A 57,671-nucleotide genomic window follows, 5' to 3' on the forward strand; every position below is an offset into this window, starting at 1 on the left:
CGACGCCGGTATCGAGGTGATCCTCGACGTCGTCTACAACCACACCGCGGAGGCCGGCGAGCGGGGCCCGACGCTCTCCCTCCGGGGCATCGACAACCGCGGCTACTACCGCCTGGCGGCCAACGCCCGCCACCACACCGACTACACCGGCTGCGGCAACACCCTGCACGTCGTCCAGCCCCAGGTGCTGCGGCTGATCACCGATTCGCTGCGCTACTGGGTCACCGAGATGGGAGTGGACGGCTTCCGCTTCGACCTCGCATCGGCACTGGCCCGCTCCCTGCACGACGTCGACATGCTCTCCCCGTTCCTCGCCGTGATCGCCCAGGATCCCGTACTGCGCCGGGTCAAGCTGATCGCCGAGCCCTGGGACGTGGGCTCCGGCGGCTACCAGGTCGGCGCCTTCCCGCCGCTGTGGACGGAGTGGAACGACCGCTACCGCGACACCGTCCGCGACTTCTGGCGCGGCGCCCAGCACGACGTACGCGACCTGGGCTACCGGCTCTCCGGCTCCAGCGACCTCTATGCCTGGGGCGGCCGCCGCCCGTACGCCTCGGTCAACTTCCTCACCGCACACGACGGCTTCACCCTCCGCGACCTGGTCACCTACGAGCACAAGCGCAACGCGGCCAACGGCGAGGACAACCGCGACGGCGCCCACGACAATCGGTCCTGGAACTGCGGCGCCGAGGGCGAGACCGACGACCCCGGCATCTCCGCGCTCCGCCGCCGCCAGCTGCGGAACCTCCTGACCACCCTCCTGCTCTCCACGGGCGTCCCCATGCTGGTGGCCGGCGACGAGCTGGGCCGCACCCAGCGCGGCAACAACAACGCCTACTGCCAGGACAACGAAGTCAGCTGGCTGGACTGGTCGTTGCCGGCCGATCCCGACTGGCGCCCGCTGGCCGACCTGACATCCCGCCTGATCGCGCTCCGCCGCGCCCACCCCGTACTCCGCCGCCGCGCCTTCTTCTCCGGACGGCCGCACGGGCAGGGCGGTCTGCGCGACCTCGCCTGGTTCACCGCGGACGGCACGGAGATGACCGAACGGGACTGGTACACCCCGGGGGCCACCCTCGGCATGTACCTCTCCGGGAACGACATCGCGCAGCGCGACGCCCGCGGTATCCGCATCGTCGACGACAGCTTCCTCGCCATCCTGCACGCGGGGGCCGAACCGGGCGCCTATACGCTTCCCGGTCCGCCGTGGGCGTCCTCCTACGAACTCCTCGTCGACACCTCCCGGGAAGACCAGAGGACACCGCCCGGCACCCGCCACACCGCAGGCGCGGACATCCCGCTGCCCGCCCGCTCGGTCCTGCTGCTCCGAGCCGCCGGCTGAGGCCCGCTGTACGTGCTGAAGTACGACGGCGCGGAGGACGGCAAAGCCGTTATCGCGATGGGCAACCCTGACGAGGCCGGTGCGCCGCCGCGGAGAACCGGATGTCCGCTTATCGGACGCCTATTTCGCCCAACGGACGTTTTCCGGCCAATTAGTTGAACGGCCACTGACAAGCAGTCGTGAGCGGTGGGACTCTTCCCCGCAACCGCAGCCGCGTGGCCCCCACAGCACCACCCCCGCGGCAGGCGTTCCACGCATCACCGGTTCCATCCGCACCTCACGTGCGTCACGTACGCCCTGTTCTTCGCGTACGTCACGTGCATCACGTGCATCACGTAAGTCTCCCCCCACGCACTTCAAGTGTTCTGCCTCGCTCTGCCCGGACGGCCCTTCCGCCGCCCGGTCCCCCTCGGCTGCACCGCCACGGAGCGGCCACCGCAGAAGGAGTCAGCGTGAGACGCACCCCCCATAGACGCGCCGTCGCGACCGGCGCGCTCGTCGCCGTCGCGGCGATGCTGGCCGTCGGCGCACAGGCCGGTACCGGCACGGCGGCCACCCCGCGGCCGGGCGCCGCGCACGCCGTACCCGGCCCCGGCGCGCTGCCGGCCGAGCTGTCCCCGTCCCAGCGTGCGGAGCTGATACGGGCAGCCGAGGCCGGCACCGCCGAAACCGCGCGCCAACTCGGGCTCGGCGCACAGGAGAAGCTGGTCGTCAAGGACGTCTCGAAGGACGCCGACGGCACCGTCCACACCCGCTACGAACGCACCTACGCCGGACTGCCCGTCCTCGGCGGCGGCCTCGTGGTGCACCGGAGCAAGAGTGGCACGCTCAAGGGCGGCGCGCTCAAGGGCGTCACCAAGGCCGTACGCACCCAGATCAAGGTCGCGAGCACCACCCCGAAGGTGCGGCCGGCCGCCGCCGAGGCGAAGGCCGTCCAGGCCGCCCGGGCGCTCGGCGCGGAGCAGACGGCGGCGGCCGAGGCGCCCCGCAAGGTGGTCTGGGCCGCCGACGGCACGCCGGTGCTCGCGTACGAGACGGTGGTCGGCGGGCTCCAGGACGACGGGACACCCAACGCACTGCACGTCATCACGGACGCCGGGACCGGCGCCGAGCTCTTCCAGTACCAGGGCATCGAGAACGGCACCGGCAAGAGCCAGTACAGCGGCCAGGTCACCATCGGGACCTCCGGGTCGGCGCCGAACTTCAAGATGACCGACACCACCCGGGGCAACCACCGGACCAACAACCTCAACCACGGTACGTCCGGCAGCGGTTCGCTCTTCACCGACGCCGACGACGTCTGGGGCGACGGCACGCCGTCGAACCCGCAGACCGCGGGCGTCGACGCCGCGTACGGCGCGCAGGAGACCTGGGACTACTACAAGAACGTGCACGGCCGCAGCGGCATCAAGGGCGACGGGGTGGGCGCCTACTCCCGTGTCCACTACGGCAACAGCTACTCCAACGCCTTCTGGGACGACGGCTGCTTCTGCATGACGTACGGCGACGGCCGGAACAACACCCACCCGCTCACCGCCATCGACGTGGCCGGCCACGAGATGTCGCACGGCGTCACCTCGAACACCGCGGGCCTGGAGTACGCCAACGAGTCCGGCGGCCTCAACGAGGCGACCTCCGACATCTTCGGTACGGCGGTGGAGTTCTACGCCAACAACCCGAAGGACCCCGGTGACTACCTCATCGGCGAGAAGATCGACCTCTTCGGCACCGGCGCCCCGCTGCGCTACATGGACAAGCCCAGCAAGGACGGCAACTCCGCGGACTACTGGTCCAGCCGCGTCGGTGACCTGGACGTGCACTACTCGTCCGGGGTCGCCAACCACTTCTTCTACCTGCTGTCCGAGGGCAGCGGGCCGAAGGACATCGGCGGCGTCCACTACGACAGCCCGACGTACGACAACAAGCCGGTGCCGGGCATCGGCCGGGCCAACGCCGAGAAGGTGTGGTTCAAGGCGCTGAGCCAGTACATGAACGCGAACACCGACTACGCGGGTGCCCGCACCGCCACGCTCCGGGCCGCGGCCGACCTGTTCGGCGAGGGCAGCGCGACGTACAACACGGTCGCCAACACCTGGGCGGCGGTCAACGTCGGCTCCCGCGTCCCGGACGGCGACGGCGGCAGTGTCTTCGAGAGCACCGACGACGTACGGATCCCGGACGCGGGCACCGCGGTCACCTCGCCGATCACCGTCAGCCGCAGCGGCAACGCGCCGGGCGCGCTGAAGGTGGGGGTGGACATCGTGCACACCTACCGCGGCGACCTGGTCATCGACCTGATCGCCCCGGACGGCACGGCCTACCGGCTGAAGAACTCCGACGCGAACGACTCCGCGGCCGACGTGAAGACGACGTACACCGTCGACGCCTCCGCCAAGGCGGCGGGCGGTACCTGGAAGTTGCGGGTCCAGGACGTCTACGCACAGGACACCGGCTATCTCAATGGCTGGAAGCTGACGTTCTGACCCGGCGTCGGCACCGGGCCGTCACCTTGGTGTGACATATCCGGGCCGGAACCCCGACCGGCATCTCAACTCGGCTCAGCAGCACGGCACTTGGGCGCCGCTCCCGGATCTCGGGGAGCGGCGCCCCACTCCGTTATACGAACGACGATCTCCTCTCTGCGGACATTTTTCGGCCAAGTTTGCGACTCCCTCCTGACATGAACGCGTTAGGAATGGCAACCTTCCCGGAACGCAATCACCCGCATCGCTTTGCACCCCCACCGTTTGGCAAAGTTGAAGGAGCACGCGTGACCCCCCGCATATCCCGTAAGACCCGTGTGACCGGAGGCGCCTTCGCCGCCGCGGCCCTGCTCGCCGCCGGGATCACGGCCGGCACCGCCGGCGCCTCGCCGGCCCCCACCGCCGCCAAGGACGCCACTCCCCTCAAGCTCAGCGCCTCGCACCGCGCGGAACTGCTGCGCGACGCGAGCACCGTACGGGCCCAGACCGCCCAGGCACTCGGCCTCGGCGCACAGGAGAAGCTGGTCGTCAAGGACGTCATCAAGGACGCCGACGGCACCACGCACACCCGCTACGACCGCACCTACGCCGGACTTCCGGTCCTCGGCGGCGACCTGGTCGTGCACCAGGCCGAGGGCGGCGCGATCAAGTCGACCACCAAGGCCACCGAGAAGACCATCAAGGTCGCCTCCACCACGCCGAAGATCGCCGCGGGAACCGCCGCCGCCTCGGCACAGGGCACCGCCGCCAAGTCGCTCGCCGCGAAGAAGGCCGACGCGCAGACCCCCAAGAAGGTCGTCTGGGCCGCCTCCGGCACCCCCGTCCTCGCCTACGACACCATCGTCAAGGGCACCAAGAAGGACGGCACCCCCAGCCGGATGCACGTCATCACCGACGCCGACACCGGCAAGAAGCTGTTCCAGTACGACGAGATCCGCACCGGCAAGGGCGAGAGCGAGTACAGCGGCAGCGTCGAGCTGACCACCTCCAAGGAGGGCAGCGGCTTCACCCTCACCGACGGCGAGCGCGGCGGTCACAAGACCTCCAACCTGGAGAACAGCGAGAGCGGCGAGGGCAAGGCGTTCACGGACGAGGACGACGCCTGGGGCACCGGCAAGCCCGACGACCCGCAGACCGCGGCCGTCGACGCGCACTACGGCGCGGCCAAGACCTGGGACTACTACAAGAACGTGCACGGCCGCAGCGGCATCAAGGGCGACGGCAAGGGTGCCTCCTCCCGCGTCCACTACGGCAACAGCTACGTCAACGCCTTCTGGGACGACAGCTGCTTCTGCATGACGTACGGCGACGGCAAGGACAACAAGGCCCCGCTCACCGCCATCGACGTCGCGGCGCACGAGATGTCGCACGGTGTCACCTCTGCCACCGCCAACCTGGAGTACAGCGGTGAGTCCGGCGGCCTCAACGAGGGCACCTCGGACATCTTCGGCACCTCGGTCGAGTTCTTCGCCAAGAACGAGAAGGACCCGGGCGACTACCTCATCGGCGAGAAGATCGACATCAACGGTGACGGCACCCCGCTGCGCTACATGGACAAGCCCAGCAAGGACGGCCAGTCGCAGGACAACTGGGACTCCAACACCGCCAACCTCGACCCGCACTACTCGTCGGGCGTGGCCAACCACTTCTTCTACCTGCTGTCCGAGGGCAGCGGCCCGAAGGAGATCGGTGGCGTCAAGTACGACAGCCCGACCGCCGACGGCTCCAAGGTCGAGGGCATCGGCCGGGACAAGGCCGAGAAGATCTGGTTCAAGGCCCTGACCACGTACATGACCTCCAACACCGACTACAAGGGCGCGCGCGAGGCGACCGTCAAGGCCGCCACCGACCTGTACGGCGCGGGCGGCGCCGAGGTCAAGGGCGTCGAGGCCGCCTGGACCGGCGTCGCCGTCAAGTGACGTCACACGCCGGTGCACGCACCAGCGCACGCACCAGCCCACGCAGCAGAAACCGCAGCACACGCACCACAGCACGCTGAATGTCCCGGGGCGGCGTGACCCCGGTGACAGGGCGGTGTCCGGAACTCTCCGGGCACCGCCTTCTGCGTGTGCCGGGAACCGCGCGGAGACACCCCCGGCCCCTTCCCCCGCAGGCCAGTTGGCCGCACGGGCGGCCCCGGGCGGCCGGCTACCCGCGCGTCCGCCGATATGGCCGATTCCGGCCCCTCATTCGCTCTTGTCCGTACCTCCTCCTCGGGGGAGGCTGCGGAGAGCGCCGACGGGCCCCGGCGCGGCACCGGACTTCCGCACACCGCAACTCCGCTGTGATCAGACCGAGTTGAGGAGGCGACGCCGACCGTGTCAGCGCAGCCCCGCAGCCGCCCCGAGGACGGCGGCCGCACATCCGCCGTACCACGCCCGGTGCGCAGTTACGTACCGGTAGTTCACATGGCAGCGGATTTCCCGGCCACCGTCGGAGGGAAGGCTCACCGCGTACACCCCGGCCGGTCGCACCGTCCGCCAGCCGAGTGAAAGCGGACCCGAGCGCCCCTGTTCACACCCGGCCGCCCTGCCATGGAGCGGATACAAAGGACAAAACCCCGCAAAGCATCACAAGCCCAGGTGAGCCCATGATCGGTCGCATCCCTGTTCTGGACATCCGCCCGCAGATCGATTGCGGCCGCCGCCCGGCGAAGGCCGTGGTGGGCGAGGCCTTCGAGGTCTCGGCCACCGTCTTCCGCGAAGGCCATGACGCGGTCGCGGCCAACGTGGTGCTGCGCAACCCGGCCGGCCGCTGCGGCCCCTGGACCCCCATGCGGGAGCGGGTGCCCGGCACCGACCGCTGGAGCACCGAGGTCACCCCGGACGTCGAGGGCCGCTGGACCTTCACCGTGGAGGCCTGGTCCGACCCGCTCGCCACCTGGCGCCGGTACGCCGCGGTCAAGATCCCGGCGGACCTCGACACCGAGCTGGTCCTCGCCGAGGGCGCCCAGCTGCACGAGCGGGCGGCCACCGACGTCCCCAAGAGCGACGGCCGGGAGGCGGTGCTCGGCGCCGTGGACGCGCTGCGCGACCCGGGACTGCCACCCGCCGCCCGGCTCGCCGCGGCGCTCGCCCCCGAGGTCGTCGCGGCGCTGGAGCGCCACCCGCTGCGCGAACTGCTCACCGTCTCCCGCCCGATGCCACTGGCCGTGGAGCGCCGACGAGCCCTGTACGGCTCCTGGTACGAGCTCTTCCCGCGGTCCGAGGGCGCCGTCGTCACCGCGCGCGGCACCGCCGTCAGCGGCACCCTGCGCACCGCCGCCGAACGGCTGCCGGCCGTCGCCGCCATGGGCTTCGACGTGGTCTACCTGCCGCCCGTCCACCCCATCGGCACGTCCTTCCGCAAGGGCCCCAACAACAGCCTGTCCGCGGGCCCGGACGACGTCGGCTCCCCCTGGGCCATCGGCTCGGCGGCCGGCGGCCATGACGCCCTCCACCCGGACCTGGGCACCTTCGAGGACTTCGAGTACTTCGTCCGTACGGCCCGCGACCTGCGGATGGAGGTGGCCCTGGACTTCGCGCTGCAGTGCTCCCCCGACCATCCCTGGGTCACCCTGCACCCGCAGTGGTTCCACCACCGTGCGGACGGTTCGATCGCCTACGCCGAGAACCCGCCGAAGAAGTACCAGGACATCTACCCCCTGGCGTTCGACACCGACTTCCGCGGGCTGGTCCGGGAGACCGAGCGGGTGCTGCGCTTCTGGATGGCCAAGGGCGTACGGATCTTCCGGGTGGACAATCCGCACACCAAGCCGGTGGCGTTCTGGGAGAAGGTGCTCGGCGACATCAGCCGCACCGATCCGGACGTGCTCTTCCTCGCCGAGGCGTTCACCCGCCCCGCCATGCTGCACACCCTCGCCCAGATCGGCTTCCACCAGTCGTACACGTACTTCACCTGGCGCAACACCAAGCAGGAGCTCACCGAGTACCTCACCGAGCTGTCCGGTGAGAGCGCCGCCTACCTGCGGCCCAACCTCTTCGTGAACACCCCGGACATCCTGCACGCCTACCTCCAGGAGGGCGGCCGGGCCGCCTTCGAGATCCGTGCCGTGCTGGCCGCCACCCTCTCCCCCACGTGGGGCGTCTACGCCGGATACGAGCTCTGCGAGTCGATGCCGGTACGCCCGGGCAGCGAGGAGTACCTCGACTCGGAGAAGTACCAACTCAGGCCGCGCGACTGGGAAGCGGCGGCGAAGGAGGGGCGCACCATCGCCCCGCTGATCACCGCCCTCAACCGCATCCGCCGCCGGCACCCTGCCCTGCAACAGCTGCGCGATCTGCGCTTCCACCCGGTCGACAACGACGCCGTGCTCGCCTACTCCAAGCGCGCGAGCCACGGTGCGGGGGCCGACACGGTACTCACGGTGGTCAACCTCGACCCGCACCACACCCACGAGGCGACGGTGTCGTTGGACATGCCGGAACTCGGCCTCGGCCGGCACGAGTCCTTCCCGGTGCGCGACGAGCTCACCGGCGATACCTACCACTGGGGCAGGGACAACTATGTGCGCCTGGAGCCGGGCCGCTCGCCCGCGCCCGCTCATGTGCTGTCGCTGCGACCGTCCTCACCGATCGGAGGGTCACCCAATTGATCGTCAATGAGCCAGTCCCCGACACATTCGAGGACACCCCGGCGAAGGACCGCGATCCCGACTGGTTCAAAAGAGCCGTCTTCTACGAGGTCCTGGTGCGCTCCTTCCAGGACAGCAACGGCGACGGCATCGGCGACCTCAAAGGCCTCACCACCAAGCTGGACTATCTGCAGTGGCTGGGGGTGGACTGCCTCTGGGTCCCGCCGTTCTTCAAATCCCCGCTGCGGGACGGCGGTTACGATGTCGCGGACTACACCTCGGTACTCCCCGAATTCGGCGATCTGGCGGACTTCGTGGAATTCGTGGACGCCGCGCACCATCGCGGTATGCGGGTCATCATCGACATGGTGATGAACCACACCAGCGACCAGCACCCGTGGTTCCAGGAGTCGCGCAGCGACCCGGAGGGGCCGTACGGCGACTACTACGTCTGGGCGGACGACGACAAGCAGTACGCCGACGCCCGGATCATCTTCGTCGACACCGAGGCCTCCAACTGGACCTTCGACCCGGTCCGCAAGCAGTACTACTGGCACCGTTTCTTCTCCCACCAGCCGGACCTCAACTACGAGAACCCGGTGGTCCAGGAGGAGATGATCTCCGCCCTGCGGTTCTGGCTCGACCTGGGGATCGACGGGTTCCGGCTGGACGCGGTCCCGTACCTCTACGCCGAGGAGGGCACCAACTGCGAGAACCTGCCCGCCTCGCACGCCTTCCTCCGGCGGGTCCGGGCGGAGATCGACGCGCACTATCCGGACACCGTGCTGCTGGCCGAGGCCAATCAGTGGCCGGAGGACGTCGTCGACTACTTCGGCGACTACGCGGTCGGCGGCGACGAATGCCATATGGCGTTCCACTTCCCCGTGATGCCGCGCATCTTCATGGCGGTGCGCCGCGAATCGCGCTACCCGGTCTCGGAGGTCCTCGCCAAGACCCCGGCGATTCCGTCCGGCTGCCAGTGGGGCATCTTCCTGCGCAACCACGACGAGCTGACCCTCGAAATGGTCACGGACGAAGAGCGCGACTACATGTACGCGGAGTACGCCAAGGACCCGCGGATGCGCGCCAATATCGGTATCCGCCGGCGGCTGGCCCCTCTGCTCGACAACGACCGCAACCAGATCGAGCTGTTCACCGCCCTGCTGCTCTCCCTGCCCGGCTCGCCGATCCTCTATTACGGCGACGAGATCGGCATGGGCGACAACATCTGGCTCGGCGACCGGGACGCCGTGCGCACCCCGATGCAGTGGACCCCGGACCGCAACGCCGGATTCTCCTCCTGCGACCCGGGCCGCCTCTTCCTCCCCACCATCATGGATCCCGTCTACGGCTACCAGGTCACCAATGTCGAGGCGGCGATGAGCTCGCCGTCCTCGCTGCTGCACTGGACGCGCCGGATGATCGAGATCCGGAAGCAGAACCCGGCCTTCGGTCTCGGCAGCTACACCGAGCTGTCGTCCACCAACCCGGCGGTGCTGGCCTTCCTGCGGGCGTCACCGGGCACCGCCGGCGCGGACGACGACCTGGTGCTGTGCGTCCACAATTTCTCGCGGTTCGCCCAGCCGACGGAGCTGGACCTGCGGTCGTTCAGCGGCCGCCATCCGGTGGAGCTGATCGGCGGCGTCCACTTCCCGGCCATCGGGGAACTGCCGTATCTGCTGACGCTGGCGGGCCACGGGTTCTACTGGTTCCGTCTACGGAAGAACGCCGAACCGGCGACGAAGCCGCACCCATAGCGGGGGCGAATCCGTGACGGCGTCGAACGCGTGACGGCGTGGAACCCGTGACACACGCTGTCCGGCCGGCCCCCTGACGGGGGCAGGCGCCCAGCGCGCCGTCACCCCCGTCACCTCCCGTCCCCTCGGTCCTGCCCGGTACGCCCGGAGCACGTCCGGGGGGACGACGCCAGCCTCCGTACGGGGGTACCGCCACCGCGCCACCGCACAGTGAAGCCCGCATTCCGGGACACTTTGCCCTACCTGTCGTGTGCCCGGGGAAAGGACGCGACACCCATGCCGGACACCGCCCCGACCCGTGCCCCCCGCAACAGCCCGGACCGCCGCCCGCTCGTCACCGCCCCCGACCTGCTCTCCTCGCTCGTCCCCCTGCTGGCCGTATGGGTGCCGCGCCAGCGCTGGTTCGCCGGCAAAGGGCGGCTGATCACCGGCTTCACCCTGCTCTCGGCGACCGAACTGCTGCCGTGCACCGGCGGGGGCACCGCACCGGGACTGCTCCAGCTCCTCGTCCGGGCCCAGCAGAGCACCCCGCCGAGCCGCACCGCCGCCGACGGCGACTGCTACCAGCTCCTCCTCGGCGTGCACCCGGCACCGCCCCCGCAGCTGGCGCCGGCGGTGATCGGCCGGCCGGGCGGCGGCCCGCTGCGCGGCCGCACGGTCTATGACGCACTGCTCGACAACCGGCTCTGCGGCCTGCTGCTGGAACGGCTGCGGACGCCGGGACGGCTCGGCGCCCTGCGCTTCCACCGCGAGCCGGACGCGGACATCCCCTCCGGCCTGCCGGCCCGTCCCATCGCCGTCGAGCAGTCCAACTCCTCCCTCGTCTACGGCGAATCGTTCATCCTGAAGGTCTTCCGGAGGATCGAACCGGGCATCAACCCGGACCTGGAGCTGTCGCGGGCGCTGGCCGGCACCCCGTGCGCCCGGGTCCCCGCACCCGCCGCGTGGTTCGAGTCGGCGGCCACGGACGGGAGCGGGGAGGCGACGACGCTCGGTGTGCTCCAGCCGTTCCTGGCGGGATCGACGGACGGCTGGCAGCTGGCCCTCAACGCCCTGGCGGTACGCGCCGACTTCACCGGCCCGGCCCGAGCACTCGGGCACGCCACCGCGGAGGTGCACACCGCCCTCGCCCAGACCCTGCCGACCACCGAACTGCGCCGCCCGCAGCTGGAGGAGATCGCCGCCCGGATGCACCAGCGGCTGGCGGCCACCGCCCGCGCCGTGCCCGTACTCCAGCCCTACCGGGCGCGGTTGCGCACCGCCTTCGACGCTCTGGCTGCGGTGGGGCGCGACGGCCGGAGCTGGGCCGCCCAGCGCATCCACGGCGATCTGCACCTGGGCCAGACGCTGCGCTCCGCCGACGGGGGCCGCTGGTCGCTGATCGACTTCGAGGGCGAACCGGCCCGCCCGCTGGCCGAGCGGCGCCGCCTCCAGCCGGCGGTGCGCGATGTCGCGGCGATGCTGCGCTCCTTCGACTACGCGGCACGCAGCGGACCGGCCGGCGGGGACCCCTGGGCGCTGGACTGGGCCCAGCGCACCCGCGCCGCCTACTGCCGGGGATACGCCGAGGCCGGCGGGCTCGATCCTCGCTCGGCGCCGGAACTGATGCGTGCCTACGAGACCGACAAGGCCGTCTACGAGGTGCTCTACGAGGCCCGGCACCGGCCCGACTGGCTGTCCGTCCCGATGGCCGCGATCCGTCGGCTGGCGGCCGACGGCGAGCCGGCCGGGCACGCCCCGGGCCCCGACGCCCCACGCCCTTCCCACAGGAGGCCCCACCCATGAGATCCAGGCCCGCTCCCGCTCCCGCGACCGCACCGGCTCCGCCCCGTCCACCGGCTCCATCAGCGGCCCAGTCAGCGGCCCAGTCAGCGGCCCCCTCAGCAGCCCGGCCACCGGCCCAGTCACCGGCCCAGGAGCGCGCACACCCGCCATCGGCGTCGGCACCGGCGTCCGGCGGACGCGGAGTCCGAGCCGCCGCCCCACTCTCCCCCGAGGACCGCGGCCGACTCCTCTCCGGCACCCATCACGATCCCCACTCCCTCCTCGGCGCACACCCCGTACGCGGCGGGCTCCTCATCCGCGCCCTCCGCCCCTTCGCGAAGACCGTCACCGTCATCGCACCGGGCCTGCGCGCCACCCTGCACTCCGAGGGCGACGGCCTCTTCGCCGGCGTACTGCCCCTCCGCACCGTCCCCGCCTACGAACTCCTCCTCTCCTACGGCTCCCACGACTCCCATGACTCCCACGGCGACGACACCCTCCTGACCACCCACGACCCCTACCGTTTCCTGCCCGCGCTCGGCGAACTGGATCTGCACCTGTTCAGCGAGGGCCGGCACGAACAGCTCTGGCAGGCACTCGGCGCCCGGCCCATGGAGCACCAGGGCGTCACCGGCACCCGCTTCACCCTCTGGGCCCCCAACGCGCAAGGCGTCCGGGTACTGGGCGACTTCAACTACTGGGACGGCACCGCCTGCCCGATGCGCTCACTCGGCTCCTCCGGAGTCTGGGAACTCTTCCTCCCCGGCATCGGCGAGGGCGAGCTGTACAAGTTCGAGATCACCCGGCCGGACGGGTCGAAGACGGTACGCGCCGACCCGATGGCCCGGCGGACCGAATGCCCGCCCGCCACCGCCTCGGTCGTCACGGAGTCCCACTACCAGTGGCAGGACGCCGACTGGATGACCCGCCGCGGGCAGCGCCCCGTCCACGAGTCCCCGTTCTCCGTCTACGAGGTGCACCTCCCCTCCTGGCGCCCCGGCCTCACCTACCGCCAACTTGCAACCCAACTCCCCTCCTACATCAAGGACCTGGGCTTCACCCACGTGGAGTTCATGCCCCTCGCCGAGCACCCCTTCGGCGGCTCCTGGGGCTACCAGGTCACCGGCTTCTACGCCCCCACGGCCCGGATGGGCACCCCCGACGACTTCCGCTTCCTGATCGACGCCCTGCACCAGGCCGGCATCGGCGTACTGATGGACTGGGTGCCGGCACACTTCCCGCGCGACGACTGGGCACTGGCCGAGTTCGACGGCCGTCCGCTCTACGAGCCCCAGGACCCGGCGCGGGCCGCCCACCCCGACTGGGGCACCCTGGAATTCGACTACGGCCGCGCCGAGGTCCGTAACTTCCTGGTCGCCAACGCCGTGTACTGGTGCGAGGAGTTCCACATCGACGGACTGCGCGTGGACGCCGTCGCCTCCATGCTCTACCTCGACTACTCACGCGAGGACGGCCAGTGGAGCCCGAACGCGTACGGCGGCCGGGAGAACCTCGACGCCGTCGCCTTCCTCCAGGAGATGAACGCGACGGTCTACCGGCGCTGCCCCGGCATCGTCACCATCGCCGAGGAATCCACCGCCTGGGACGGCGTCACCCGGCCGACCGACCACGGCGGTCTCGGCTTCGGCCTGAAGTGGAACATGGGCTGGATGCACGACTCCCTCGTCTACATGTCCAAGGAGCCGGTGCACCGCAAGTACCACCACAACGAGATGACCTTCTCGATGGTGTACGCCCACAGCGAGAACTACGTCCTGCCCATCTCCCACGACGAAGTCGTCCACGGCAAGCGGTCCCTGGTCTCCAAGATGCCCGGCGACTGGTGGCAGCAGCGCGCCAACCACCGCGCGTACCTGGGCTTCATGTGGGCCCACCCGGGCAAGCAACTCCTCTTCATGGGCCAGGAGTTCGCCCAGGGCGCGGAGTGGGCGGAGAGCCACGGCCCGGACTGGTGGCTGCTCGACCCGTCGTACGAGGCCGAGCCGGACCACCGCGGCGTCCGCGACCTGGTCCGCGACCTGAACCACCACTACGCCGCCACCCCCGCCCTCTGGGAGCGCGACACCGACCCATCCGGATTCAGCTGGATCGACGGCAACGCCAGCGAGGACAACGTCTTCTCCTTCCTCCGCTTCTCCGCACGGGACCACCGCCCGGACCGTTCAGACCCTGGAGAAGGCGCCCCTCTCCTCTCGGTCACCAACCTCTCCCCCGTCGTACGCCACATCTACCGCCTCGGCGTCCCGGACCTCCACCCCGCCCTCCCCGCCTGGCACGAGATCCTCAACACCGACGCCCCCCGCTACGGCGGCAGCGGCATCACCAACCCCGGCCCCCTCAAGCCCGAGCCCCTCCCCTGGAACGGCCGCCCCACATCCCTCTCCGTCACCCTGCCCCCACTGGCGACCATCTGGCTGCGGCCTGTCTAGTGGTGTGACCTGCCTCCGCGCTGCCGAGGGGCGTCGAGGAGCCGCAGGCGTTCGCCTCGTTGCCCGGACTTGAGCTGGACCGCGCTCTAGCTCCTATCGTCGCCGCCATGACCACCACTGATCAGCAGCCGCTCGGCTCGCCCTTCTCCGCCACCAGCACCGCCGAGGACGTCATGGCCGGCCTCGGCCTTTCCGGCGTCACCGCCGTCGTGACCGGGGGCTACTCCGGACTCGGTCTGGAAACCACCCGTGGCCTGGCGGCCGCAGGGGCCCGGGTCATCGTCCCGGCGCGCCGGCCCGGCGTCGCCCGCGACGCTCTCAAGGACGTGGACGGCTGCGAAGTCATCCCCATGGATCTCACCGACTTCGGCAGCGTGCGCGCCGCCGCCGCACAGATCGGCGACACCCTCGACAGGCTCGACCTCCTCATGGCCATCGCCGGCGTCATGGCCACCCCTGAGCGACGCGTCGGACCCGGCTGGGAAGGCCAGCTCGCCGGCAACCACTTCGGGCACTTCACACTCGCCTGCGAGCTCTATCCGCTCCTGGCCGCCGCTGACGGTGCGCGCGTCGTCGTCAACAGCTCCGCCGGACACACCCTGACCGGCATACGCTGGCAGGACCCGCACTTCCGCACCGGCTACGACAAGTGGCTTGCCTACGGCCAGTCCAAGACCGCCAACTCCCTCTTCGCCGTGCAGCTCGACGCCCTCGGGCGCGACGACGGTGTCCGGGCGTTCGCGCTCCACCCGGGCAAGATCATTACCGGCCTCCAGCGGGAGATGACTCCCCAGGAGCAGATCGAACGCGGCTGGGTTGACGAGCACGGCAACGTGATCGGCGCCGACTTCAAGACACCCTCCCAAGGCGCCGCCACCGGTCTCTGGGCAGCCACGTCTCCGCTCCTCGACGGTCGCGGCGGGCTCTACCTCGAGGACTGCGACGTCGCGCGCGTCTCCGCCCCCGCCGAGCCCATGGACGACGGCGGCGTCCGTGAGTACGCCATCGCCCCCGACGCGGCCGCACGGCTATGGGAACTGTCCGCCGCGGCGACCGGCGCCACCCCGATCACGCGCTGAACCCGAGCTCCGCACTCGCGACCCAGGGGGCAGGTCACCGCGTCGCACCCCGGCGCGGGGCGTCAGGCCTGGGGGCTGCCTACGACAAGACGTCGTCGCCGTCGGTCCGTTCCCGTAGCCGGACCTCGTCGGCGGGCAGGCGCTCCGCGGGCGTGAGCCGGGTGGATCGGGCGGGCAGGAACCAGGCAAGGGCCGCGGCGAGGACACAGAAGCCGGCGGAGATCCACAGCACCGTGGTGTAGCCGCCCACCGCTGGTTGGCCGTCACCGCTGACATGAGCGGCCAGGATGGTGGCGGTGAGCGCGCTGCCCAGGGAGAAGCCGGTGAAGCGGACCACCTGGTAGAAGCCCATCGCGCTGCCTGTCTCCCGGGCGGGGATTGCCTGCACGATCAATCCGGGAATCGCGGCGAAGGTGGTGCCCAGTCCCACTCCCAGGACACCCGTCATGGCGAAGGCCTGCCACAGGGCACCGTGGAAGACGGCGAAGAATCCGCAGCCCAGCGCGGCTACGAGGCACCCCATCGTCAGCACCGCCCGGATTCCTACGCGTGTCACCAAGGTTGGCAGAGTGCGGGAGCTGATCAGCATGAAGAAGGACAGGGGGACGAGGACGAGGCCGGCCACGACGGCCGATGCGGAGAACCCGAATCCGCCCGAGCGCGGGGACTGCACGAACTCCGTCACCCCCGAAAGCACCATGTACATCGCGACGCCGAGCACCATGGCGCAGGCATCGGCGGAAAGCACGGACGGACGGCGCAGCAGACGCAGCTGAACCAGCGGGTTCTCGGCGCGCAGCTGCTGCACGGCCCAAGCCGCGAAGAGCACTGCCCCGGCGGCCAACAGGCCGATGATCGCCGGCGAACTCCAACCCCACTGTGTCCCCTCTGCCACTGCCACCAGTGCGGTGACCAGCGCCAGTGCGAGCGTCACGGCGCCGACCCGGTCGAGCCGGTCAGGGGCGCTGCGCCGCGCGCTCGACGGTACGACTGCGGCGACACAGAGCAACGCGAGGCCGGACACGATCGTGCCGAACCAGTACGCACCCGCCAGTCCCCATGCCTCGGCGAGCAACCCGCTGATCGGGTAACCGGCACCGAGGCCGGCCCCCGCCGACACCGACAGCAGCGCGATCATCGGCGCCACCTCGGCCTGCGGCAGTTCGTCCCGGGCGGTGGCCATCGCCAGCGGCGCCAGCCCGAGCCCGACGCCCTGTAGTCCGCGTCCGACGAGCAGCGTCCCCAAGCCGCCGGCCAGCGCGGCCACGACACCGCCCGCCGTGACCACGGCCAAGCCGCCGAGCAACGTCACTCGCCGCCGCGGGCCGTCGCCGAGCCGGCCCAGGACCGGGGAACTCGCCGCGCCGACCAGCAGCGCCACGGTCAGCGACCACTGCGCCGTGCTCAGCGACTCATGAAAATCGCGAGCAACAGTGGGGATCAGCGGAGCACCGAACGAGCTGATGATGCTGGAGACCAGCGTGGCCAGCACCAGCACCGGCCCGATCAGCGCGCTGCGACGCCTCCCGGCCATGAGCACCATGAGACTCCCAGGGTAAGTGCGTGCGACTTGCACGCAATAACCCTACGCTCATTCCGTGCGGTTCGCACGTATTATTTGTGGATGGCACATAGCGGTTTGGCACGGGACCTGGAACAAGCGCTGGGACAGCTGTTGCTGCGGCGCAACCGGAGCGCGCTCTACGACGCGGTCCTCGACTCGGCACCGGCGGGGGTCGATCGTCAGACCTACCCGGTGCTCAGCGGGCTCGCTCGGCTCGGACCGCAATCGGCGGCACGGCTCGCCGACGAGGTCGGTATCGACCGATCCGGCACAAGTCGCTATGCCGACCGGCTCGAAGGAGCGGGACTGCTCGAGCGCAGTCCCGACCCCTGCGACGGCCGGGCCACCCTGCTCGCATTGACGCCCAAGGGTCACGCCACGGTCGCTGGGCTCCGCAACGCGCTGACCCAGCACCTCGCGGACCGGATCGCGGACTGGCCCGACTGGCAGGCGCAGGCGTTGATCGACGGCATTCGCCTGCTCATCGACACGCCCCCGGACTGATGCGATGAAGGGGCCTGACGGACTATGCGCGCGGTGCGAGTTCCGCGGGCGTCCCGGTGGCCGGGGGGTCGGCCGCGGTGGCGCCGGAGGAGCCGCCGTGTGCGGTGTCGGTGGCGAGGGACTTTTCGTCGAACGGGAGGCGGCCGGCAAGTACTTCGGCCGCCTGGGAGCGGTCGAACTCCTTGGTCCAGGTGCCGACCAGGACGGTGGCGACCGCGTTGCCCGCGAAGTTGGTCAGGGCGCGGGCCTCGCTCATGAAGCGGTCGATGCCGACGATCAGGCCGACGCCGTCGACGAGTTCGGGGCGGTGGGACTGGAGGCCGCCGGCGAGCGTCGCCAGGCCGGCGCCGGTGACTCCGGCGGCGCCCTTGGAGGCGATGATCATGAAGACGAGGAGGGAGATCTGCTGGCTGAGGGAGAGCGGTTTGCCCATCGCCTCGGCCACGAACAGCGCGGACATCGTGAGGTAGATCGCGGTGCCGTCGAGGTTGAAGCTGTAGCCGGTCGGGACGGTGATGCCGACGACCGGCTTGCTGACGCCCAGGTGCTCCATCTTGGCGATGAGGCGCGGCAGGGCGGATTCCGAGGAGGAGGTGGAGAGGATGAGCAGGAATTCGCGGGCCAGGTACTTCAGCAGGAGGAAGATGTTGACGCCGGCGACGAGGCGGAGCAGCGCGCCGAGGACGACGATCACGAACAGCAGGCAGGTGGTGTAGAAGCCGACCATGATGATGAACAGGGACTTCAGCGCGTCCAGGCCGGTCGCGCCGACCACCGCCGCGATCGCGCCGAAGGCGCCCACCGGCGCCACCCACATGATCATGGACAGCACCCGGAAGACCAGCTTCTGGACGTGCCCGATGCCGCGCAGCACCGGTTCCCCGGCCGGGCCCAGCGTCTGGAGGCCGAAGCCGACCAGCAGCGCCACCAGCAGCGTCTGCAGTACCTCGCCCTGGGTGAAGGCGGAGACCAGCGTGGTGGGGATCATGCCGAGCAGGAACTGGGGCAGCGATTCGGCGTTCCCGGACGTCTGGGACTGGCCGGCGTGCCGTACGGCCTCGGTGAGGTGGAGGCCGGAGCCGGGCTCCAGGAGGTTGCCGACGACCAGGCCGATGGCGAGGGCGACGGTCGACATCACCATGAAGTAGCCGAGGGCCAGTCCGCCCACCGCGCCGACCTTGGCGGCCTTACGGACCGAGCCGACGCCCAGCACGATGGTGCAGAAGATGACCGGCGAGATCATCATCTTGATCAGGTTCACGAACCCGGTACCGAGCGGCTTCAGTTCGACGGCGACGCCGGGGGCGGCGAAGCCGACGGCGATACCCAGCAGCACCGCGCCGATGACGGCGAGGTAGAGGAAGTGCGTGCGGTCCCGCTTCGGGGGCGCGGAATCCTCCGTGCTTCCCCCGGACGGTGGGGTCTGTGCGGCCACGGGCTGCCTCCTCGGTCTGCGGTTGTGCGGTGATCTGCGGCTCGGCCGCACAACGAGTCCCGGCGACTATGCACTCCGTTGCGGCACCCGTCACCCTTACGTACATTTCGTTCACGTAAATGTGACCGTGCAGACTGTTCCGTATGCGACTCCCCCGACCCCGGCCACCGCGCCGGCTGCGCGGCCCCCGCAGCCTCGCCGGGCAGCTCTTCGCGATGCAGGTGGTGCTGGTGACGGCCGTCGTCGTGGGCTGCGCCGTCTTCGCGTACGTCAGCGCCGGGCGGCAGGCGGAGGAGACCGCGCGGCGGCAGGCGACCGCGGCGGCCACCGCGGTCGCCGGCTCCCCGGCAGTGGTGGCCGCCGCCCGCGGCAAGGACCCCACCGCCGTGCTCCAGCCGTACGCCGAGCGGCTGCGGCGGGACGCCGGCGTCGACTTCGTGGTGGTGATGGCCCCGGACGGTACGCGCTGGACGCATCCGCAGCGGTCCGCGATCGGCGGGAAGTACCTGGGGCACATCGGCCCGGCGCTGGATGGCGAGGTGTTCGCGGAGACACATCAGGGGGTGCTCGGCCCGTCGGTGCGGGTCGTCGCGCCGGTCCGCGACCCGCAGCGCGGCGGCCGGATCACCGCGCTGGTCAGTGCGGGGATCACCGTCGAGACGATCGGCGCGCAGCTGCGCGACCAGGTCCTGGCGGTGGTCGGGGTGGCCGCGGCGGCGCTGGTGCTCGGCGGGGCGGGTACGTACGTCATCAACGCCCGGCTCCGGTGGCACACGCACGGGATGAACTCCCAGGAGCTCAGCCGGATGTACGACTACCACCAGGCTGCGCTGCACTCCGTGCGGGAGGGGCTGATGCTGGTCGACGGGCGGCGCAGGGTGGCCCTGATCAACGATGGCGGGCGGGAGTTGCTGGGGCTGTCCGAGGGGGCGGTGGGCCGGCCGGTGGGCGAGTTGGGGCTGCCGGAGCCGCTCACCGAGGCACTGCTGGCGCCGGAGCCGCGGATCGACGAGTTGCATCTGACCGGTGAGCGGGTGGTGGTCGTCAACTCCGCCCCCGTTTCCGGTGGCAGCCGGCGCGGCAGCGTGGTGACCCTGCGGGATCACACCGAACTCCAGGCACTGTCGGGAGAGTTGAACTCGGTACGCGGCTTTGCCGAGGCGCTGCGCTCACAGGCCCATGAGGCCGCCAACCGGCTGCACACCGTGGTGTCGCTGATCGAGCTGGGACGGGCCGAGGAGGCGGTGGAGTTCGCCACGGCGGAGCTGGAGTTGGCGCAGGCACTGACCGACCAGGTCGTCGGGGCGGTCGCCGAGCCGGTGCTGGCCGCGCTGCTGCTCGGCAAGGCCGCGCAGGCCCATGAGCGCGGGGTGGAGCTGGTTCTGACGCCGGACAGCCGGATCGACGACGGGGTGCTGCCGCCCGGTCTGCCGGCCCGCGATCTGGTGACCGTGCTGGGCAACCTCGTCGACAACGCCATCGATGCCGCCGCCCCGGCCCCGGCCCCGGCCTCGGTCCCCACCTCGCCTCCCCATGGCACTCCTGAAGCTCCCCAGGTGCGGGTCACCGCCCGGGCGGCCGACGGCGAGCTGTTGCTGCGGGTGGCGGACAACGGGCCGGGGGTGGCCGCGGACGCCGTCGAGGAGATCTTCCGGCGGGGCTGGAGCACCAAACGCCCCGAGCGGGGCGCGGCCCGGGGTCTGGGCCTGGCCCTGGCCCGGCAGGCGGTCCGGCGCAACGGCGGGACCCTCACCCTGGACCGGGCTCCGACGGACGGCGCGCGGTTCACCGTACGGCTGCCGCTGCGGGCGGAGGCGACGGACGGGTACGCGATGAGCGAGTGCGTACTGGATGAGTGCGCATTGGGTGAGTGCGTACCGGGTGAGTGCGCGAGCGGCGGTGCGCGGTGAGCCCGGGCCCGTCCGATGTCCAGGACAGCCGGGACATCCGGGTGCTGGTCGTCGAGGACGACCCGGTGGCGGCCGATGCGCACGCCCTGTACGTGGGGCGGGTGCCCGGGTTCACCGTGTCCGGCACCGCGCGCTCCATGGCGGCCGCCCGCCGCCACCTCGACCAACACCCCGTCGATCTGCTGCTGCTCGACCTGTACCTGCCGGACGGCCACGGCCTCCAGCTGGTGCGTACGCTGCGCGCGGCCGGGCACACCGCGGACATTGTCGCGGTCACCTCGGCCCGCGATCTGACGATGGTGCGCGAGGGCGTCTCACTCGGTGTGGTGCAGTACGTGCTGAAGCCGTTCACCTTCGCCACCTTGCGCGACCGGCTCACCCGTTACGCCGCGTTCCGGGCCGCCACCGGGGAGGCCGACGGGCAGGACGAGGTGGACCGGACGATCGCCGCACTCCGCGCACCGCGCCCGGCCGCACTGCCCAAGGGGCTGACCGCGGCCACCCTGCGGGCGGTCACCGATGTACTGCGGGCCGCGGAGGACGGGCTGACCGCGACGGAGGCGGCCGCCGGTGTAGGCATCTCCCGGATCACCGCACGCCGTTACCTCGAACACCTCGTGGAGGGCGGGCGGGCCGCCCGTGCCCCGCAGTACGGTCAGGTCGGCCGCCCGGAGCTGCGCTACCGCTGGTCCGGCCCCGGCCATTGAGGCGGTGGAGCTTCCTACGACTTTCAGGCTTGGGTGTCCGCACGATAGGTGGCCGGCCGGACCCTCCCCTACCGTGTGCCGATGAGCACGCGAGCCGGGGAACCGCGCAGGCCGCCCTTCGACGCCGGGGCCGCCCGCCGGTTCCGCGAGGCCCTCGGTATGACCCCGGCCCATGTCGCTTACGGCATATGGGCCGCTTTCGGGATACGGATAGCGCCGACGACGGTGACCTCCTGGGAGTCGGGGGAATCCTCCCCCACGGAGACCGAACTGACCGCGCTGGCCGGTGCGTTGTGGTGCGCGCCCGGAGACCTGCTCGGGACCCCGGGCACCCTGCGCGAGTACCGCCTCGCGGCCGGTCTCGCCCCGGACGGCCTCGCACTGGCCGTCGGCATGGACCAGGCCGCGTACGAACGGCTGGAGGCCGGCGGGCGGTGGCGCGGCAACGACCGCCAGGCCGCGGCGCTCGCCGAGGCGCTGGGGCTGCCGCTGCCCGCGCTGCTCCGCTTCACCGGCCGGGACCGGGTCCTCACCGAGTTGCTGATCAGCGCCGTCACCAGCCGCTGGCAGGCCTACGTACGGCCGGTCGGCAAGCTCGTACCGCTGCCCAAGCAGCGGATCCAGGACGTCCTGCGGGAACTGCACGCCGAGTACCAGGCGGCCATGACCACCACGCTCCACTGGGGCGGCGGAGACGGCACGGAGGAGTCCGGCGAGGCGGGCCGCGCCTTCCTGGACGGCATCCTGGCGGAGTTCTGGGCGCGCACCGGCCAGTGAGCGCCGTCCGCGTACTTCCGGGGCGCCCCTGAGAGATCCCGTCGGTCCCAGGGCGGACGGTTGTCCGTCCAGAGGATGACATAGGGGGCCGGGGTGGCACCTCGGGTTGGTGCGGCTTTCGGTCCCTCTGGCTGATGTCTGCGCTGACCTGCGCGTTCGAGAATGAGGATGTGGGATCCGCCGGGCCCCGTCGGATCCGCCGGGTCCGTTGATTTTGATCCTCCGCTTCCGTCTCTCCAGGAGTCCCCCGTGTCCCACACGGCAGCCGTGCCGGGTTCCCCGCAGCACTTCCCCGGTACCCCCGGTACCCCCGCAACCCCCCGCGCCGTCGCCGCCCGTGCGACGGATCTGAGCAAGGTGTACGGCCAGGGGGAGACCCGGGTCGTGGCGCTGGACTCCGTCTCGGTCGAGTTCGGCAAGGCCCAGTTCACCGCGATCATGGGCCCGTCCGGCTCCGGCAAGTCCACGCTGATGCACTGCATGGCAGGCCTGGACACGATCTCGTCCGGCTCGGCCCGGATAGGTGACGTGGAGCTGGCGTCGCTGAACGACAAGCAGCTGACACGGCTTCGCCGGGACAAGATCGGCTTCATCTTCCAGGCGTTCAACCTGCTGCCCACGCTCTCCGCGCTGGAGAACATCACGCTGCCGATGGACATCGCGGGCCGTAAGCCGGACCGGGAGTGGGTCAGCCGCGTGATCGAGACGGTCGGACTGTCCGGGCGGCTGGCGCACCGGCCGTCGCAGCTGTCCGGTGGTCAGCAGCAGCGGGTCGCGGTGGCGCGGGCGCTGGCCGCCCAGCCGGAGATCATCTTCGCGGACGAGCCGACCGGCAACCTCGACTCCCGCTCGGGCGCCGAGGTGCTGGGCTTCCTGCGCGAGTCGGTGCGGGCGATGGGGCAGACGGTGGTGATGGTCACTCACGACCCGGTCGCGGCCGGCTACGCGGACCGGGTGGTCTTCCTCGCGGACGGCCGCATCGTCGAGGAGCTCCACCGGCCGACCGCGGACGCGGTGCTGGACCGGATGCGGCTGTTCGACGCCAAGGGCCGTACGAGCTGACGCCAAAGGCCGAAGGCCGTACCAGCCGACGCCGAAGGCCGTACGAGCCGACGCCAGAAGCCGTACGAGCCGACGGACGGACCTACCGAGCCGCACCCCGAGCCCCGCCCCGGACCCCGGACCCCGCACCCAGACCCCAGGACTGACACCACCACCATGTTCCGCACTGCCTTGCGCAACATCCTCGCGCATAAAGCCCGTTTGATCATGACCGCGCTCGCGGTCGTCCTCGGCACCGCCTTCGTCTCCGGCACCCTGATCTTCGGCGACTCCGTGGGCCAGGCGTACGAGAACGCCATGACCAAGAACTACAAGGACGTGGCCGCTTCCGTACACCCTGAGGAGCCCCGCGGCGCCGCGCCCTCCGAGGACGAGGGCGGGGACGGCCGTAAGCGCTCCTCCGTCCTCGACGACAAGCTCGCCGGCAAGATCCGCGCCCTGCCCGGCGTGGCGTCGCTGCGCCCCACCGTCTCCGGCAGCGCCGTCGTCGTCGGCAAGGACAATCAGCCGCTCGGCGCCGAGTGGGGCAACCGTGCCACCAACTTCTCCCCGGGGAAGGACAGCCGCGACAGCCGCTTCTCGCTGAAGGAGGGCCGCGCTCCGGCAGGCGCGGACGAGCTCGCGCTGGACGCCCGGTCCGCCGAGCAGGGCGGCTACCGGCTCGGTGACACCGTCACCTTCGCCACCGACGGCCCGGCGCTCAAGAAGAAGCTGGTCGGCGTCGTCACCACGGAGGACCCGCAGGTGACCGCGGGCCACAGCCTGGTGCTCCTGAACACCGCCACCGCCCAGAAGCTCTTCCTCAAGCCCGGTCAGTACGACGAGTTCACGGTGAGCGCCGCGCCCGGCACCGACGACCGCGCGCTGACCGCGAAGGTCAACGAGGTGCTGCCCAAGGACCGCGCCAAGGCGATCAGCGGCTCGGAGCAGGCTGCTCAGGAAGCCGAGTTCATCGCCGAGAACACCGCGTCGATCAAGAAGATGCTGTTGGTCTTCGCCGGTATCGCGCTGTTCGTCGGTGTGTTCATCATCGGCAACACCTTCACCATGCTGATCGCCCAGCGCAGCCGCGAGGTCGCGCTGATGCGCGCGGTGGGTGCCTCCCGGCGCCAGGTGGTGCGCTCGGTCCTGGTCGAGGCGGCCCTGCTGGGCCTGGCATCCTCCGCCGTCGGCTTCGCCCTCGGCGCCGGTGTCGCGCTCGGCCTGCGCCCGCTGCTCAACTCCACCGGCGCCGGCTTCCCCGACGGCCCGCTGGTGGTCAACCCCTCCGCGGTGCTCTCCGCGCTCGGCGTCGGTGTGCTGGTGACCGTGCTGGCCGCCTGGCTGCCGTCCCGGAAGGCCGCCAAGATCGCGCCGGTTGAGGCACTGAGCACCGTCGAGGCGCCGGCCGCCCCGCGCAGCCTGCGGGTCCGCAACATCATCGGCGCGGCCGTCACCGCCCTCGGCCTGGCGATCATGCTGTACGTCTCCACGCTCGAGGACATCGATGCGGGCATGGCCCCGGCGATGGGCGGTTCGGCCCTCACCCTCACCGGCATGATCATCCTGGCCCCGCTGCTGTCCCGCCCGCTGGTCGCGCTGGCCGGCAAGGTCACCGGCCGCCTCTTCGGCGTCACCGGCAAGCTGGCCAAGGAGAACGCGCTGCGCAATCCGCGCCGTACCGCCGCCACCGCCTCGGCGCTGATGATCGGCCTCACCATGATCACCGGTATGACGGTCGCCGGGCACTCGACCCAGCAGGCCATGGACCAGCTCGTCGCCAAGGACCTCAAGGCCGACTACCAGGTCACCACCTCCAACTTCGAGGGCCTGGATCCGAAGGTGTCACAGAAGGTCGCGTCGGTACCGGGCGTGCAGGCGAGCGCCGCACTGCGCCACGTGGGCTTCCAGACCAAGGCCGGTGACGGCTTCGGCAGCATCACCGGCACGGACCTGGCCCAGCTCACCAAGGTGACCGACCTCCGGCTCGCCTCCGGCTCTCTCGACGCCGTCCAGGGCAACGCGGTCGCGGTCTCCCGCTCCATGGCCAAGAAGACGGGCTGGAAGGTGGGCGACACCCCCGAGGTGGAGTTCTACTCCGGCAAGAACCGGAAGCAGAAGCTCAAGATCGTCGCCCTCTACGAGGACAACCACTACGCGGACGGCCTCCTGGGCTCGCCCGCTCTCGTGGACCCGCACGTCAAGCCCCTCAAGGACGAAAAGATCCTGATCAAGGCCGCGGGTGGCGCCTCCCCGGCCCTGGAGAAGCAGATCCGCGAAGCCCTGGGCAACAGCCCGCTGCTGAAGGTCGCGGACAAGGACGCGCTCCGCCAGGAGGGCGCCGGCAACATCAACACCGCCCTGAACATGATGTACGGGCTGCTCGGTATGGCCGTGGTCATCGCGGTGCTCGGCGTCGTCAACACCCTGGCGATGTCGGTCTTCGAACGCACCCGGGAGATCGGGATGCTGCGCGCCATCGGCCTGGCCCGTACCGGCATCAAGCAGATGGTCCGCCTGGAGTCGATCGTCATCTCGCTCTTCGGCGCGGTGCTCGGCATCGGCGTGGGTGTCTTCCTCGCCTGGGCGGGCGGGTCCCTGGCCGGGAAGTCCCTCCCGACGTACGAAATGCTGCTCCCCTGGGGCAAGTTGGGCCTCTTCTTCCTGCTGGCCCTGGTCGTCGGCGTACTGGCCGCGGTCTGGCCGGCCCGCCGCGCCGCCCGCCTCAACATGCTGGAGTCGATCAGCGCCCAGTAACCCCGCGCTTCTCCCCCCATCCCCCACACCCGGACCCCCGCCCCTCAACCGAGGGCGGGGGTCCGGCCGTTACGCAACCGGAACGGCCGTAAGGTGCTTCTGACCGGTCGACGGCCAGCCACAGCGAGACTGCCTGGCAGGGACGGCACTACACCTGAGATCATCAAGTATGGACAATATCGAACAGCGGTTGAAGAGGATTGTCTCGGATCAACTGGGAATCGCTTTAGACGAGATCAAAAATGAAGCTTCATTCCTCAACGACCTGGGGGCCGACTCGCTGGACACCGTAGAGCTGGCCCTGGCCTTGGAGGAAGAGTTCGAGATGGACATCCCGGACGAAGAAGCCGAGAAGATCACCACGGTCCAGCAGGCCATCGACTACGTCAGGGCCGGCAGCAAGGGCTGAGATCCAGAAGGAAGTCCCGAGCGGGCAGCCCCCCCCCCCGCCCCTGACACCAGGGCGGGGACCTGCTCGCTCCCACGGCACGTTCACGCCAGAGCCGTTCACCCCACCCCGGCCACCGCCACCTGCCGCCCGGCGCCCTCCTTCAGCACGAGGTCGAGCAGCCCGGGGAAGCGGCGGTCCAGTTCCTCGCGGCGCAGGGAGTTCACCCGCCGGGTGCCCGCGTCCCGCTGCTGGATCAGCCCGGACTCCCGAAGGATCTTGAAGTGGCGGCTGAGCGCGGACTTGGCGACCGGCAGCTCGAACGTTCCGCAGGCGACCTCGGCATGGACGCCGAGTGTGACGACGATGCTCAGCCGGATCGGGTCGGCGAGGGCGCTCATGATCACAAAGAGGTCCAGCTCCCGTTCCTCGGGGTGGACCAGGGGCGACGAGGTACGGCTGGCCATGCGCCCATTATCCACGACCATCACCCTCATGTTCACATCCACGCGAACATGAGCTACGGTCGTACTCACCGGCCGCCGGAAGCCCTGCTCAGCCCCACTCAGCTCCGCAGCCCAAGGAGACACCCATGCCCACCACCGCCTCCCCCCTTCCCCCCATCGGCGTCGGCATCATCGGCCTCAGCGCCGCCGGCGGCTGGGCCGCCACCGCCCACCTGCCCGCCCTGCGCGCGCTGGACGGCTTCGAGGTCCGCGCACTCTCCGCCTCCAGCGACGCCTCCGCCAAGGCGGCGGGCGAGAAGTACGGCGTCCCGCTCGCCTTCGGCACCCCCGAGGAGCTGGTACGGCGCGACGAGGTCGACCTGGTGGTCATCACCGTAAAGGTGCCGCAGCACCGGGAGTTGGCACTGGCCGCGCTGCACGCCGGGAAGATGGTGCTCAGCGAGTGGCCGCTGGGCAACGGGCTCGCCGAGGCCGAGGAGCTGGCGGCCCTCGCCGGGGCCAAGGGGCTGCGCACCTTCGTGGGCCTCCAGGCCCGCTCCGCGCCCCCGGTCCGCTACGCCCGCGATCTGATCGCCTCCGGGTACGTCGGCCAGGTCCTCTCCACCAGCGTCATCGCCTCGGGCCGCGGCTGGGGCGGGGACATCCCGGGCCGCAACGCCTACACCCTCGACCCGGCCAACGGTGCGACCCTGCTGACCATCCCCTTCGGCCACACCATCGACGCGCTCACCATGACGCTCGGCGAGTTCACCGACCTCGGCGCGACCCTGGCCACCCGCCGTACGTCCGTACGCGACGAGGCGACCGGCGCGACCCTGCCGATGACCGCACCGGACCAACTCGCCCTCAACGGCGTACTGGAGGGCGGGGCGGTGGCCTCCGTCCACTTCCGCGGCGGCCTCTCCCGCGCCACCGACTTCCACTGGGAGATCAACGGCACCGAAGGCGATCTGCTCCTCACCGGCGGCACCGGCCACCTCCAGTTCGGCCAGGTGACCGTGCACGGCGCCCGCGGCGAGCAGACCTCACTGACGGAGCTGCCGGTCCCCGCCTCCTACGAGACCCTGCCCCAACTGGCCGGCCGCCGCACCGAGATGTCCTACACCGTCGCCCACGCCTACGCACAGATCCACGCCGACCTCACCAACGGCACCCACCACGCCCCGGACTTCACCCACGCGGTACGCCGCCACCGCCTCCTGGACCGCATCGAACGCGCCGCAGCACAAGGCTGACCGGCACGGAAGCACGGAAGCACACAAGACCACCCGTCCGTCCATCCGTCCGCCCAACAGCTTCCCCGATCAGACGCAGTCACCCGGTACGCGCATGTACTCCTTGCGGAGGCGGCCAATGATGGGGTGGTCGCCGGGCAGTTCCGTGTCATCGATGCAGGTGATGGCACGCACGCCGATGGCAGCGTTGGTAGCGAAGGCCGCCTCCATGGAAGCAAGGTCTCCGAGGCCCACAGGCAAAACACTGTGCTCGTGGGCCTCCTGCATGAGCCGCATCGTCACGCCTGGGAGACAGTCAGCCGCCGGCCAGACCACGCGGTCACCGTCGAAGAAGCCGACGTTCCATGTGGCACCTTCCGAGACAGCGCCGTTCCCCTCCACGAAAAGCGCGTCATCGAATCCGTCGAGCCGCGCCGCGCGCCGGTGGCGGAGGAGGCTGAAGAGCCCCACGCTCTTCACCTCCGGAGCATCTCGGACGAGCAAGGATGACTGGACTCGAAGCGGTGGGAGCGGCAGGTTGGCGGCGGACCTGTGCGTGACGAGGATCTGAGGGTCCGTGGCGCGGTCCGGGCGTCCCAGGTCCATGGCCGGGTCGAACACCGTCACCCGGATCGTGATGGACCCGTGGGCCGGCACCACCCGCCGGATCAGTGCGCGGACATGATCGATGTCGAGTTCCGCCCCGAACAGCGCCCGGCAGTCACGAGCCAGCCTCTCAAAATGAAGCGAGAGACCACGAACTCGCCCCTCGTCGACCCGGAGACTGGTGAAGTGACCGTAGTTGGTGAGAGCGAGCGCCTGAAGCTGATCCACACTTACGGGGCGTCCGTTGAGTTCTGCCATGGGTCCAGCATGCATCCATACCCGGGGCTGAGATTCAGACGAGGCTGACCCCTGCCTGAGTCTTGATGGTGTCCACGGCGTCACTGGTGAGCCACCGAAGCGGCACGACGGTCCATCGGTCGCCCTTACGCATGACGACGGCGTTGCCGTCCTTGGTACGCCCGATGTGTACGAAACCATGGTCGCGACGTAGGTCTTTGGCCAGTTGTTCGCCGTGGATCATGCGCTACTTCCCTTCGCGCTCCTCGTCGTCGGCCATGCTGCTGTATCTGACTGCTCGTTCACTCTGTCCGCATGGGTGGCGGGGCCTACCATCGGAATACAGCCACCGCGTCTGAGCATCCCACCGAGGTGATCGTGAGCAACTGGGCCGACCTGACGAACGGTAAGCGCATCAAGTACCTACGGGGCACTGAGCTGACGCAACAGGGTCTCGCCGAAGCGGCGGGTGTCTCGCTCGCGTTGGTACAGAAGGCCGAGCAGGATCGCGGCGAACTGTCGGTCGGTTCGCTGCTCAGGTTCGCCGGCGCGCTCAAGACTGACGTTGCAGTGATCCTGGGCCAGCAGGCACCACGGCGCGGGATGAGCCAAGACACCAGGGCCGCCCTGCGGAGGCTCTCCGACGCCGTACACGAGAGTGCCCTCGGGGACTGGGGAGGCATGGGGGAGCCGAGCACGCTTGCCGAGCTGTCGGCTGCCCAAGAGCGCGTATGTGCCACGTACTGGCGGGGCGAATTCGGAGAGATGAGCGAACTCATCGCCAAGGTACTGCTTGAAGGAAGCGCGCGATACGAGCAGGCGGCGGGGTACGAGCGCGAACGGCTGAGCTCGATCCTTGCCCTCACCTACCAGACCGCGTCATCGGCCGCAGTCCAGCTCGGGCAACGCGATCTCGCCCTGAGCGCGCTCACCTCCGCGCATCACCTGGCGAAGGACTCCGGCGATCCCGTACTGCCCGCGCTCCTGGACTCGACGCTGTCATGGATTCACCTGCGAAGCGCCAAGGTTCCCCGTGCGGTTGCTGTGGCGGAGCGTGCAGCCTCACGGATCGAGCCGGCTTTCAGCAAGGCGCCCCACCCTCAACTGCTCGCGTATGGACGGCTGATGATCGCTGCGGCCGTCGCTTCCTCGCGGCGCGGAGACCCCGTATCCGCAGATGACTACTTGTCGCAGGCACATGCCGCATCAGCTCGGATCGGGCACGACGTGACATCGCACGGCACACACTTCGGCCCCACCGTCACGAACACCGAATCCGTGGGAATCGCCGTGGCGCTCGGGAACCACGGACGAGCACTGAAGCTGGCTTCGCGCACAGAGCTGCCCCGTTCGATGCCCAAACTTGCCCGTAACCGCTACAAACTCGACGTCGCCATGGCCCAGTGCGAGGCAAAGCTGTACGACCAAGCCGCCGACACCCTGATCGAGGTAGGTCGCGACGCCCCGGAGTGGGTCAAACACCATGCACTGCCCGGTGTCATCGGGAAGCGTCTTGCGAAGGTGTCCACGGCGCGTGTGCGGAACATCAGCGAACTGATCGGCGTGCCCCTGCTCACATAACGAGCCTGGAATCGATCGGAACACAGCCACCGCATCTGAGCATCCCACCGAGGTGATCGTGAGCAACTGGGCCGACCTGACGAACGGTAAGCGCATCAAGTACCTGCGGGGCTCCGATCTGACTCAGCAAGGGCTCGCCGATGCCGCAGGTGTCTCGCTCGCCCTGGTGCAGAAAGCCGAGCAGGATCGCGGCGAGCTGTCCATCGGCTCGCTGCTCAAGCTCGCCGGCGCGCTCAAAACTGACGTTGCGGTGATCCTGGGACAGCAAGCACCACGACGCGGCATGCACCGGAACGTACGCGCCGCGCTGCGCCAACTGTCCGACGCCGTACACGAGAGCGCACTCGGAGAGTGGGACGGTGTCGACGATCCGAGCACACTCGACGAACTCACCGCTGCGCGCGACCTCGCGTGGGCCGCCTACTGGGCAAGCGATACGGCGAAGGTGAGCAGCCTCGCCTCGAAAGTCCTCATGGAAGGACAGGTTCGCTACGACAGCACCACAGGAGTCGAGCGTGAGCGGCTGGCGTTGGTCCTGGCGAGCACCTACAGGGTCGCCGCATCCTGCGCGAACGGCTTCGGACAGCGCGACCTCGCCTTGAGCGCGCTCACGTCCGCGAAACTCCTCGCGAAGGAAGCCGACGACTCCGTGATGACCGCGCTGCTTGAATCCACGCTGTCGTGGATCTATCTACGAGGTGCGAAGACGCCCCGGGCCGTGGCGGTGGCCGAGCGCGCGGCACTGGCGATCGAGCCCTCGTTCAGCAGGGCACCACGGCCCGAACTGCTCGCGTATGGACGCCTGATGATCTCCGCCGCTGTGGCAGCATCGCGACGCGAGGACGAAGACGCCGCCGACGACTACATTTCACAGGCTCATGCGGCGGCGGCGCGGCTCGGCCGGGACGAGAAGCTGTACGGGACCAGCTTCGGCCCAACAGCAGCGAAAACAGAAGCCGTAGGAATCCATGTCGCGCTGAAGGACTACGGGCGCGCCCTCAAGCTGGCCAACCAGCCTGACATGAAGAGGCTTCCCCAGAGCATGTCGAAGGTGGCGCGCAACCGCTACAAGCTCGACGTGGCCCTCGCGCAGTGCGCAGCCGGTCTCCACGACCAGGCCGGAGACACGCTGATCGAGGTAGGGCTCGACGCCCCGGAGTGGGTCAAGCATCAGGCGCTGCCCGGTGTCATCGGGAGGCGCCTCGCAAAGGTTTCCACGGCGCGCGTGCGGAACATCAGCGAGCTGATCGGCGTACCTCTGATCGCATAGGCCCTACGGAGCATACGAGTTGGGGCCAGGGGACCTCGTACAGCCCTACACCCCGTCACTTCACCATGCGTGATCAAATGGGCACGATGAGCGCATGGCCAACAACGAGAGCAGGCAGAGGCAGGAGCCGACCACGGCCCGTCGAACCGGGGGAGACCTGAGGCGGCGTCAAGCAATCGCGGACGCGGCGGCAGGCATCCCGTCGAGCGAGGTCGACGTACCGGCCGAGGCTGCGAAGATCGAGCGGTTCCGCTGCGTCATCTACCTGTGTGGTGCCCCCAACGCCAACATTGCCGCACCGCGCGAGGAGTGCACCGACTACGCGGAGATGTTCGGGTGGGAGGTCACGGCCGTGATCGAGGACCACGCGGGGCTGCTGCCGCCCGACGGCCGCGAGGGGCTGAGGCAGGCCGTCGACCGCATCAAGAGCGGCGAAGCCAGCGCGGTGCTCACGGCCTGGCGCTCGATGATCTCGCCCATTCCGCAGGAGTACGACCAGATCGCGCGCGAGATCGAGAGGGCAGGCGGTTTCCTGCACGTCATGGACTCGGCGGGCGCCGAGGAGACACGCGGTCGGGAGGCCCGCCCCGTCGCCTCCCGGATCGGCATCGACGCCAACGGACGTGAGCGGCAGCCGTGATCTCCCACCCGTCCGCCCTCTGGCCGGAACACCCCGCGCCGCGCCCGGACTGCGCGCACTGCCGCCAACTCGACGAACAGCGGCAGCAGGCCCGTCGGCAGTACGACCACAGTGCCGAAACGGACTGCAACGTACTACTGCGGCAACACCTACGACAGGCACACCCGTCGTAGTCCATGAGCCAGAGAGTCCATGACCGAGGTCCGTCGCCACGTACGGGTACCCGTTACGCAGGTACGCGTACCCGTACGGAGCGATGCGTACGGTCCTCAGATGCGTACGGGTCTCAGAAGACCGACTCGGCCTCGTCCATCCGCGTCGCGGGGACGGTCTTCAGCTCGGTGACGGCCTCGGCGAGGGGGACCATCGTGATGTCCGTGCCGCGGAGTGCGGTCATCTTGCCGTAGTCGCCGCGGTGGGCGGCCTCGACGGCGTGCCAGCCGAAGCGGGTGGCGAGCACCCGGTCGTAGGCGGTGGGGGTGCCGCCGCGCTGGACGTGGCCGAGGATGACGGGGCGGGCCTCCTTGCCGAGGCGCTTCTCCAGTTCGTGGGCGAGCGCGGTGCCGATGCCGGAGAACCGCTCGTGGCCGAACTGGTCGATGGCGCCCTTCTTGTACTCCATGGTGCCGGGCGCCGGGTGCGCGCCCTCGGCGACGCAGATCACGGCGAACTTCTTGCCGCGGGCGAACCGCTCCTCGACCATCGTGACCAGGTCGCTGACGTCGAACTCGCGCTCCGGCAGGCAGATGCCGTGGGCGCCGCCGGCCATGCCGGATTCCAGGGCGATCCAGCCCGCGTGGCGGCCCATGACCTCGACGACCATGACGCGCTGGTGCGATTCGGCGGTGGTCTTGAGGCGGTCGATCGCCTCGGTCGCGACGCCGACGGCGGTGTCGAAGCCGAAGGTGCGGTCCGTGGAGGAGATGTCGTTGTCGATGGTCTTGGGGACGCCGACGACCGGCAGTCCGACGTCCGAGAGCATCCGGGCCGCGGTGAGGGTGCCCTCGCCGCCGATCGGGATCAGGACGTCGATGCCGTAGTCCTTGGAGAGGTCCCGGGACTTCTCACAGGCCTCGCGGAGCCGGGCGCGCTCCAGCCGGGACGAGCCGAGGATGGTGCCGCCACGGGCGAGGATGCCGCTGACGGCTTCGAGATCGAGCTTGCGGAAGCGGCCGTCGAGCAGACCGGCGAAGCCGTCCTCGAAGCCGATGACCTCGTCGTCGTGGCCGGTGAGGGCGCGGTGGACGACTGACCGGATCACAGCATTCAGGCCGGGGCAGTCGCCGCCTGCGGTGAGGACTCCGATACGCATCGTGCTGTGTCTCCTGTGCTCGCTGTCGGTTCCTGAGCCGGTCTGATTGTTTCACGGTCCGACGGGCTCCGGCTCACACCAGCCGCGTATGCCGACCGCTCACACCGGCCGCGTATGCCGACCGCGCGCACCGACCCGTACACCGGCTCCACCCTATGGTCCCTGCCCGGAGCTGCCCGGAGCCGCCCGGGAACCTGGGAGAGCGGCTTAGCCACCCCCGCAGGTATTGTCAAGAGGGGCCAGCTCACAATATCGGCTTAATTTGATCTTGTGAGCGCTGGAATCTTGAACAACTCGGAATGGATCGGAGAGCACGCGTGACGCGCAGCGTGTACGTGACCGGGATCGACCGCGGCGACGGCCGCCAGGTCGTCGAGCTGGGAGTCATGGAGCTCCTGACCCGCCATGTCGACCGGGTGGGCGTCTTCCGCCCGCTGGTGCACGACGGACCGGACCGGCTGTTCGACCTGCTGCGGTCCCGCTACCGGCTCACCCAGTCCGCCGAGACCGTCTACGGCATGAGCTACGACGAGGCCGCCGCGCTCCAGGCCGAGCGCGGCACCGACGAGCTGGTCGCCCGGCTCGTCGACCGCTTCCACGCGGTGGCCAGGGACTACGAGTACGTGCTGGTCCTCGGCTCGGACTACGCCGACACCAGCCTCCCGGACGAGCTGAGCCTCAACGCCCGGCTCGCCAACGAGTTCGGCGCCTCGCTGATCCCCGTCGTCGGCGGCCAGGGCCAGGAGGCCGAGTCCGTACGCGCCGAGGCCCGCAACGCCTACCGGGCCTTCCAGTCGCTGGGCTGCGATGTCGTCGCCATGATCGTCAACCGGGTGGCCCCCGAGCTGCGCGAGGCGGTCGTCGAGCGGCTCGCGGCCCGTCTGCCGGTGCCCTGCTACGGGCTCCCCGAGGACGGCTCGCTCTCCGCGCCGACCGTCGCCCAGATCGTGCACACCCTCGGCGCGGAGGTGCTGCTGGGCGACGACTCCGGGCTCGCCAGGGACGCCCGCAACTTCGTCTTCGGCGGCGCCATGCTGCCGACCTTCCTCCAGGCGCTCACCCCCGGCTGCCTCGTGGTGACCCCCGGCGACCGGGCCGACCTGGTCATCGGCGCGCTCGCCGCGCACAGCGCCGGCGCCCCCCCGATCGCCGGTGTGCTGCTCACCCTCGACGAGAAGCCCGGCCCCGACATCATGGCGCTGGCGGCCCGGCTGGCCCCCGGCACCCCGGTCGTCTCCGTACCGGGCGGCTCCTTCCCGACGGCGGCCGAGCTGTTCGCCATCGAGGGCAAGCTGAACGCCGCCTCGCCGCGCAAGGCGGAGACCGCGCTGGGCCTCTTCGAGCGCCATGTGGACACCGCGGAGCTGACGAACCGGATCTCGGTCGCCCGCTCCGGCCGGGTCACGCCGATGATGTTCGAGCACGAGCTGATCGAGCGCTCCCGTTCCGGCCGCCGCCGCGTCGTCCTCCCGGAGGGCACCGAGGAGCGGGTGCTGCGCGCCGCCGACGTCCTGCTGCGCCGCGACGTCTGCGACCTGACCCTGCTGGGTGAGGAGGAGGCGATCCGCAAGCGCGCCGCCGACCTGGCCATCGACCTGGCGAACGCGCAGATCATCGACCCGCAGACCTCCGAGCTGCGCGAGCGGTTCGCCGAGCTGTACGCGAAGCTGCGCGCCCACAAGGGCGTCACCTACGAGCTGGCCTTCGACGTGGTCGCGGACGTCTCGTACTTCGGCACGCTGATGGTGCAGGAGGGCCTGGCCGACGGCATGGTCTCCGGCGCGGTGCACTCCACGGCCGCCACCATCCGGCCCGCCTTCGAGATCATCAAGACCAAGCCGAACGCCCAGATCGTCTCGTCGGTCTTCTTCATGTGCCTGGCAGACCGGGTCCTGGTCTACGGCGACTGCGCGGTCAACCCCGACCCCAACGCCGAGCAGCTGGCGGACATCGCCATCCAGTCGGCGACCACCGCCGCCCAGTTCGGCGTCGAGCCGCGGATCGCGATGCTGTCGTACTCCACCGGCACCTCCGGCTCCGGCGCGGATGTGGACAAGGTCCGCAAGGCGACCGAGATCGTGCGCGAGCTGCGGCCCGATCTGCTGGTCGAGGGCCCGATCCAGTACGACGCGGCGGTGGACGCGGCGGTCGCGCGGACCAAGCTCCCCGGCTCCGACGTGGCCGGCAAGGCCACCGTGCTGATCTTCCCGGACCTCAACACCGGCAACAACACGTACAAGGCCGTGCAGCGGTCGGCCGGCGCGGTCGCCGTCGGCCCGGTCCTGCAGGGTCTGCGCAAGCCGGTGAACGACCTCTCGCGCGGCGCCCTGGTCCAGGACATCGTCAACACCGTGGCCATCACGGCCATCCAGGCGCAGGGTGCCCAGCCCGGCGCCGGACACACCGCCTGAGCACCCCTGAAACCCGCACAGCCCCCGTACCGCCCCACCCTTCGGAAAGCCTTTATGACTGCCACCGCCACCCGCGTCCTCGTCCTCAACTCCGGCTCCTCGTCGGTGAAGTACCAGCTGCTCGACATGCGCGACGGTTCGCGCCTCGCCGTCGGCCTGGTCGAGCGGATCGGCGAGGAGAATTCGCGCCTGGTCCACACCCCGCTGGCCACCGACGGTGCCAAGCGGGAGACCGAGGGCCCGATAGCCGACCATGAGGCCGCGCTGAAGGCCGTCGCCGCGGAGCTGGCCGCCGACGGCCTCGGCCTGGACTCCCCGGAGCTGGCCGCGATCGGGCACCGGGTGGTGCACGGCGGGCAGAAGTTCACCGCGCCGACCGTGATCGACGACGCGGTGCTGGCGGAGATCGAGCGGCTGGTGCCGGTCGCCCCGCTGCACAACCCGGCGAACATCACCGGTATCCGGACCGCCCAGGCGCTCCGCCCCGACCTGCCGCAGGTCGCGGTCTTCGACACCGCGTTCCACACCACCATGCCGGAGTACGCGGCCCGCTACGCCATCGACACCGAGACCGCCGACGCGCACCGCATCCGCCGCTACGGCTTCCACGGCACCTCGCACGCCTATGTGTCCCGTAAGACGGCCGAGCTGCTGGGCAAGGCGCCCGAGGACGTCAATGTGATCGTGCTGCACCTGGGCAACGGCGCCTCCGCGTCCGCCGTCCGGGGCGGTCGCTGTGTGGACACGTCCATGGGCCTGACCCCGCTGGAGGGCCTGGTCATGGGCACCCGTTCCGGTGACATCGACCCGGCGGTGACCTTCCACCTCAAGCGGGTCGCGGGCATGGACGAGGACGAGGTCGACGTCCTGCTCAACAAGAAGAGCGGGCTGATCGGGCTCTGCGGCGACAACGACATGCGCGAGATCCGCCGGCGGATCGACGAGGGCGACGAGCGGGCGCAGCTCGCCTTCGACGTCTACATCCACCGGCTGAAGAAGTACATCGGTGCCTACAGCGCGGTGCTCGGCCGGGTCGACGCGGTCGCCTTCACCGCGGGCGTCGGCGAGAACGCCGCCCCGGTGCGCGAGGCCGCCATCGCCGGTCTGGAGGAGATGGGCATGGCCGTGGACGCCTCGCTCAACGCCGTACGGTCCGACGAGCCCCGGATGATCTCCCCGGACTACGCCCGGGTCGCGGTCGCCGTGGTGCCCACGGACGAGGAACTGGAGATCGCTCAGCAGACATACGCCCTGGTCAACGCGTAGTACTCGGTGCTTCCACCTACCGAAATATTCCGCTGCTAAACAAACCGATAGGATTCCGCCCATGCGCCGTTCCAAAATCGTCTGCACCCTGGGCCCCGCCGTCGACTCCTACGACCAGCTGAAGTCGCTGATCGAGGCCGGTATGAACGTGGCCCGCTTCAACATGAGCCACGGGACCCAGCCGGAGCACGAGGAGCGGTACCACCGCCTCCGCAAGGCCTGTGAGGAGACCGGCCGCGCGGTGGGCGTGCTGGCCGACCTCCAGGGCCCCAAGATCCGCCTGGAGACGTTCGCCGACGGCCCGGTGGAGCTGGTGCGCGGTGACGAGTTCGTCATCACCACCGAGGACGTGCCCGGCGACAAGACCATCTGCGGTACGACCTACAAGGGCCTGCCCGGCGACGTCTCCAAGGGCGACCCGGTCCTGATCAACGACGGCAACGTCGCCCTCCAGGTCGTCGAGGTCGAGGGTCCGCGGGTGCGCACCATCGTCATCGAGGGCGGTGTGATCTCCGACCACAAGGGCATCAACCTGCCCGGCGCGGCGGTGAACGTCCCGGCGCTGTCCGAGAAGGACATCGAGGACCTGAAGTTCGCCCTCAAGATGGGCTGCGACATGGTCGCGCTGTCCTTCGTCCGCGACGCCAAGGACGTCCAGGACGTGCACCGCGTCATGGACGAGGTGGGCCGCCGGGTCCCGGTCATCGCCAAGGTGGAGAAGCCGCAGGCGGTGGCCAACATGGAGGAGGTCGTCATGGCCTTCGACGCGGTCATGGTGGCCCGTGGTGACCTGGCGGTGGAGTACCCGCTGGAGAAGGTCCCGATGGTGCAGAAGCGCCTGGTCGAGCTGTGCCGCCGCAACGCCAAGCCGGTGATCGTCGCGACCCAGATGATGGAGTCGATGATCACCAACTCCCGGCCGACCCGCGCCGAGGCGTCCGACGTCGCCAACGCCATCCTCGACGGCGCGGACGCGGTGATGCTCTCCGCGGAGTCCTCGGTCGGCCAGTACCCGATCACCACCGTCAAGACGATGTCCAAGATCGTCGAGGCGGCCGAGGAGGAGCTGCTCTCCAAGGGCCTGCAGCCGCTGGTGTCCGGCAAGAAGCCGCGCACGCAGGGCGGTGCGGTGGCCCGGGCGGCCTGCGAGATGGCCGACTTCCTCAACGGCAAGGCGCTGGTGGCCTTCACCAAGTCCGGTGACACCGCCCGCCGCCTCTCCCGCTACCGCACGGTCCAGCCGATCCTGGCCTTCACCACCGACACCGCCACCCGCAACCAGCTCACCCTGAGCTGGGGCGTGGAGAGCTTCGTCGTGGAGCACGTCGACCACACCGACGCCATGGTCGACCTGGTGGACGCCGAGCTGCTCAAGCTCAAGCGCTACAACGAGGGCGACACCATGCTGATCACCGCCGGTTCGCCCCCCGGCATCCCCGGCACCACCAACATGGTGCGGGTGCACCACCTGGGCGGCGAGCGCGCCTGACGCGCCTGACGCGCCCGGACAGCGAAAACGGCGGTGGGCCGCCCCTCACGGACTCGTGGAGGGGCGGCCCACCGCCTTTTCGGTGGCACCCGCCTTTCAGCGGCACCCGCCTTTCAGCGGCACCCGCCTTTTAATGATCAGGCCTCGGTGGCTCAGTTCTCGATCGTCACATGCATGCCCGGGACGTGAAGAGTGCCGCCGAACTGCCCCGCCTGATCGAGCTTCACCTTGGTGAAGTACGCGAACGGGACGTTGAGCGGCGGCGGATGCTCCGGGTCGAAGACGATCGGGATCAGACCGAACAGATTGCCCTGCAGCCGCTCGGAGTACAGGGTCACCTTGCCGCCGCGGATCGTGGACGTGGACCCCTGTGCCGCCCGGACGTGGTACTTCTTCCCGGACGCCGGGTCGTCGATGATCTGGTGCAGATCGCCGATGTCGACGCTGTCGGCGGTGAACTTCAGGGCCTGCTTGGTGTGGCCGCTGTGCGTGGTGACGTTGACGACGCCCTCGTAGTTCAGACCGCGCAGAGTGAGCGCGCTGGACTCCAGGTGCCAGGGGGCGTCGGGCAGCGCGGCGGGCGTCTGCTCGTCCTTCCCCTTCTGCTTGTTCTCGACGACACAGGGGAACGCCCGCTTGCCGTCGGCGTCCTTGCCGTCCAGACCACCGCCGGGCAGGGCGTTGTCGGCCGCGCCCACAGCGCCGTGAACGGTGTCCTCGACCGTCTTCGACGGGTTCTTGACGGCATCCCCCACCGGCTTGGTGACCTTGTCGGCCGCATCGCCGGACCCGGTGCCGGGGGCCTTGCCCGCGGGGGTGGTGTTCCGCGTCGCGGACGGAGAAGGCGACGTGGACGGAGACACGGACGAGGACGCGGACGGGGACGGGGAGGTACTCGGTGCGTCGGCCGTCGGCTCCTTGGCGGAGTCGCCGCCAAGGAGCCCGCCGAGGACGTCCCGGATGCCGCCCAGCAGGCCCCCGTCCTCCTTCTTCTCGTCGGGAGACTTCTCGTCCCCGGGAGAGGTGGACGGAGAGGGGGGCGGCGACGGGGTCGGCGTACCCGAGGGCTCGCCGGGCTTCTCACCGGGCTTCCCTGATCCGGACGGCGCGGGCGCCGTCTCCTTGCCGTCTCCGCTGTCCTTGCCCGGGTCCGTGCCGGCCGAAGGCGAGGGCGACGGGTCCGGCTTGTCCTTCGCGCCGTCCTTGGCCTTGCCGTCCTTGGCCTTGCCGTCCTGCCCGCCCGTCTTGCCGCCCTGTCCGTCCGCCGTGTCCGGGGCGGTGACGCACGGGCCGTCCCTGAAGGGGCTCTCGGGCGGCATCGGCTTGGCGTTCGCCAGCTGGGGTGTCAGCCCCATGCCCATGAGTACGGCGGTCGGCATGGCGGCGAGGGCTATCGCCTTGCCCGCGGGCACATGCAGCCGGGTCAGCAGCGGCTTCTTCGGCGCCGCGTGCCTCGGCCCGTTCCCGCCGCCGGAACGGCGCGGGGGGACCCCCGTCGGCTCGGTTCTCGCCCCGGCGGGTGCGTTCTCCCGATGCAGTTCGTCACCCGGCACGGTGCCTCCCGTTCGTTCCGTTGGTCGGGCTCGTTCCTGACCCGTCGTCCAGTCCGGGCCCGGCGGGTGCGGGGGTGGCGGCGGCCGCGGGGGTGGCCGCGGGGGCTGCCTTGCCCGGAGCCCAGGCCACGCTCAGTGCGCCGCCGATCATCCCCATCAGGTAGCCGACGACGATGCCTCCGAAGTTCGAGACGACCAGGGAGACCAGGGCGAGCAGGATCGCCGCCACGCCCGCGAAGACCCGCGAGGCCGGCTGGAACCACATGGTGAGACCGAGGACGACCAGCAGGACGCCGATGATCAGCGAGCCGGCGCCGGCGGTGGTCGCCATGCGGACGGTCAAGGACCCGATCGTGAGATTCGCATAGGGGATGTACATGATCGGGATGCCGGCCAGCAGAGTCAGCAGTCCGCCCCAGAACGGGCGGTGTCCGCGCCACTCCCGGAACGAAATCCGCTTCCGGCCGAGGGTCTCGCTCAGCCGTGGTCGCGTCTCGGCGGTCATGTCGTACAGCTCCTCGGGACTGGCGATTCGGTGGTTCTGCGCTGGAGTGTCCTCACTGGCGCTACCCGGCGTACGGGCACGGGGAACAAGCACGGGGGACGACTGATGCCGCCGCGTGCTCCGCACCTCCGCCGGCGCTGCCCCGCGGACTCCACGGCACGGCGAGTGCCCGCCGCGGGACCGCCCCGCGCCCGTACGCTCAGTGCGTCAGAAGCACTCGTGCTTGCCCTTGGCGACACTCATCTTCAGGCCACTGAGCTTGAACGTTCCGGCGGAAGTTGCCCATGCCTGCTGCTTGACGTGGGTGAGCGTGGCCGAGTCGGCCTCCTGGGCGAACGAGCCCGGGTCGGCCTTGTCGCCCTTGTGCATGCCCGGCCCCTTGGACGACGAGCCCGCCGCAACACCGATGTTGATGTTGGTGAAGGTCGCGTCCGCGTCGAGCTGGTCGAGGTCGATGTAGAGGTTCTTGGCCTCCACGGGCGTGCCGTTGGCACCGGCCGCCAGCTTCAGCGACACATCGCCGAAGACCGGTACCGGGACGACCACCGACTGGCACAGGTTGCTGATCTTGGCGTTCGAGAACCCCGAGACCGCCACCGGAACCTGCTTGCCGCCCTTCTGGGCGTCAATGGCTCCGTACTGGACGAAGCCGGTGCCGTCCAGCCGGTCCGTCGTGACCTTGAACTGCTGGCCGGACACACTGAACGATGCCGCGAGCGCGCCTTGTGAGAGGGCGACGCCGATCGCGGCGGTCGCCGCGACGCTGGGCACCATGACGACGGCGAACCGCTTCCATCTGGTCCCGCCGCGAGCCAGGGACTCCATGACTTTCCTCCTTCTCGGACGTACATCTCCGGTACCGGCGGCCTCAGTTGGGGGACAGCGGTACGGGGGATGGGAGAAGTGCTACGTCCTCGGGAAGGAGAGCGCCCGTTCTCGGAGGCACAGCGTGTGTCCGAATACCGGCGATCACCCCCGAGCGACAACCACTGGCCACGCTCTCGCGCAACCTCACTGGACAGGCCCCGCCGGGTACGGCGGAGACCCCCCTGTCCATGGCCGGCGTCACTGCCGTCGGCCACTCGGTGGGGACCCAAGTGCCCCACGGCGCCGACCGGATGCCGGGCTGCGGGAATGGACCGAGCGTCGCCGATCGTGGTCCATTCGGGGCCGCGGCACAAGGGGTTCGTTACTTACGGGTAACGCGCCTTTCACCGGGGCGCGACGGACCGGGATCGCCCGGGTACGCAGGGTCGTCGCTGACAGCGAGCGGACACCTCGCATTTGCGGACAGAACGCCGCAAGGGGGCCGTCTGGGCTTACTCCAAGTAACAGCGGCCACGTTTACCAAGTTTTGGTAAAGCGTGGCCGCAGTTCTGTTTGTCCGGTCACCTCATGGAGTGGTACCGGAGGAAGTCGTCGTACCGGCCGCCCGGAAGCGTCGGCGACGACAGCGGGTCAGATCAGAACAGCACCCGGGCAAGGGCGGTACGGGCCGCCGTCACCCGCGGGTCCTCCGCCCCGATGACCTCGAAGAGCTCCAGCAGACGCAGCCGCGCGGCCTCCCGGTCGTCGCCGAACGTCCGCTTCACCGTGTCGACCAGGCGGCCGAACGCGTCCTCGACATGACCGCCGACCAGGTCGAGGTCCGCGGCCCGGATCTGGGCCTGCACATCGGCCGGATTCTCCGCGGCCTCCTTGCGCACCGCCGAGGCGTCCAGGCCCTGGACCCGGTTCAGCAGTTCGGCCTGCGCGAGGCCGAGCTTGGCCTCCGGGTGGCCCGGGTCGTCGGAGAGCACGTTCTTGTACGCCTGGACGGCGCCGCTCAGGTCACCGGAGTCCAGCGCCTGGCTCGCGGCCTCCAGCAGGGCGTCGTACGGGCCGGCCGGCTGCGGCGCCTCGGCCTCCTGCCCGTCCGCCGCGGCCGGGTCGACCGGCGCGCCGACGATGCCGAACTGCTGCTCGGCGGCCTGCACCAGCTGGTCCAGCACCTGCCGGATCTGCGCCTCCGGGGCCGCCCCCTGGAACAGCGGGATCGGCTGCCCGGCGACCACCGCGAAGACCGCCGGGATGCCCTGCACCCCGAACTGCTGGAAGAGCATCTGGTTGGCGTCGACGTCGATCTTGGCCAGCACGAACTTGCCGGCGTACTCGGTCGCGAGGCGCTCCAGCAGCGGACCGAGCTGCTTGCACGGCTCGCACCACTCGGCCCAGAAGTCGATGACGACCGGGACCTCCGTGGAGCGCTGCAGGATGTCCTGCTGGAACGCCGCCTCGTCGACGTCGAACACCAGGCGGGCACCCGTCGCCGGCGCCTGGCCCGTGCGGGCGGCCTCGGCGCGCGCCTGCTCCGCCTTCTGCTTCGCTTCACCGGCCGCCTTCACCGCGGCGAGGTCGACTACTCCACTCATGGACATGTTGCGTGGCTGCATGAGTACATCCTCCCCCCTGGGCGGTCCGTTCCGGAAAGCGATCCGGAAAGCGGCGGTAGTACGTAGTACGAAGAGACCCCGAGGGGCTGTGGCGTGCGGCCCTGGGTCCCCACCCACGGCCTGTGGTCGTCGCTCTTACGCTACGAGTCGTAGCGTAACTCGTGGCCGCCCCCGCACGACAAGACGGTTCCGGCTCCCCGTGAAGTGATCTCCCTCACGGGCGGCACCGGCCGTACCCGCCGGTATGGTCGCCCGCATGCACCGTTCCGCCACCCCCCGCAAGGGCCGTACGGGCCGCCCGCGCAGCGTCGAGGCCGATCAGGCGATCCTCCGCGCGACCCGGGCCGCGCTCGTCGACGTGGGATGGGGCCGGCTGACCATGGGCGAGGTGGCGGCCCGGGCGGGCGTCGCCAAGACCACCCTCTACCGCCGCTGGGCCAACAAGAACGACCTCGTGGTGGACGCCGTGGCGGTCCTCTTCGACGAGCTCGAACTCCCCGACCGGGGCTGCCTGCGGGCCGATATCGAGGGCGTGGTGCTGCAGTTCGGCGCACTGCTCGCCCGGCCGGAGACCAAGACGGCGCTGATGGCCGTGGTCGCCGAGTCCACCACCGACGAGGCGCTGCGCGAACGGATCCGCTCGGCGATCGTCGAACGCCAGAAGCGGCTGGTGCTGCTGGGGCGCGCACGGGCCCAGGCACGCGGGGAGCTCCCGCCGGACGCCCCCGGCGAGGACGGCGCACGGGCCGCCGCCCGCACCATGGACCTGATCTTCGACGTGATCGCCGGCGCGGTGATACACCGCACCCTGGTCAGCGGCGAGCCGGTGAACGCGGAGTGGGGGCGCGACTTCACGGCGCTGTTCTTGTCAGGGCTTTCCGTTGCACTTGGCTGACTTCCCACGTACTTGGCTTTCCCGCCGTACCTCCGTTTCGCCGTGGCGCCCGTCCGCTGCGCTTGGCTTGCCTCCCACGTTTTTGGCTTTCCCGCCGTGTCGCCTGGCGGCGGGCTGTTTGCCGCTGCGCGGGGCTGTACGTCACGGGTGCGCCCCTCCGAACTTCGTTCTGCGGTCCGCCCCCTCCCGTGGATGGGTGGAAGAAGACCGGTGGGGGTGTACGCAGCCCCTTGCGTGCCCGCAGTGGACCACTCGCGTACACCCCCGCTCACCGTTTTTCCTCCCCCTCACGGGAGGGGCCGCTCCGCAGGACGCCAGTCCGGAGGAGCGGACCCGCACCCGACCAACCCACGCCCGCCGCAGGCGCAACGGCGAAACGGAAGGTACGGCGCCGCAGACGACAACGTGGGAAGCCAGCCAGCGCAGCTACACTGCGTAGCGACCCGGCGCGAAGAGGTGGAGGTTCTCCTCCACCCACGCCGACGTCCGCTTCAGGCCCTCCTCCAGCGAGACCTCGGGACGCCATGCGGCCCACTCCCGGGCGCGGGTGTTGTCCGACAGCAGTCGCTCCACCTCGCTGCCCGAGGGGCGCAGCCGTGCCGGGTCGACGACGACCTCCGCGTCACGGCCGGAGGCGGCGATCAGCGCCTCGGCGAGGGCACCGATCGCGATCTCGCGCCCGGTGCCGAGGTTGACGACCTGGCCCAGGGCCCGGTCGCAGTCGGCCATGGCGAGGAATCCGGCGGCGGTGTCGGTGACGTAGGTGAAGTCCCGGGTCGGGGTGAGCGAGCCCAGTTTGATCTGGCGGGCGCCGGAGTGGAGCTGGGCCAGGATGGTGGGGATCACGGCGCGCGCGGACTGCCGGGGGCCGTAGGTGTTGAACGGCCGGACGACCGTGACCGGCAGCTCGAACGCGTGCCAGTGCGACAGCGCCATCATGTCCGCGCCGATCTTCGAGGCGGAGTACGGCGACTGCGGCTGCAGCGGATGGTCCTCGGAGATCGGTGCCACCAGCGCGGTCCCGTAGACCTCGCTGGTGGAGGTGTGCACCAGCCGCCGTACGGCATGGCGGCGGCAGGCCTCCGCGATGTTCTCCGTCCCCACCACGTTCGTCTGCACATACGCGCCGGGCGAGTCGTAGCTGCACGGGATGCCGATCAGCGCGGCCAGGTGGAAGACCGTGTCGCAGCCCGCGACCGCGTCCGCCACCCGCCCGGCGTCCCGGACGTCTCCGGCGATCATCTCCACGGGGCCGCCCGGCCGCAGGTAGCGCGCCAGATTGCCCTTCTCGGCGTACGGCTTGTAGTGCACGAAGGCGCGTACGTCGGCACCGGCCTCGACCAGCATGTCGACCAGGGTCGAGCCGATGAACCCCTCGGCCCCGGTCACCAGGACCGTGCGGCCCGTCCACTGCTGGGCGGTGGTGATGCTGCTGCTCATGCTGACTCCTTCAGAAGGTTCTTCAGGTGGTGGGAGTACGGGTGGCCGGCCAGTGACAGCGTCTTGGCGGCCAGCAGGTCGGCGGCCCGGGCGTGGGTACCGGGGTCGGCGGCGGCGCCCATCGCGGCGAGCCGGGCGGGGTCCGCCAGGAGCGGCCCGATCAGCGCGTCCAGGCGCTCCGCCGAGGTCTCCGCGTCGGGCAGCAGCTCCGCCGCCCCGGCGTCGGAGAGCACCCGCGCGTTGTGTGTCTGGTGGTCGCCGGGTGCGTGCGGATAGGGCACCAGGACGGCCGGCATGCCGATCGTGGCGAGCTCGGCGACGGTCGCCGAACCCGCCCGGCACACCACGAGATCGGCGGCCGCGTACGCCAGATCCATCCGGTCCAGATAGGGCACGGCCTCGGCCACGGCGGCCCCTCCGTTGGCCGCGAGCCGCGCCCGGGTCTCCTCCAGGGCCGCGGGGCCGGTCTTGATCAGCAGCCGCAGATCCGTCCGCGACCGGTAGCGGGCGGCCAGGCCCACCGCGGCCTCGGTCAGCCGGGCCGCGCCCAGGCTGCCGCCGTTGAAGAGCAGCAGCCGCGCGCTGTCCGGGACGCCCAGCGCCGTGCGGGCCGCGGGCCGCAGCGCCGCCCGGTCCAGCTCCGCCAGCGGACCGACCAGCGGCATCCCCACCGTCTCGGCCCGCTCACCGCCGGCCAGATGCTCCCGGCTGCGGTCGAAGGCGAGGGCGAGGTGCGGGGTGAGCCGGGCCGCGAACCGGTTGGCTCGGCCGGGCACCGCGTTGGACTCGTGGATCAGGCTCGGCAGTCCGGCCATCCGCGCCCCGACGATCACCGGGGCACTGGGATAGCCGCCCATCCCGACCGCGACCTGGGCCTGCTGTTCGCGGAGGATGGCCCGGCACTGGGCGCCCGACTTCAGCAGCGCGGCCGGCAGCAGATACCGGCGCGCGCCCAGTGACGGATCGAAGGGGATCATGTCGACGGTGTGCAGCCGGTATCCGGCCTGCGGGATCAGCCGCGTCTCCAGACCGCGCTCGGTCCCGACGAAGGAGATCACCGCATCGGGCACGGCCTGGCGGAGCGCGTCGGCGAGGGCGAGTCCGGGATAGATGTGGCCGCCGGTGCCGCCCGCACCGATCACGACGGAGAGTGGTGTGCGCATGGCCGCCACGCTCGCGACGCGCCCTAAGAACGTTCTAAGAGAGGGTTTGGCAGCCTGTAGCCATGCCGCCGTTCTCCATTCCGCCCGAGCCGCCCGAGCCCTCCGAGCCCGCAGAGGCTTCGTCGCCCAGGATCCTCGTCGTCGACGACGAACCGGAGGTGCGCGCCGCCGTGTCGGACGGCCTCGCCGTGGAGGGGTACACCGTACGCGGTGCGGCCGACGGCCTGGCCGCCCTGTCGGAGGTCGCCGCCTGGCAGCCGGACGCCATCGTGCTGGACGTGATGATGCCGGTGCTGGACGGCCTCGCCGTCTGCCGCCGGCTGCGCGCCCTGGACGACCGCACCCCCATCCTCGTCCTGACCGCGCTGGACTCGGTCAGCGAACGGGTCGACGGCCTGGACGCCGGTGCCGACGACTACCTGGTCAAGCCGTTCGCCCTGGACGAGCTGGTGGCCCGGGTCCGCGCCCTGCTGCGCCGCGCCGCGGCCGGTGCCATTGAGGACACCCGGCTCGTCTTCGACGACCTGGTCGTCGATCCGGTGACCCGCAGCGGCCACCGGGCGGACCGCGCGGTGGAGTTCAGCCGCACCGAATGGGCGCTGCTGGAGCTGCTGTTGCTGCACCCGGGCCAGGTGCTGCCGCGCGAGCTGATCCTGGAGCGGGTCTGGGGCCGCGACTTCGGACCGGACTCCAACTCCCTGGCCGTTTACATCGGTTACCTCCGCCGCAAGCTGGAGGCGGGCGGCGAGCCCCGCCTCGTCCACACCGTGCACGGCATCGGCTACCGCCTGGACCACGCGGAGGAGCGTTGACCGGCACCCGCGGCCTCGGCACCCGCTGGCGGCGCCGCCGTCCGCTCCGCACCCGCCTGGCGCTGGCCGCGTCCGCCGCGGTGGCCGTGGTGGCCGTCGGCGTCTGTGCCGCCGCGTTCGTCATCATCCGCTACCAGATGTCCCGTCAGCTCGACCTCAACCTGGCCCAGACGGCGACCCAGCTCATCCAGCGGACCCGCGGCTGGGGCCCGACCCCTGGCGATGAGTCCTGCCAGTACCCGGCCACGTCCTGCGTCCAGATCGTCTCCGCCGACCCGGCGAAGGACCCGCGCGGCGGCTACCACACCCTCCCCGTCACCGACGCCACCCGCCAGGTCGCCGCCGGCCACCGCACGGCGTACTACAGCGAGCTCACGGTCGCCGGACAGCCCGTCCGGATGTACACCGTCCGCCACCCCGGCCGGGCCCAGGCCCTCCAGGTGGCGCTCCGCTCGGACACCGTCGAGCGCGGTGTGCGGCAGGCCGCCTGGGCGCTGTCCGGGGTCGGCGCCGCCGGGATCCTGCTGGCCGGCGCCCTCGGCTACGGCGTCTCCCGTACGGGCCTGGCCCCGATCGCCCGGCTGACCGCCACCGCGGAACGGGTCGCCGCCAGTTCCGACGCCCGCCACCGCATCACCCTCCCCGCCGGGCCGGCGTCCCGCGAGGACGAACTCACCCGCCTCGCCACCACCTTCAACACCATGCTCGGCGCCCTCGAACAGTCCGTCACCGCCCAGCGCCGGCTGGTGGCCGACGCCTCCCACGAACTGCGCACGCCGCTGACCGCGCTCCGCACCAACGCCGAACTCCTGGCCCGCGCCGACCGGCTGACCGACGCCCAGCGCGACCGCGCCTCGGCAGCCCTGGGCCGCCAGCTGCGCGAGGTCACCACCCTCGTCAACGACCTCATCGAACTCGCCCGCGACGAGGAGCCCCGGCCCCTGGTCGAGCAGGTGCGCCCGGCGGCCCTCCTGGAGCACGCGGTGGGCGCCGCCCGCGAACACTGGCCGGAGATCACCTTCACCGTCGCCGTCGACCCGGCCGCCGCCGAGCTGACCGTCCCCGGCGTCCCGGCCCGGCTCAGCCGGCTGCTGTCCAACCTCCTCGACAACGCCGCGAAGTTCTCCCCGCCCGGCGGCCCCGTGGACACCGAACTCGCCCTCGTACCGGGCCCCGCATCGGGTCACGGGCCAGGTCGCGGGGCAGGTCGCGGGGCAGGGGAGCTGGACCTGACGATCCGCGATCACGGCCCCGGTATCGCCCCCGAAGACCTCCCGCATGTCTTCGACCGCTTCTACCGCGCCGAGTCCGCCCGCGCCCTCCCCGGCTCGGGCCTGGGCCTGGCCATGGCCCGCCAGATCGCCCGCGCCCACGGCGCCGAACTCACCGCGGAGCGGGCACCGGGCGGCGGCGCGCTGTTCCGGCTGCGGATGCCGCTCGCGCCGATGGCGGACAGCTAGTGGGGGCCGGTCCGTACGGCGGGCGGCTAGGCCGAAGCGGGTCAGGTCCGGTACGGCGTGGCGTGCGCCCCGCTCGTCTCAGAACCCGGCCGGCTCCGTGTAGCCCCCCCACTCGTCCCGCAGCGCGCCGCAGATCTCGCCGAGCGTCGCCTCGGCCCGTACCGCGTCCAGCATCGGCTCGATCATGTTGCCGCCGTTGCGGGCCGCGGCGAGCAGGCCGCCCAGCGCGGTGTGCACCCGGTCATCGTCACGGGCCGCCTTACGGGCCGCGAGGACCCGTACCTGTTCCCGTTCGACCTCATGGCTGACCCGGAGGATCTCCAGGTCGCTGGTGGCCGAGCCCTCGTGGCAGTTGACGCCGACGACCCTCTTGTCGCCCTTCTCCAGGGCCTGCTGGTAGCGGAAGGCGGACTCGGCGATCTCGCCGGTGAACCAGCCGTCCTCGATACCGCGCAGGATGCCGGAGGTCACCGGGCCGATCGGGTGCCGGCCGTCGGGCACGGCACGGGCGCCGCGCTCCTTGATCCGGTCGAAGATCTTCTCGGCGTCCGCCTCGATACGGTCGGTGAGCTGCTCGACGTACCACGAACCGCCCAGCGGATCCGCGACGTTGGCGACACCGGTCTCCTCCATCAGTACCTGCTGCGTCCGCAGCGCGATCTCCGCGGCCTGCTGGCTGGGCAGGGCCAGGGTCTCGTCCAGGGCGTTGGTGTGCAGGGAGTTGGTGCCGGCCAGCACGGCCGCCAGCGCCTCGACCGCGGTGCGGACGACGTTGTTGTACGGCTGCTGGGCGGTCAGCGAGACACCGGCGGTCTGGGTGTGGAAGCGCAGCCACTGCGCCTTCTCGCTCGTCGCGCCGTACACCTCACGCATCCAGCGGGCCCAGATCCGGCGCGCCGCACGGAACTTGGCGATCTCCTCGAAGAAGTCGACATGGGCGTCGAAGAAGAAGGACAGGCCCGGCGCGAAGGCGTTGACGTCCAGGCCGCGGCTGAGCCCCAGCTCCACGTACCCGAAGCCGTCCGCCAGGGTGTAGGCGAGCTCCTGCGCGGCGGTGGCCCCCGCCTCGCGGATGTGGTAGCCGGAGACCGACAGCGGTTTGTACGCGGGGATGCCGTGCGCGCAGTGCTCCATCAGGTCGCCGATGAGGCGCAGATGCGGCTCCGGCTGGAAGAGCCACTCCTTCTGCGCGATGTACTCCTTGAAGATGTCCGTCTGGAGCGTGCCGTTGAGGACGGACGGATCGACGCCCTGGCGCTCGGCGGCGACGAGGTACATGCAGAAGACCGGGACGGCGGGCCCGGAGATCGTCATGGAGGTCGTGACGTCGCCCAGCGGGATGTCCTTGAAGAGCACCTCCATATCGGCCGCCGAGTCGATGGCGACGCCGCAGTGCCCGACCTCGCCGAGCGAGCGGGGGTCGTCGGAGTCGCGGCCCATGAGGGTCGGCATGTCGAAGGCGACGGAGAGGCCGCCGCCGCCCGCCTTCAGGATCATCTTGTAGCGCTCGTTGGTCTGCTCGGCGTTGCCGAAACCGGCGAACTGGCGGATCGTCCAGGTGCGTCCCCGGTAGCCGGTCGCGTACAGGCCCCGGGTGTAGGGGAACTCGCCCGGCCAGCCGATCCGCTCGAAGCCCTGGTACGTGTCCCCGGGCCGGGGCCCGTACACCGGATCCACGGGATCGCCGGAGAGCGTGCTGAAGTCCGCGTCCCGCGTCGGGGCCGCGTCGTACCGGGCCTGCCAGCGACGGCGGCCTTCCTCGATCGCGTCAGCGTCCATGCCTTCGAATTTACTAGGACGTCCTAGTAAATGTCGATGGCAGAGGGAGAAGAGGAATGAGGCATCACGGTGAGTAGCCGGTAGCGGCCCGTAGCGCCGCCGTCAGGCCTTGGCCATCTCCGGAGCGTCACCGGCGACCAGCGGCGCGGTCTCCCGTACGACCTTGCGCTCCACGAAGAACGCCGCCGTGGGAATCGTCCCCGAGACCAGCACCCACAGGAGCTTCCCGAACCGCCACTTGGCCTTGGAGCCCAGGTCGAAGGCGAAGACGAGGTAGATGATGTAGAGCACGCCGTGGATCTGCGAGACGACGAGGGTGAGGTCCTTGCCCGTGCCGAAGCCGTACTTGGCCACCATGCAGGCGCAGAGGATGAGGAGCATGACGGCAGTGACATAAGCCATCACGCGGTAGCGGGTCAGCACGCTCGATTTCATGCGGACGAGCCTAACCGCCCGAAAAATCCCCCCGGACGCGGGGCGCTCCTCAGGCCCCGGACGCGGGGCGCGCCTCAGACCTCGTCCTCGAAATCCTTCGCCGCCACCCGCAGGGGCCGCAGCATCGCGAAGATCTCCGCGCACTCCTCGTCGTCGTACGCGCCCAGCCCGAAGTCCATCGCCATCAGGTCCCGGGTGGCGGCGTCGCACACCTCGCGCCCCTTGTCCGTGATGGAGGCGAGCGTGCCCCGCCCGTCGTTCGGGTTGGGCCGCTTGGCGACGAGCCCCGACTTCACCAGCCGGTCGACGGTGTTCGTCACCGACGTGGGGTGCACCATCAGCCGCTCGCCGATCTTCGACATCGGCAGCTCCCCCGCCTTGGAGAAGGTCAGCAGCACCAGCGCCTCGTAGCGCGCGAAGGTCAGTCCGTACGGCTTGACCACCGCGTCCACTTCGGACAGCAGGATCTGCTGAGCGCGCATGATCGAGGTGATCGCGGCCATCGAGGGCACGGCACCCCACCGCCGGCGCCAGAGTTCGTCGGCGCGGGCGATGGGATCGAATGCAAGGCTGAGCGGCTTCGACACGCCTAAGACCCTACCCGGCGGTCACATCGTGGTCAGCCACGTCTCAGCTTTCGGTCGGCACCGGACCGCCGTACGTCCCCCGGACGCCCTCCGCCGCCTCACCGCCCCGGGTACGCCGCACCTCGGCGATCACCGCCAGGACGCACACCGCCCCCACCGCCCCGGCCGCCGGCATCACCACCCGCAGCGGCGCATACTCCGCGGCGACACCGGCCGCGCCCATCGCCAGGCCCATGACCGTCATCCGGCCCGCCTGCGTCAGCGTCATCGCCTGGCCCAGCAGCCGCCCGGGGACCGCGGCGACGAACCACCGGTCGACGCCGAAGTTGTACGAGATGCCGGTGCCGGTCAGCACCAGCAGCAGCACCGCCCAGCCGAGCGAGGGCTCCGCGGCGAACCCGAGGGACGGCAGGACGGCGAAGACCCCCACGGGGAAGGTGAGCCGGCTCCGGGCCTCCGGGCCGAGGAACGTACCGACCAGGCTCTCCGCCACCACCGCGCCGACGGGCATGCTGCACATCAGCAGCCCCGCGCCCGCTGGCCCCACCCCCAGCCGGTCGGCGTACGGAATCAGCAGCGCCTCCGGAATGACGACGAACGTCGGCGGCAGCCAGGTCAGCAGGAGCAGTGCCCGCACCCGGCGGTCGGCCAGCAGCCGGCGGGCGCCGCCCAGCGAGGCCCCCAGCAGCGCGCCGCGCGCCGCCTCGCCGACGTCGTCGTGGGCGCCGTCGCGGGCCGGACGGGCGCGGGTCCCCAGCCGTAGCAGCAGTCCTGAGGCGGTGAAGGTGGCGGCGGTGACCGCGAGCACCGCTTCGGGGGACGCCACCGCCAGCAGCAGACCACCGGCTCCGAAGCCGGCCAGCTGCGCGCTCTGGTTGACGATCCGGATCACCGACCGCCCCAGGACGAACGGTTCCCCCTCCCCCAGGATGTCCTCCAGCGTCGCCGCCCGCGTACCGGCGAAGACCGGTGCGACGGCGGCGATCACACAGCGCAGGGCGAGCAGCACGGCGACCGGTGTGCCCGGCACGACCATGCCGACCGCGGCCGCCGCGCACAGCGCGTCACATCCGACCAGCACCCGGCGGGCCGGATACCGGTCGGCGACCGCGGACAGCAGCGTCCCGCCGACGACGTACGGCAGCAGCCCCAGCGCGAACGTGAGGGCGCTCAGCAGCGGCGAGTCGGTCAGCCGGAAGACCAGGACGCTCAGCGCGATCTCGCAGACGACCACGCCGAGGGAGGAGAGCAGATGCGCGGCGAAGACGTACCGGAACTCGGCGACGGCGAAGACGGCACGGTAGCCGGTGACCCGGCCCGGCCCGGTGGACGAGGACATGACGGCAGCCTGCCAGGCGCCGCACCCGTCCTCCGGCGCTTCGGCGCAACTTCCCGCGGCGCCCAGGCGGTTACGGAGCGGGCGACGGTCCGGCCGTCAGGCGTTGACCACGCCTTCCTTGCGGGCGCGGGCGGCGATCACGCCGGCCTCTTCCTCCCGCTTGAGGACCCGGTCGCCGTAGAGGCCGCCGAACGGCAGGATCGCCAGCACGAAGAAGAAGGCGACGCGCTTGAAGGACCACTTGGTGCGGTTCCACACGTCCAGCAGCAGCACGACGTAGGTGATGAAGAGCAGGCCGTGGATCAGGCCGAGGGGCATCACCAGGCTGTCGTAGCCGAAGGCCAGGCGGAAACCGGTGCCGAAGATCAGCAGGGCCGGGAAGGAGAGCGCCTCCGGGATGGATGCCAGGCGCAGGCGGTGCAGGGCGGCGGCGGTCTTGATGTCCACGGGAACCTCGTTCGGGTGGCGGGGAGGGAGGAGGAGCACGGCGAAGCTTGTGCATGGGTTCACAAGCGTCGGCCCATTGTCGCAGCCGTCCCGGCGGTCACCGCGCCGGGGGGAGGTGAGAGCGGTCACCGCGGGCCTCGTCATGCATCGGGACATGCGTCCGGGAATCGTCGGAACGCCTCAGGGAGACCTTCAGAACGCCTCAGGGAGATCTCAGGGTGACCTTCAGGGGCCCGGAATCTCCCCCGCGCGGCCTGCGCCGACTACCGTCTGACCCGTGGCTCAGTTTCGGCTCCAGGGGAGCAAGGTGCTCGCCGTCGACATGACGGGCGACGCCGTGAAGGCGAAGAACGGCTCGATGGTCGCGTACGACGGCCAGATGTCGTTCAAGAAGATGACCGGCGGCGGGGAGGGTCTGCGTGGCATGGTGACCCGGCGGCTGACCGGGGAACAGATGGCCGTGATGGAGGTGAAGGGGCACGGCACCTGCTACTTCGCCGACCGCGCCAGCGAGATCAACCTCGTGCGGCTGAGCGGCGAGAAGCTCTACGTGGAGGCCGGCAACCTGCTGTGCACGGACGCGGCGCTGCGGACGGGCACGACGTTCACCGGACTGCGCGGCGCCTCGCAGGGCAACGGGCTGTTCACGACGACGGTCGAGGGCAGCGGGCAGGCGGCGATCATCTCCCACGGTCCGGCGGTGGCGCTGCGGGTCACCAAGCAGAGCCCGCTCCAGGTCGACCCGGGCGCGTATGTGGCGCATACCGGCGACCTCCGGCAGCAGTTCCAGTCCGGGGTGAACTTCCGCACGTTCATAGGGGAGGGCTCCGGTGAGGCCTTCCAGATCCGCTTCGAGGGCGAGGGCCTGGTGTATGTCCAGCCGAGCGAGCGCGAGACGTTCGGAGGTGAGGTCTGATGCCGTTCACGGCGATCAACGCGTACATGGTGGAGGCCAGGATCGGGCCGGGCCAGCGGATGTTCAGCCAGCGCGGGGCGATGCTCGCCTACCGCGGCGATGTGCAGTTCACCCCGAACATCCAGGGCGGTCAGGGCGGGGTCGGTTCGATGATCGGCCGCCGTATCGCCAATGAGGCCACGCCCCTCATGACAGTGGAAGTCCCCCAAGGTCTTAATGACCAGGGAGGTGCCCCCACCGGCACGGTGATGTTCGGCCACGGCGGCCATCACGTCCATGTCGTCGACCTGACGGGCGAGACGCTGTACGTCGAGGCCGACCGGCTGCTGGCCTTCGACGGCTCGCTGCAGCAGGGCACGATGTTCATGGGTGCGCAGGGCGGGGTGATGGGAATGGTGCGCGGCCAGGTCACCGGCCAGGGCCTGTTCACCACGACACTGAAGGGCGTCGGCTCGGCCGCGGTGATGGCGCACGGCGGCGTCATCGAGCTGCCGATCACGCCCCAGCGCCCGGTGCATGTCGATCCGCAGGCCTATGTGGCGCACCGCGGCGAGGTCCGCAACAAGCTGTCCACCGCGCTCGGCTGGCGCGAGATGGTCGGACGGGGCTCCGGCGAGGCCTTCCAGCTGGAGCTGTCGGGCCAGGGCACCGTCTACGTACAGGCCTCGGAGGAGAAGCTGTGATCGGAGAAGAAGCGGTGACCGGTCCCGTCGTCCACGACGTCTTTTCGCTCCCGGCCGACGACAACGTCAATCCGTACACGTTCAGTGTGGAGCTGAACGGCCAGTGGTTCCTGCAGAAGGGGAAGATGATCGCCTACTACGGGCAGATCGACTTCCAGGGCATCGGGCACGGCCGGCTGGACCGGCTGATCGCCGGAAGTTTTCATTCGCCACTGCACGCCGCGGACTGGGTGGTCGCCGAGGGCCAGGGAAAGATGCTGCTCGCGGACCGCGCCTTCGATGTGAATTCGTACGATCTCGAGGACGGCAACCTCACGATTCGCTCGGGCAACTTGCTCGCGTTTCAGCCATCTCTGTCGCTGAAGCAGTCGATCATTCCGGGCTTCCTCACCCTCATCGGGACGGGCAAGTTCGTGGCCGCCTCCAACGGCCCGGTGGTCTTCATGGAGCCGCCGGTCCGGGTGGATCCCCAGGCGCTGGTCGGCTGGGCGGACTGCCCCTCCCCGTGCCACCACTACGACCACCAGTACCTGCGGGGATTCCTGGGCGGACTGCGGGCGCACACGGGTATCGGCGGGGCGTCCGGCGAGGAGCACCAGTTCGAGTTCGTCGGCGCCGGGACGGTCCTGCTGCAGTCGACGGAGCAGCTGATGCCGGAGCTGGCGACGGCTGCCGTACCGGCCGAGGAGGGCGTTCCGGGCGGTGGCGGACATGGTCCGGGCGGCGGCGGACACGTTTCGCCCGGTGGCTCACAACTGCCCCAGTTGCCCGGCAACCTCGGGAGCCTCCAGCGCCGCTTCGGGCTGTGAGCGGTAGTCTGCGGACGGTGACCTCGAACGTCTGACCAACGCCGGCCCCGGCCGGCCGGGGTCACCGTCCTCGCCGCCCGAACAACCCACACAGCTCAGTTAATTCGCTATTCAACATTTGCGAGTAGAATTCCTCCATGACGACCGACAGCGACACCCCCTGGCTGACCGACCAGGAGCAGCGTGCCTGGCGCACTCATCTGGACGTCAGCAGGCTGCTGATGCACCAACTCGAGCGCGATCTCCAGCCGTTCGGCCTGACCAACAACGACTACGAGATCCTGGTCAACCTCTCCGAGGCCGAGGACCACCGGCTCCGGATGAGCGACCTCGCGGCCAACACCCTGCAATCCAAAAGCCGTCTCTCCCACCAGATCACCCGCATGGAGAGCGCCGGCCTGGTGCGCCGCGAGAGCTGTGAGTCGGACCGCCGAGGCCTCTACGCCGTTCTGACGGAAGAGGGCTGGGACACCATGCGCCGGGTCGCCCCGCACCATGTCGCCTCGGTCCGCAAGCACTTCATCGACCTGTTCTCCCCCGAGGCCCTCGAAGCGCTCCGCACCTCGCTCACCCCCGTGGCCGAGCACCTCCGCGCACACCGCAACGGTCTCTGACCCCCAGCGGCCTCCGCCCCGGCACCCGCCGGCCCGGTTCAGCCGGCCGGCGGCAGCCGCAGCTCGAACACCGCGCCCGCCCGCGCCGGGCCCGCCGCCACGGTCAGCGAGCCGCCGTGCCGCTCCGCGACGTCGCGGGCGATGGCCAGCCCCAGCCCGGCCCCGCCGTCGTCCCGCGCCCGGGCGTCATCGAGCCGTACGAACCGCTCGAAGATCCGCTCCCGCTCCCCCTCGGGTACCCCGGGCCCGTCGTCCTCGACCCGCAGCACCGCCCACTCCCCCGCCCGCTCCACGGCCACGCGTACGGACGAGACGGCGTGCCGCTGCGCGTTGTCCAGCAGGTTGCCCAGCACCCGCGCCAACTGGCCGCGGGACCCCAGCACTTCCAGGCCCGCCGACTCGGCCACCCGTACCGGGATGCGGTCGCCGACCCGCTGCGAAACCTCCTCGCGCACCATCGCCGCCAGATCGACCCGGGCGTCCGCCGGCCGCTCCCCCGCGTCCAGCCGGGCCAGCAGCAGCAGGTCCGCCGCCAGCCGCTGGAGCCGTACGGTGTCCGCCACCGCGCCCGGCACATCCAGCAACTCCGGGTGCGCCACGCCCACTTCCAGCTGGGTGCGCAGGCTCGCGATCGGGCTGCGCAGCTCGTGCGACGCGTCCGCGACGAACCGCCGCTGCCGCTCGACGCTCGCCTCCAGCGCGGCCAGCGTCTCGTTGGTGGTACGCGCCAGCCGGGCGATCTCGTCCCGCGCCCGTGGCTCCGGCACCCGCCGGGACA

General features: G+C 70.5%; 47 protein-coding genes (2 of these 47 running past the window's edge). 29 read left to right on the forward strand and 18 right to left on the reverse strand.

Annotation, left to right across the window (positions count from 1 at the left end):
• The 8 genes from glgX to ACFY12_RS01260 form a co-directional block, all read left to right on the forward strand.
• Positions 1-1,342, forward strand: partial view of a glycogen debranching protein GlgX gene (gene glgX / locus ACFY12_RS01225; RefSeq protein ID WP_390713605.1) — the 3' portion only. Its footprint begins 911 nt before the window's first position; 1,342 of the gene's 2,253 nt are visible here — the last part of the coding sequence; its start codon lies beyond the left edge, outside the window; it ends in the stop codon at positions 1,340-1,342.
• A gap of 452 nt (positions 1,343-1,794) precedes the next feature.
• Positions 1,795-3,825, forward strand: a complete 2,031-nt coding sequence (locus ACFY12_RS01230) for a M4 family metallopeptidase (RefSeq protein WP_390713606.1) — start codon at positions 1,795-1,797, stop codon at positions 3,823-3,825.
• A 287-nt stretch (positions 3,826-4,112) separates the two neighbouring features.
• Entirely contained in the window at positions 4,113-5,744 is a 1,632-nt protein-coding gene (locus ACFY12_RS01235; protein ID WP_390713607.1) for a M4 family metallopeptidase, read from the forward strand.
• 671 nt (positions 5,745-6,415) lie between these two features.
• Complete coding sequence (locus ACFY12_RS01240; RefSeq protein WP_390713608.1) at positions 6,416-8,419, forward strand: alpha-1,4-glucan--maltose-1-phosphate maltosyltransferase; 2,004 nt, start codon at positions 6,416-6,418, stop codon at positions 8,417-8,419.
• On the forward strand, positions 8,416-10,155 hold the full coding sequence (gene treS, locus ACFY12_RS01245) for a maltose alpha-D-glucosyltransferase (RefSeq protein WP_390713609.1): 1,740 nt from the start codon (positions 8,416-8,418) through the stop codon (positions 10,153-10,155). The genes ACFY12_RS01240 and treS overlap by 4 nt, the downstream gene beginning before the upstream one ends.
• 276 nt (positions 10,156-10,431) lie before the next feature.
• On the forward strand, positions 10,432-11,940 hold the full coding sequence (locus ACFY12_RS01250; RefSeq protein ID WP_390713610.1) for a maltokinase: 1,509 nt from the start codon (positions 10,432-10,434) through the stop codon (positions 11,938-11,940).
• The gene (gene glgB / locus ACFY12_RS01255; RefSeq protein ID WP_390713611.1) at positions 11,937-14,369 is read left to right on the forward strand and encodes a 1,4-alpha-glucan branching enzyme; all 2,433 of its coding nucleotides are present in this window, start codon (positions 11,937-11,939) and stop codon (positions 14,367-14,369) included. The genes ACFY12_RS01250 and glgB overlap by 4 nt, the downstream gene beginning before the upstream one ends.
• A gap of 107 nt (positions 14,370-14,476) precedes the next feature.
• Positions 14,477-15,448, forward strand: coding sequence for an SDR family NAD(P)-dependent oxidoreductase (locus ACFY12_RS01260; protein ID WP_390713612.1), 972 nt, complete (start codon positions 14,477-14,479; stop codon positions 15,446-15,448).
• Positions 15,449-15,527: 79 nt separating this feature from the next.
• On the opposite strand, the gene ACFY12_RS01265 is transcribed toward ACFY12_RS01260, so the two are convergent.
• Positions 15,528-16,982 carry an MFS transporter gene (locus ACFY12_RS01265; RefSeq protein WP_390713613.1) on the reverse strand — a complete coding sequence of 485 codons (1,455 nt, stop codon included), beginning with the start codon at positions 16,980-16,982 and terminating at the stop codon, positions 15,528-15,530.
• A gap of 90 nt (positions 16,983-17,072) precedes the next feature.
• On the opposite strand from ACFY12_RS01265, the gene ACFY12_RS01270 reads away from it, so the two are divergent.
• On the forward strand, positions 17,073-17,516 hold the full coding sequence (locus ACFY12_RS01270; protein WP_390713614.1) for a MarR family winged helix-turn-helix transcriptional regulator: 444 nt from the start codon (positions 17,073-17,075) through the stop codon (positions 17,514-17,516).
• A gap of 22 nt (positions 17,517-17,538) precedes the next feature.
• Here the strand turns inward: ACFY12_RS01270 and ACFY12_RS01275 are convergent, their stop codons facing one another.
• Entirely contained in the window at positions 17,539-18,951 is a 1,413-nt protein-coding gene (locus ACFY12_RS01275) for a cation:dicarboxylate symporter family transporter (protein WP_390713615.1), read from the reverse strand.
• A gap of 143 nt (positions 18,952-19,094) precedes the next feature.
• Here ACFY12_RS01275 and ACFY12_RS01280 point away from each other — a divergent pair, with 143 nt between their 5' ends.
• The 6 genes from ACFY12_RS01280 (at position 19,095) to acpP (ending at position 26,552) form a co-directional block, all read left to right on the forward strand.
• Positions 19,095-20,861, forward strand: coding sequence for an ATP-binding protein (locus ACFY12_RS01280; protein WP_390713616.1), 1,767 nt, complete (start codon positions 19,095-19,097; stop codon positions 20,859-20,861).
• Complete coding sequence (locus ACFY12_RS01285; RefSeq protein WP_390713617.1) at positions 20,858-21,568, forward strand: response regulator; 711 nt, start codon at positions 20,858-20,860, stop codon at positions 21,566-21,568. Before ACFY12_RS01280 ends, ACFY12_RS01285 begins: the two co-directional genes overlap by 4 nt.
• Positions 21,569-21,649: 81 nt before the next feature.
• Entirely contained in the window at positions 21,650-22,345 is a 696-nt protein-coding gene (locus tag ACFY12_RS01290) for a helix-turn-helix domain-containing protein (protein WP_390713618.1), read from the forward strand.
• A 267-nt stretch (positions 22,346-22,612) separates the two neighbouring features.
• A complete protein-coding gene (locus ACFY12_RS01295; protein ID WP_390714336.1) occupies positions 22,613-23,407 on the forward strand; it encodes an ABC transporter ATP-binding protein in 795 nt (264 codons plus the stop codon).
• A gap of 156 nt (positions 23,408-23,563) precedes the next feature.
• Entirely contained in the window at positions 23,564-26,143 is a 2,580-nt protein-coding gene (locus tag ACFY12_RS01300) for an ABC transporter permease (RefSeq protein WP_390713619.1), read from the forward strand.
• 169 nt (positions 26,144-26,312) lie between these two features.
• On the forward strand, positions 26,313-26,552 hold the full coding sequence (gene acpP, locus ACFY12_RS01305; RefSeq protein WP_390713620.1) for an acyl carrier protein: 240 nt from the start codon (positions 26,313-26,315) through the stop codon (positions 26,550-26,552).
• A 98-nt stretch (positions 26,553-26,650) separates the two neighbouring features.
• Here the strand turns inward: acpP and ACFY12_RS01310 are convergent, their stop codons facing one another.
• Positions 26,651-26,998 carry an ArsR/SmtB family transcription factor gene (locus tag ACFY12_RS01310; protein ID WP_390713621.1) on the reverse strand — a complete coding sequence of 116 codons (348 nt, stop codon included), beginning with the start codon at positions 26,996-26,998 and terminating at the stop codon, positions 26,651-26,653.
• A gap of 125 nt (positions 26,999-27,123) precedes the next feature.
• Here ACFY12_RS01310 and ACFY12_RS01315 point away from each other — a divergent pair, with 125 nt between their 5' ends.
• A complete protein-coding gene (locus ACFY12_RS01315; RefSeq protein ID WP_390713622.1) occupies positions 27,124-28,233 on the forward strand; it encodes a Gfo/Idh/MocA family protein in 1,110 nt (369 codons plus the stop codon).
• A 69-nt stretch (positions 28,234-28,302) separates the two neighbouring features.
• Here the strand turns inward: ACFY12_RS01315 and ACFY12_RS01320 are convergent, their stop codons facing one another.
• Entirely contained in the window at positions 28,303-29,076 is a 774-nt protein-coding gene (locus tag ACFY12_RS01320; protein WP_390713623.1) for an aminotransferase class IV family protein, read from the reverse strand.
• Between the two features lie 34 nt (positions 29,077-29,110).
• Positions 29,111-29,299 carry a hypothetical protein gene (locus tag ACFY12_RS01325; RefSeq protein ID WP_390713624.1) on the reverse strand — a complete coding sequence of 63 codons (189 nt, stop codon included), beginning with the start codon at positions 29,297-29,299 and terminating at the stop codon, positions 29,111-29,113.
• 134 nt (positions 29,300-29,433) lie between these two features.
• Here ACFY12_RS01325 and ACFY12_RS01330 point away from each other — a divergent pair, with 134 nt between their 5' ends.
• The 3 genes from ACFY12_RS01330 to ACFY12_RS01340 all read left to right on the forward strand — a co-directional run bounded on the left by ACFY12_RS01330 (position 29,434) and on the right by ACFY12_RS01340 (position 32,546).
• Positions 29,434-30,636 (forward strand): helix-turn-helix domain-containing protein, encoded by a 1,203-nt coding sequence (locus ACFY12_RS01330; RefSeq protein WP_390713625.1) that lies wholly within the window; start codon positions 29,434-29,436, stop codon positions 30,634-30,636.
• A gap of 58 nt (positions 30,637-30,694) precedes the next feature.
• On the forward strand, positions 30,695-31,906 hold the full coding sequence (locus ACFY12_RS01335) for a helix-turn-helix domain-containing protein (RefSeq protein ID WP_390713626.1): 1,212 nt from the start codon (positions 30,695-30,697) through the stop codon (positions 31,904-31,906).
• A 94-nt stretch (positions 31,907-32,000) separates the two neighbouring features.
• The gene (locus tag ACFY12_RS01340) at positions 32,001-32,546 is read left to right on the forward strand and encodes a recombinase family protein (protein WP_390713627.1); all 546 of its coding nucleotides are present in this window, start codon (positions 32,001-32,003) and stop codon (positions 32,544-32,546) included.
• A gap of 286 nt (positions 32,547-32,832) precedes the next feature.
• On the opposite strand, the gene ACFY12_RS01345 is transcribed toward ACFY12_RS01340, so the two are convergent.
• Complete coding sequence (locus ACFY12_RS01345) at positions 32,833-33,858, reverse strand: ATP-dependent 6-phosphofructokinase (protein ID WP_390713628.1); 1,026 nt, start codon at positions 33,856-33,858, stop codon at positions 32,833-32,835.
• Between the two features lie 317 nt (positions 33,859-34,175).
• Between ACFY12_RS01345 and pta the strand changes: the two genes are divergently transcribed.
• The 3 genes from pta to pyk all read left to right on the forward strand — a co-directional run bounded on the left by pta (position 34,176) and on the right by pyk (position 39,024).
• Positions 34,176-36,269 (forward strand): phosphate acetyltransferase, encoded by a 2,094-nt coding sequence (gene pta / locus ACFY12_RS01350; RefSeq protein ID WP_390713629.1) that lies wholly within the window; start codon positions 34,176-34,178, stop codon positions 36,267-36,269.
• A 54-nt stretch (positions 36,270-36,323) separates the two neighbouring features.
• The gene (locus ACFY12_RS01355; RefSeq protein WP_390713630.1) at positions 36,324-37,535 is read left to right on the forward strand and encodes an acetate kinase; all 1,212 of its coding nucleotides are present in this window, start codon (positions 36,324-36,326) and stop codon (positions 37,533-37,535) included.
• 61 nt (positions 37,536-37,596) lie between these two features.
• Positions 37,597-39,024 carry a pyruvate kinase gene (gene pyk / locus ACFY12_RS01360; protein ID WP_390713631.1) on the forward strand — a complete coding sequence of 476 codons (1,428 nt, stop codon included), beginning with the start codon at positions 37,597-37,599 and terminating at the stop codon, positions 39,022-39,024.
• A gap of 152 nt (positions 39,025-39,176) precedes the next feature.
• Here pyk and ACFY12_RS01365 read toward each other — a convergent pair whose 3' ends face one another.
• The 4 genes from ACFY12_RS01365 to ACFY12_RS01380 form a co-directional block, all read right to left on the reverse strand.
• Positions 39,177-40,577, reverse strand: a complete 1,401-nt coding sequence (locus ACFY12_RS01365) for a hypothetical protein (RefSeq protein WP_390713632.1) — start codon at positions 40,575-40,577, stop codon at positions 39,177-39,179.
• Complete coding sequence (locus tag ACFY12_RS01370) at positions 40,567-41,082, reverse strand: DUF6114 domain-containing protein (protein ID WP_390713633.1); 516 nt, start codon at positions 41,080-41,082, stop codon at positions 40,567-40,569. Before ACFY12_RS01370 ends, ACFY12_RS01365 begins: the two co-directional genes overlap by 11 nt.
• Before the next feature lie 207 nt (positions 41,083-41,289).
• A complete protein-coding gene (locus ACFY12_RS01375; RefSeq protein WP_390713634.1) occupies positions 41,290-41,907 on the reverse strand; it encodes a DUF6230 family protein in 618 nt (205 codons plus the stop codon).
• Between the two features lie 638 nt (positions 41,908-42,545).
• The gene (locus ACFY12_RS01380) at positions 42,546-43,514 is read right to left on the reverse strand and encodes a tetratricopeptide repeat protein (RefSeq protein ID WP_390713635.1); all 969 of its coding nucleotides are present in this window, start codon (positions 43,512-43,514) and stop codon (positions 42,546-42,548) included.
• Between the two features lie 244 nt (positions 43,515-43,758).
• Between ACFY12_RS01380 and ACFY12_RS01385 the strand changes: the two genes are divergently transcribed.
• Positions 43,759-44,409 (forward strand): TetR/AcrR family transcriptional regulator, encoded by a 651-nt coding sequence (locus ACFY12_RS01385; RefSeq protein WP_390713636.1) that lies wholly within the window; start codon positions 43,759-43,761, stop codon positions 44,407-44,409.
• Positions 44,410-44,835: 426 nt separating this feature from the next.
• On the opposite strand, the gene ACFY12_RS01390 is transcribed toward ACFY12_RS01385, so the two are convergent.
• Together ACFY12_RS01390 and ACFY12_RS01395 are read right to left on the reverse strand one after the other, a co-directional pair.
• The gene (locus ACFY12_RS01390) at positions 44,836-45,849 is read right to left on the reverse strand and encodes an SDR family NAD(P)-dependent oxidoreductase (protein ID WP_390713637.1); all 1,014 of its coding nucleotides are present in this window, start codon (positions 45,847-45,849) and stop codon (positions 44,836-44,838) included.
• Positions 45,846-47,012, reverse strand: coding sequence for a glycosyltransferase (locus tag ACFY12_RS01395; RefSeq protein WP_390713638.1), 1,167 nt, complete (start codon positions 47,010-47,012; stop codon positions 45,846-45,848). The genes ACFY12_RS01390 and ACFY12_RS01395 overlap by 4 nt, the downstream gene beginning before the upstream one ends.
• A gap of 62 nt (positions 47,013-47,074) precedes the next feature.
• Here ACFY12_RS01395 and ACFY12_RS01400 point away from each other — a divergent pair, with 62 nt between their 5' ends.
• Positions 47,075-47,824 (forward strand): response regulator transcription factor, encoded by a 750-nt coding sequence (locus ACFY12_RS01400; protein WP_390713639.1) that lies wholly within the window; start codon positions 47,075-47,077, stop codon positions 47,822-47,824.
• On the forward strand, positions 47,821-49,284 hold the full coding sequence (locus tag ACFY12_RS01405) for a sensor histidine kinase (RefSeq protein ID WP_390713640.1): 1,464 nt from the start codon (positions 47,821-47,823) through the stop codon (positions 49,282-49,284). Before ACFY12_RS01400 ends, ACFY12_RS01405 begins: the two co-directional genes overlap by 4 nt.
• Positions 49,285-49,362: 78 nt before the next feature.
• Here ACFY12_RS01405 and ACFY12_RS01410 read toward each other — a convergent pair whose 3' ends face one another.
• From ACFY12_RS01410 to ACFY12_RS01430, 5 genes are all read right to left on the reverse strand, one after another.
• Entirely contained in the window at positions 49,363-51,063 is a 1,701-nt protein-coding gene (locus ACFY12_RS01410; protein ID WP_390713641.1) for a methylmalonyl-CoA mutase, read from the reverse strand.
• A gap of 102 nt (positions 51,064-51,165) precedes the next feature.
• Positions 51,166-51,498, reverse strand: a complete 333-nt coding sequence (locus ACFY12_RS01415) for a DUF3817 domain-containing protein (protein ID WP_390713642.1) — start codon at positions 51,496-51,498, stop codon at positions 51,166-51,168.
• A 74-nt stretch (positions 51,499-51,572) separates the two neighbouring features.
• Positions 51,573-52,085 carry a MarR family winged helix-turn-helix transcriptional regulator gene (locus ACFY12_RS01420; protein ID WP_390713643.1) on the reverse strand — a complete coding sequence of 171 codons (513 nt, stop codon included), beginning with the start codon at positions 52,083-52,085 and terminating at the stop codon, positions 51,573-51,575.
• A 43-nt stretch (positions 52,086-52,128) separates the two neighbouring features.
• Entirely contained in the window at positions 52,129-53,424 is a 1,296-nt protein-coding gene (locus tag ACFY12_RS01425) for an MFS transporter (RefSeq protein WP_390713644.1), read from the reverse strand.
• Between the two features lie 96 nt (positions 53,425-53,520).
• A complete protein-coding gene (locus tag ACFY12_RS01430; protein WP_390713645.1) occupies positions 53,521-53,871 on the reverse strand; it encodes a DUF3817 domain-containing protein in 351 nt (116 codons plus the stop codon).
• A gap of 277 nt (positions 53,872-54,148) precedes the next feature.
• On the opposite strand from ACFY12_RS01430, the gene ACFY12_RS01435 reads away from it, so the two are divergent.
• From ACFY12_RS01435 to ACFY12_RS01450, 4 genes are all read left to right on the forward strand, one after another.
• Positions 54,149-54,787 (forward strand): AIM24 family protein, encoded by a 639-nt coding sequence (locus ACFY12_RS01435; protein WP_390713646.1) that lies wholly within the window; start codon positions 54,149-54,151, stop codon positions 54,785-54,787.
• Positions 54,787-55,470, forward strand: a complete 684-nt coding sequence (locus tag ACFY12_RS01440; protein WP_390713647.1) for an AIM24 family protein — start codon at positions 54,787-54,789, stop codon at positions 55,468-55,470. Before ACFY12_RS01435 ends, ACFY12_RS01440 begins: the two co-directional genes overlap by 1 nt.
• Positions 55,471-55,484: 14 nt before the next feature.
• Positions 55,485-56,279: an AIM24 family protein gene (locus ACFY12_RS01445; protein WP_390714337.1), complete on the forward strand. Its 795-nt coding sequence runs from the start codon at positions 55,485-55,487 to the stop codon at positions 56,277-56,279.
• A gap of 137 nt (positions 56,280-56,416) precedes the next feature.
• The gene (locus ACFY12_RS01450) at positions 56,417-56,893 is read left to right on the forward strand and encodes a MarR family winged helix-turn-helix transcriptional regulator (protein WP_390713648.1); all 477 of its coding nucleotides are present in this window, start codon (positions 56,417-56,419) and stop codon (positions 56,891-56,893) included.
• Positions 56,894-56,931: 38 nt separating this feature from the next.
• On the opposite strand, the gene ACFY12_RS01455 is transcribed toward ACFY12_RS01450, so the two are convergent.
• Positions 56,932-57,671, reverse strand: partial view of a sensor histidine kinase gene (locus ACFY12_RS01455; RefSeq protein WP_390713649.1) — the 3' portion only. It continues 700 nt past the right edge of the window; only the last 740 of its 1,440 coding nucleotides appear in the window; the start codon falls outside the window, past its right edge; its stop codon occupies positions 56,932-56,934.

Source organism: Streptomyces sp. NPDC001339 (assembly GCF_042895955.1).
Taxonomy (GTDB): Bacteria; Actinomycetota; Actinomycetes; order Streptomycetales; family Streptomycetaceae; genus Streptomyces.

What these genes read in the sequence shown, in the direction of transcription:
- ACFY12_RS01240 (WP_390713608.1), top strand. Translation starts at nt 6,416, where the DNA reads ATGATCGGTCGCATCCCTGTTCTGGACATCCGCCCGCAGATCGATTGC.
- ACFY12_RS01250 (WP_390713610.1), top strand. Translation starts at nt 10,432, where the DNA reads ATGCCGGACACCGCCCCGACCCGTGCCCCCCGCAACAGCCCGGACCGC.
- glgB (WP_390713611.1), top strand. Translation starts at nt 11,937, where the DNA reads ATGAGATCCAGGCCCGCTCCCGCTCCCGCGACCGCACCGGCTCCGCCC.
- ACFY12_RS01260 (WP_390713612.1), top strand. Translation starts at nt 14,477, where the DNA reads ATGACCACCACTGATCAGCAGCCGCTCGGCTCGCCCTTCTCCGCCACC.
- ACFY12_RS01265 (WP_390713613.1), bottom strand. Translation starts at nt 16,982, where the DNA reads ATGGCCGGGAGGCGTCGCAGCGCGCTGATCGGGCCGGTGCTGGTGCTG.
- ACFY12_RS01270 (WP_390713614.1), top strand. Translation starts at nt 17,073, where the DNA reads ATGGCACATAGCGGTTTGGCACGGGACCTGGAACAAGCGCTGGGACAG.
- ACFY12_RS01280 (WP_390713616.1), top strand. Translation starts at nt 19,095, where the DNA reads ATGCGACTCCCCCGACCCCGGCCACCGCGCCGGCTGCGCGGCCCCCGC.
- ACFY12_RS01290 (WP_390713618.1), top strand. Translation starts at nt 21,650, where the DNA reads ATGAGCACGCGAGCCGGGGAACCGCGCAGGCCGCCCTTCGACGCCGGG.
- ACFY12_RS01300 (WP_390713619.1), top strand. Translation starts at nt 23,564, where the DNA reads ATGTTCCGCACTGCCTTGCGCAACATCCTCGCGCATAAAGCCCGTTTG.
- acpP (WP_390713620.1), top strand. Translation starts at nt 26,313, where the DNA reads ATGGACAATATCGAACAGCGGTTGAAGAGGATTGTCTCGGATCAACTG.
- ACFY12_RS01310 (WP_390713621.1), bottom strand. Translation starts at nt 26,998, where the DNA reads ATGGCCAGCCGTACCTCGTCGCCCCTGGTCCACCCCGAGGAACGGGAG.
- ACFY12_RS01315 (WP_390713622.1), top strand. Translation starts at nt 27,124, where the DNA reads ATGCCCACCACCGCCTCCCCCCTTCCCCCCATCGGCGTCGGCATCATC.
- ACFY12_RS01320 (WP_390713623.1), bottom strand. Translation starts at nt 29,076, where the DNA reads ATGGCAGAACTCAACGGACGCCCCGTAAGTGTGGATCAGCTTCAGGCG.
- ACFY12_RS01325 (WP_390713624.1), bottom strand. Translation starts at nt 29,299, where the DNA reads ATGATCCACGGCGAACAACTGGCCAAAGACCTACGTCGCGACCATGGT.
- ACFY12_RS01340 (WP_390713627.1), top strand. Translation starts at nt 32,001, where the DNA reads ATGGCCAACAACGAGAGCAGGCAGAGGCAGGAGCCGACCACGGCCCGT.
- ACFY12_RS01345 (WP_390713628.1), bottom strand. Translation starts at nt 33,858, where the DNA reads ATGCGTATCGGAGTCCTCACCGCAGGCGGCGACTGCCCCGGCCTGAAT.
- ACFY12_RS01355 (WP_390713630.1), top strand. Translation starts at nt 36,324, where the DNA reads ATGACTGCCACCGCCACCCGCGTCCTCGTCCTCAACTCCGGCTCCTCG.
- pyk (WP_390713631.1), top strand. Translation starts at nt 37,597, where the DNA reads ATGCGCCGTTCCAAAATCGTCTGCACCCTGGGCCCCGCCGTCGACTCC.
- ACFY12_RS01370 (WP_390713633.1), bottom strand. Translation starts at nt 41,082, where the DNA reads ATGACCGCCGAGACGCGACCACGGCTGAGCGAGACCCTCGGCCGGAAG.
- ACFY12_RS01375 (WP_390713634.1), bottom strand. Translation starts at nt 41,907, where the DNA reads ATGGAGTCCCTGGCTCGCGGCGGGACCAGATGGAAGCGGTTCGCCGTC.
- ACFY12_RS01380 (WP_390713635.1), bottom strand. Translation starts at nt 43,514, where the DNA reads ATGCAGCCACGCAACATGTCCATGAGTGGAGTAGTCGACCTCGCCGCG.
- ACFY12_RS01385 (WP_390713636.1), top strand. Translation starts at nt 43,759, where the DNA reads ATGGTCGCCCGCATGCACCGTTCCGCCACCCCCCGCAAGGGCCGTACG.
- ACFY12_RS01390 (WP_390713637.1), bottom strand. Translation starts at nt 45,849, where the DNA reads ATGAGCAGCAGCATCACCACCGCCCAGCAGTGGACGGGCCGCACGGTC.
- ACFY12_RS01395 (WP_390713638.1), bottom strand. Translation starts at nt 47,012, where the DNA reads ATGCGCACACCACTCTCCGTCGTGATCGGTGCGGGCGGCACCGGCGGC.
- ACFY12_RS01400 (WP_390713639.1), top strand. Translation starts at nt 47,075, where the DNA reads ATGCCGCCGTTCTCCATTCCGCCCGAGCCGCCCGAGCCCTCCGAGCCC.
- ACFY12_RS01410 (WP_390713641.1), bottom strand. Translation starts at nt 51,063, where the DNA reads ATGGACGCTGACGCGATCGAGGAAGGCCGCCGTCGCTGGCAGGCCCGG.
- ACFY12_RS01415 (WP_390713642.1), bottom strand. Translation starts at nt 51,498, where the DNA reads ATGAAATCGAGCGTGCTGACCCGCTACCGCGTGATGGCTTATGTCACT.
- ACFY12_RS01425 (WP_390713644.1), bottom strand. Translation starts at nt 53,424, where the DNA reads ATGTCCTCGTCCACCGGGCCGGGCCGGGTCACCGGCTACCGTGCCGTC.
- ACFY12_RS01440 (WP_390713647.1), top strand. Translation starts at nt 54,787, where the DNA reads ATGCCGTTCACGGCGATCAACGCGTACATGGTGGAGGCCAGGATCGGG.
- ACFY12_RS01450 (WP_390713648.1), top strand. Translation starts at nt 56,417, where the DNA reads ATGACGACCGACAGCGACACCCCCTGGCTGACCGACCAGGAGCAGCGT.